Source organism: Flagellimonas hadalis (assembly GCF_007785775.2).
Classification (GTDB): domain Bacteria; phylum Bacteroidota; class Bacteroidia; order Flavobacteriales; family Flavobacteriaceae; genus Flagellimonas; species Flagellimonas hadalis.
In genome coordinates, this window is sequence record NZ_VNIK02000004.1 from 115,344 (window position 1) to 173,014 (window position 57,671).

Annotated in this window: 47 protein-coding genes (2 of these 47 cut by a window edge); 19 read left to right on the forward strand and 28 right to left on the reverse strand. The window is 46.1% G+C overall.

Going from position 1 to position 57,671, the window contains the following annotated elements:
- Positions 1-1,077, forward strand: partial view of a peptide MFS transporter gene (locus FOT42_RS08305; RefSeq protein WP_151890109.1) — the 3' portion only. The gene continues 426 nt to the left of window position 1, outside the view; only the last 1,077 of its 1,503 coding nucleotides appear in the window; its start codon lies off the left edge, out of view; the stop codon is at positions 1,075-1,077.
- Here FOT42_RS08305 and FOT42_RS08310 read toward each other — a convergent pair.
- From FOT42_RS08310 to surE, 5 genes are all read right to left on the reverse strand, one after another.
- Positions 1,070-3,088 carry a ComEC/Rec2 family competence protein gene (locus tag FOT42_RS08310; protein ID WP_151890110.1) on the reverse strand — a complete coding sequence of 673 codons (2,019 nt, stop codon included), beginning with the start codon at positions 3,086-3,088 and terminating at the stop codon, positions 1,070-1,072. The two genes, FOT42_RS08305 and FOT42_RS08310, sit on opposite strands and share 8 nt — an antisense overlap.
- 17 nt (positions 3,089-3,105) lie before the next feature.
- On the reverse strand, positions 3,106-3,666 hold the full coding sequence (locus FOT42_RS08315) for a C40 family peptidase (protein ID WP_151890111.1): 561 nt from the start codon (positions 3,664-3,666) through the stop codon (positions 3,106-3,108).
- A 33-nt stretch (positions 3,667-3,699) separates the two neighbouring features.
- The gene (lpxB, locus tag FOT42_RS08320) at positions 3,700-4,812 is read right to left on the reverse strand and encodes a lipid-A-disaccharide synthase (protein ID WP_151890112.1); all 1,113 of its coding nucleotides are present in this window, start codon (positions 4,810-4,812) and stop codon (positions 3,700-3,702) included.
- A gap of 91 nt (positions 4,813-4,903) precedes the next feature.
- The gene (locus tag FOT42_RS08325) at positions 4,904-5,191 is read right to left on the reverse strand and encodes a hypothetical protein (protein ID WP_151890113.1); all 288 of its coding nucleotides are present in this window, start codon (positions 5,189-5,191) and stop codon (positions 4,904-4,906) included.
- Positions 5,178-5,960 carry a 5'/3'-nucleotidase SurE gene (gene surE, locus FOT42_RS08330; RefSeq protein WP_151890114.1) on the reverse strand — a complete coding sequence of 261 codons (783 nt, stop codon included), beginning with the start codon at positions 5,958-5,960 and terminating at the stop codon, positions 5,178-5,180. Before surE ends, FOT42_RS08325 begins: the two co-directional genes overlap by 14 nt.
- 204 nt (positions 5,961-6,164) lie before the next feature.
- Between surE and FOT42_RS08335 the strand changes: the two genes are divergently transcribed.
- Positions 6,165-8,336: a carboxy terminal-processing peptidase gene (locus FOT42_RS08335; RefSeq protein ID WP_151890115.1), complete on the forward strand. Its 2,172-nt coding sequence runs from the start codon at positions 6,165-6,167 to the stop codon at positions 8,334-8,336.
- Between the two features lie 70 nt (positions 8,337-8,406).
- A complete protein-coding gene (locus tag FOT42_RS08340) occupies positions 8,407-9,204 on the forward strand; it encodes a DNA/RNA non-specific endonuclease (RefSeq protein ID WP_151890116.1) in 798 nt (265 codons plus the stop codon).
- On the opposite strand, the gene rodA is transcribed toward FOT42_RS08340, so the two are convergent.
- From rodA to FOT42_RS08375, 7 genes are all read right to left on the reverse strand, one after another.
- A complete protein-coding gene (gene rodA, locus FOT42_RS08345; RefSeq protein ID WP_151890117.1) occupies positions 9,201-10,484 on the reverse strand; it encodes a rod shape-determining protein RodA in 1,284 nt (427 codons plus the stop codon). The genes FOT42_RS08340 and rodA overlap by 4 nt on opposite strands.
- Positions 10,474-12,342, reverse strand: a complete 1,869-nt coding sequence (locus FOT42_RS08350) for a peptidoglycan D,D-transpeptidase FtsI family protein (protein WP_151890118.1) — start codon at positions 12,340-12,342, stop codon at positions 10,474-10,476. The genes rodA and FOT42_RS08350 overlap by 11 nt, the downstream gene beginning before the upstream one ends.
- A gap of 59 nt (positions 12,343-12,401) precedes the next feature.
- A complete protein-coding gene (locus FOT42_RS08355; protein ID WP_151890119.1) occupies positions 12,402-12,908 on the reverse strand; it encodes a rod shape-determining protein MreD in 507 nt (168 codons plus the stop codon).
- Positions 12,901-13,716 carry a rod shape-determining protein MreC gene (mreC, locus tag FOT42_RS08360; RefSeq protein ID WP_151890120.1) on the reverse strand — a complete coding sequence of 272 codons (816 nt, stop codon included), beginning with the start codon at positions 13,714-13,716 and terminating at the stop codon, positions 12,901-12,903. Before mreC ends, FOT42_RS08355 begins: the two co-directional genes overlap by 8 nt.
- 64 nt (positions 13,717-13,780) lie before the next feature.
- Positions 13,781-14,809 (reverse strand): rod shape-determining protein, encoded by a 1,029-nt coding sequence (locus FOT42_RS08365; protein WP_072875703.1) that lies wholly within the window; start codon positions 14,807-14,809, stop codon positions 13,781-13,783.
- A gap of 53 nt (positions 14,810-14,862) precedes the next feature.
- Positions 14,863-16,392, reverse strand: coding sequence for a bifunctional phosphoribosylaminoimidazolecarboxamide formyltransferase/IMP cyclohydrolase (purH, locus tag FOT42_RS08370; RefSeq protein ID WP_151890121.1), 1,530 nt, complete (start codon positions 16,390-16,392; stop codon positions 14,863-14,865).
- A 92-nt stretch (positions 16,393-16,484) separates the two neighbouring features.
- Positions 16,485-16,937 carry a GAF domain-containing protein gene (locus tag FOT42_RS08375; RefSeq protein ID WP_151890122.1) on the reverse strand — a complete coding sequence of 151 codons (453 nt, stop codon included), beginning with the start codon at positions 16,935-16,937 and terminating at the stop codon, positions 16,485-16,487.
- 129 nt (positions 16,938-17,066) lie between these two features.
- Here FOT42_RS08375 and FOT42_RS08380 point away from each other — a divergent pair, with 129 nt between their 5' ends.
- The 4 genes from FOT42_RS08380 to FOT42_RS08395 all read left to right on the forward strand — a co-directional run bounded on the left by FOT42_RS08380 (position 17,067) and on the right by FOT42_RS08395 (position 20,896).
- Positions 17,067-17,477, forward strand: a complete 411-nt coding sequence (locus FOT42_RS08380; protein WP_226789828.1) for an HYC_CC_PP family protein — start codon at positions 17,067-17,069, stop codon at positions 17,475-17,477.
- A gap of 86 nt (positions 17,478-17,563) precedes the next feature.
- Positions 17,564-19,798, forward strand: coding sequence for a TonB-dependent receptor (locus FOT42_RS08385; protein WP_151890123.1), 2,235 nt, complete (start codon positions 17,564-17,566; stop codon positions 19,796-19,798).
- A gap of 18 nt (positions 19,799-19,816) precedes the next feature.
- Positions 19,817-20,188: a heavy-metal-associated domain-containing protein gene (locus tag FOT42_RS08390; RefSeq protein ID WP_151890124.1), complete on the forward strand. Its 372-nt coding sequence runs from the start codon at positions 19,817-19,819 to the stop codon at positions 20,186-20,188.
- On the forward strand, positions 20,189-20,896 hold the full coding sequence (locus tag FOT42_RS08395; RefSeq protein WP_151890125.1) for a heavy-metal-associated domain-containing protein: 708 nt from the start codon (positions 20,189-20,191) through the stop codon (positions 20,894-20,896). It abuts the gene before it with no gap.
- A gap of 394 nt (positions 20,897-21,290) precedes the next feature.
- Here the strand turns inward: FOT42_RS08395 and groL are convergent, their stop codons facing one another.
- The 7 genes from groL to miaB all read right to left on the reverse strand — a co-directional run bounded on the left by groL (position 21,291) and on the right by miaB (position 28,001).
- Positions 21,291-22,919, reverse strand: coding sequence for a chaperonin GroEL (groL, locus tag FOT42_RS08400; RefSeq protein WP_151890126.1), 1,629 nt, complete (start codon positions 22,917-22,919; stop codon positions 21,291-21,293).
- Positions 22,920-23,017: 98 nt separating this feature from the next.
- Positions 23,018-23,296: a co-chaperone GroES gene (locus FOT42_RS08405; RefSeq protein WP_108422708.1), complete on the reverse strand. Its 279-nt coding sequence runs from the start codon at positions 23,294-23,296 to the stop codon at positions 23,018-23,020.
- A gap of 145 nt (positions 23,297-23,441) precedes the next feature.
- Entirely contained in the window at positions 23,442-23,807 is a 366-nt protein-coding gene (gene secG, locus FOT42_RS08410) for a preprotein translocase subunit SecG (protein ID WP_151890127.1), read from the reverse strand.
- Between the two features lie 3 nt (positions 23,808-23,810).
- Positions 23,811-24,698: a hypothetical protein gene (locus FOT42_RS08415; protein ID WP_151890128.1), complete on the reverse strand. Its 888-nt coding sequence runs from the start codon at positions 24,696-24,698 to the stop codon at positions 23,811-23,813.
- A gap of 6 nt (positions 24,699-24,704) precedes the next feature.
- The gene (locus tag FOT42_RS08420) at positions 24,705-25,226 is read right to left on the reverse strand and encodes an LptE family protein (RefSeq protein WP_151890129.1); all 522 of its coding nucleotides are present in this window, start codon (positions 25,224-25,226) and stop codon (positions 24,705-24,707) included.
- A 28-nt stretch (positions 25,227-25,254) separates the two neighbouring features.
- The gene (locus FOT42_RS08425) at positions 25,255-26,532 is read right to left on the reverse strand and encodes a sigma-54 interaction domain-containing protein (protein ID WP_151890130.1); all 1,278 of its coding nucleotides are present in this window, start codon (positions 26,530-26,532) and stop codon (positions 25,255-25,257) included.
- Complete coding sequence (gene miaB, locus FOT42_RS08430) at positions 26,532-28,001, reverse strand: tRNA (N6-isopentenyl adenosine(37)-C2)-methylthiotransferase MiaB (RefSeq protein ID WP_151890131.1); 1,470 nt, start codon at positions 27,999-28,001, stop codon at positions 26,532-26,534. The genes FOT42_RS08425 and miaB overlap by 1 nt, the downstream gene beginning before the upstream one ends.
- A gap of 129 nt (positions 28,002-28,130) precedes the next feature.
- Here miaB and FOT42_RS08435 point away from each other — a divergent pair, with 129 nt between their 5' ends.
- The 9 genes from FOT42_RS08435 (at position 28,131) to FOT42_RS08475 (ending at position 39,929) form a co-directional block, all read left to right on the forward strand.
- Entirely contained in the window at positions 28,131-28,859 is a 729-nt protein-coding gene (locus tag FOT42_RS08435) for a hypothetical protein (RefSeq protein ID WP_151890132.1), read from the forward strand.
- Positions 28,860-28,926: 67 nt separating this feature from the next.
- A complete protein-coding gene (locus FOT42_RS08440) occupies positions 28,927-30,180 on the forward strand; it encodes an LVIVD repeat-containing protein (RefSeq protein ID WP_151890133.1) in 1,254 nt (417 codons plus the stop codon).
- A gap of 119 nt (positions 30,181-30,299) precedes the next feature.
- A complete protein-coding gene (gene topA / locus FOT42_RS08445) occupies positions 30,300-32,777 on the forward strand; it encodes a type I DNA topoisomerase (protein WP_151890134.1) in 2,478 nt (825 codons plus the stop codon).
- Between the two features lies 1 nt (position 32,778).
- On the forward strand, positions 32,779-33,936 hold the full coding sequence (locus FOT42_RS08450) for a formimidoylglutamase (protein WP_151890135.1): 1,158 nt from the start codon (positions 32,779-32,781) through the stop codon (positions 33,934-33,936).
- Between the two features lie 123 nt (positions 33,937-34,059).
- A complete protein-coding gene (gene porK, locus FOT42_RS08455) occupies positions 34,060-35,439 on the forward strand; it encodes a T9SS ring complex lipoprotein PorK/GldK (protein WP_151890136.1) in 1,380 nt (459 codons plus the stop codon).
- 98 nt (positions 35,440-35,537) lie between these two features.
- Positions 35,538-36,194 carry a type IX secretion system motor protein PorL/GldL gene (gene porL / locus FOT42_RS08460; protein ID WP_072875662.1) on the forward strand — a complete coding sequence of 219 codons (657 nt, stop codon included), beginning with the start codon at positions 35,538-35,540 and terminating at the stop codon, positions 36,192-36,194.
- 65 nt (positions 36,195-36,259) lie between these two features.
- Positions 36,260-37,831 carry a type IX secretion system motor protein PorM/GldM gene (porM, locus tag FOT42_RS08465; RefSeq protein WP_151890137.1) on the forward strand — a complete coding sequence of 524 codons (1,572 nt, stop codon included), beginning with the start codon at positions 36,260-36,262 and terminating at the stop codon, positions 37,829-37,831.
- Between the two features lie 19 nt (positions 37,832-37,850).
- Positions 37,851-38,753 (forward strand): type IX secretion system ring subunit PorN/GldN, encoded by a 903-nt coding sequence (gene porN, locus FOT42_RS08470; RefSeq protein WP_151890138.1) that lies wholly within the window; start codon positions 37,851-37,853, stop codon positions 38,751-38,753.
- 120 nt (positions 38,754-38,873) lie between these two features.
- Positions 38,874-39,929, forward strand: coding sequence for an NAD(P)/FAD-dependent oxidoreductase (locus tag FOT42_RS08475; RefSeq protein ID WP_151890139.1), 1,056 nt, complete (start codon positions 38,874-38,876; stop codon positions 39,927-39,929).
- On the opposite strand, the gene FOT42_RS08480 is transcribed toward FOT42_RS08475, so the two are convergent.
- Entirely contained in the window at positions 39,917-40,327 is a 411-nt protein-coding gene (locus FOT42_RS08480) for a DUF983 domain-containing protein (RefSeq protein ID WP_151890140.1), read from the reverse strand. The two genes, FOT42_RS08475 and FOT42_RS08480, sit on opposite strands and share 13 nt — an antisense overlap.
- A gap of 66 nt (positions 40,328-40,393) precedes the next feature.
- On the opposite strand from FOT42_RS08480, the gene FOT42_RS08485 reads away from it, so the two are divergent.
- The 3 genes from FOT42_RS08485 (at position 40,394) to FOT42_RS08495 (ending at position 43,633) form a co-directional block, all read left to right on the forward strand.
- Positions 40,394-42,307 carry an ABC-F family ATP-binding cassette domain-containing protein gene (locus FOT42_RS08485; RefSeq protein WP_151890141.1) on the forward strand — a complete coding sequence of 638 codons (1,914 nt, stop codon included), beginning with the start codon at positions 40,394-40,396 and terminating at the stop codon, positions 42,305-42,307.
- Positions 42,308-42,444: 137 nt separating this feature from the next.
- Positions 42,445-43,329: a leucine-rich repeat domain-containing protein gene (locus FOT42_RS08490; protein ID WP_151890142.1), complete on the forward strand. Its 885-nt coding sequence runs from the start codon at positions 42,445-42,447 to the stop codon at positions 43,327-43,329.
- Between the two features lie 121 nt (positions 43,330-43,450).
- Complete coding sequence (locus FOT42_RS08495) at positions 43,451-43,633, forward strand: CPXCG motif-containing cysteine-rich protein (RefSeq protein ID WP_151890143.1); 183 nt, start codon at positions 43,451-43,453, stop codon at positions 43,631-43,633.
- A 114-nt stretch (positions 43,634-43,747) separates the two neighbouring features.
- Here FOT42_RS08495 and FOT42_RS08500 read toward each other — a convergent pair whose 3' ends face one another.
- From FOT42_RS08500 to FOT42_RS08535, 8 genes are all read right to left on the reverse strand, one after another.
- Positions 43,748-44,899, reverse strand: coding sequence for a glycoside hydrolase family 16 protein (locus tag FOT42_RS08500; protein ID WP_151890144.1), 1,152 nt, complete (start codon positions 44,897-44,899; stop codon positions 43,748-43,750).
- A 108-nt stretch (positions 44,900-45,007) separates the two neighbouring features.
- Positions 45,008-47,191 (reverse strand): hypothetical protein, encoded by a 2,184-nt coding sequence (locus FOT42_RS08505; protein ID WP_151890145.1) that lies wholly within the window; start codon positions 47,189-47,191, stop codon positions 45,008-45,010.
- 36 nt (positions 47,192-47,227) lie between these two features.
- The gene (locus FOT42_RS08510) at positions 47,228-48,841 is read right to left on the reverse strand and encodes a RagB/SusD family nutrient uptake outer membrane protein (protein WP_151890146.1); all 1,614 of its coding nucleotides are present in this window, start codon (positions 48,839-48,841) and stop codon (positions 47,228-47,230) included.
- 10 nt (positions 48,842-48,851) lie between these two features.
- Positions 48,852-51,839, reverse strand: a complete 2,988-nt coding sequence (locus tag FOT42_RS08515; RefSeq protein ID WP_151890147.1) for a SusC/RagA family TonB-linked outer membrane protein — start codon at positions 51,837-51,839, stop codon at positions 48,852-48,854.
- 274 nt (positions 51,840-52,113) lie between these two features.
- Positions 52,114-54,909 (reverse strand): helix-turn-helix and ligand-binding sensor domain-containing protein, encoded by a 2,796-nt coding sequence (locus FOT42_RS08520; RefSeq protein WP_151890148.1) that lies wholly within the window; start codon positions 54,907-54,909, stop codon positions 52,114-52,116.
- A 116-nt stretch (positions 54,910-55,025) separates the two neighbouring features.
- The gene (locus tag FOT42_RS08525) at positions 55,026-56,237 is read right to left on the reverse strand and encodes an MFS transporter (RefSeq protein WP_226789829.1); all 1,212 of its coding nucleotides are present in this window, start codon (positions 56,235-56,237) and stop codon (positions 55,026-55,028) included.
- Between the two features lie 584 nt (positions 56,238-56,821).
- On the reverse strand, positions 56,822-57,289 hold the full coding sequence (locus tag FOT42_RS08530) for a helix-turn-helix domain-containing protein (protein WP_151890149.1): 468 nt from the start codon (positions 57,287-57,289) through the stop codon (positions 56,822-56,824).
- 76 nt (positions 57,290-57,365) lie between these two features.
- Positions 57,366-57,671 carry the final stretch of a helix-turn-helix domain-containing protein gene (locus FOT42_RS08535; RefSeq protein ID WP_151890150.1) on the reverse strand. It continues 1,209 nt past the right edge of the window, so only the last 306 of its 1,515 coding nucleotides appear in the window; its start codon lies beyond the right edge, outside the window; the stop codon is at positions 57,366-57,368.

The following is a 57,671-nucleotide window of genomic DNA, read 5'->3' on the forward strand; positions in this document are numbered from 1 at the left end:
GAAAATGAAGATGGTGCCAAACGAGATGCCGGATTCTCTATTTTTTATATGGGAATCAACTTAGGGTCTTTTGTGGGGCAGATACTGGTTCCCCTTTTGGCGGAATACAACTGGCATTTAGGTTTTGGATTGGCCGCTGTGGGAATGTTGTTGGGACTTATTTCCTATAAATTTTTTGCTCCAAAATATTTGGGGGATATAGGGATGGTTCCTAAGGTCAAACAATTGGAAAAAACTGGAAAAACCAATAAAAAGGGTACCTATGCGATAGTTGCCTTTGTTCTGGTTCTTTTGGTAGTTCTTCAATTCACAGGAAGTATAGATGTAACCACGGCAACTGGTATTGCCCAAGCTTTGGGGCTTATCATTGTGGTGATCACCATGGGATATTTTCTCAACATCCTTTTCAATGGAGGGCTCTCCGTTCCTGAAAAGAAAAAGGTGTCCGTAATATTCATTCTTTTTGTGGGAATTGCCATTTTTTGGTCGGGCTTTGAACAGGCAGCATCATCTTTGAATCTGTTTGCACGCGATTTTACCGATCGATTTATAGGAGGCTGGGAAATGCCTGCAGGGATGTTGCAATCCTTCAATTCCGGTTTCATCATCATTTTTGCTCCCATTGTAGGGGCCATTTGGGTGAAATTGGCAGCTAGGAACATTAATATCAGGACCCCGTTTAAATTTGCAGTCGGACTAATTTTACTTGGATTGGGATTTTGGGTAATGGTTGAAGCTGCCCATGTTGCTGCCAGCGGTGCCAAGGCAGGTATGTTTGCTTTGATACTTACCTATTTCTTGCATTCCATTGGAGAATTGACCATTAGTCCCGTGGGGCTCAGTGCAACCAGTAAATTATCCCCCCGAAAATATTTGGGCCAAATGATGGGTATATGGTTTGTTGGGGCTGCTTTGGGCAATCTGATTGCTGGACTTATCGGAGGCAACTTTGACCCCGAAAATGTGCTTGAAATGCCAAATATTTTCCTCAACGTAGTTTGGGTTTCGGTTGGGGCCGGATTGATATTCTTTGCAGCCAGTCCGTTCATCAAAAAATGGATGGGAGACGTTACCTAGTAGCTTTTGGTATATCAGCATTAAAATCAAAATATCCCTTTTCACCCGTGTAGTGGAAAGGGATTCCTTTTTGGGCACAGGTCTTTTTCCAGCGTAGCACCACATTTTTGTAATTGCTGCCATCAGCCAAGATCATTTTGGGCCCAATGGAATCCAACAACCGCCCCAGATTGATTTTTGGCGACTGGGTGAGCAACACATAATCGGGCTGCTTTTCCAAAGGAAATAGCCCAAGGCTGTCCATGATGTAGAGCCTTTTTTGGCCCATCAGATAACTGTTTTTGAGTGGTGACAGGGTCGTGTTTTGGATGCGCTCCGCAACAGCATAGTCCAAGGCCAGACTTCCCAGATTGGTAGTGTCGGTGGACAAGATCTTGAGGTTTCTACCCGTTTGGTGAAGCAAAACCGTGTTTCGTGATTTGTGCGCAAGGACCAATGCTTCTTTTTGCTGCAGTTGGGTCTCGTTCCAAATGTTCCAAACTTGAAAGACCATGATTCCGCCAAAGAATACCAAGCCCATTTTCCATTTGGGTCTGGACAGAAAAGTGACCAAGGCTATCGCAATGAAATAGCCCAGCACCAGTTGCACAGCATCGAACGGAATGTCCTTGATAATAAAACTTTCTTGGCGTGCCACCCACCCCACAATCGAATTCATCATCCTGATGGTCCAGTTGAATCCATCGACCAAAAAAGCGGGGAGCAGATCGGCCAATGCCAATGCAATGACCAAAACTCCCAGGCCCAATATCAATCCCAAAAAAGGGATGATAAGCAGGTTGGAAACAAAGAATAGGGCGGGAAACTGGTGAAAATAGAACAAACTGATGGGCAACACGCCCAATTGGGCCGCAACGCTCACCGAAAGTAACTGCCACGTTTTTCGGATGACGATATTTTCCGGAAACCAGAACCGTTGCAGTTTTGGATAGATCCAAACAATGGCGAAAACCGCCGCATAGCTCATCTGGAACCCCACTTGGAACAGGAACAATGGTTTCACCAGCAATATGGTCAATATGGAAAGTGCAATGATATTGAACGAGTTGGTGGGACGGTTGAGGGACATGGAGTAGGCCAGAAAGGAAAACATGGTCACCGCACGCACAATGGAAGGGGACAGGCCCGCAACAAAGGCGTACGTCCAAAGTAACAAAACGATCACGACCAGTTTCAAGGTTTTGCCTTTAGGCAAACGTTCCAATGGGGTCAAAAGAAATTGAAGCAACAGCAGGAGAATGCCCACATGGAGTCCGGAAACCGCCAAGATATGGACCGCACCCGCATTTTTATAGTTGTCATAGGTGCTTTCGGAAATATCGTCCCGTTGGCCCAGCAAGAGGGCTTGGATCACTGCGAGCTCATCGCCCCCGAAATTTTCTTTCTTCAATTTTGAAATGATGTGCTCCCTGAATCCTTGGGCTTTGCCCAAAAGTGTAGGGGATGGATTTTTTTCAATGACAATGGATTCAAGATTGGACCTGATCTGATGATAGACCCCTTGCTTTTCCAGATAGTCCTTGTAATTGAACTGATATGGGTTCAAGGGCGGTTGGATGGTCTCTGGCCTCGAAAGCACGAACACTTCATCATCTACCCTGAGCTTGGTCCTTCCCGAATCCGAAGGAAGCACCAAGAGTATGCTCCCCTGTTTTTCTTCTTCCCCCACTAAATTCACTTGGGCAATATAGCGCTGGGTATAGGGATTGGGTTTGAGTACCTCCCTCACCTTTAGGTGCCAGAGGTTTTTCTTGACCAGATCTTGGTCGGAATAATGGCGCGGCATACCATTCGATGTTGCCATTCCAACAACGAAGATTCCCAGACACAATGAAGTTGCCATGGTCTCCAGCTCAAAATACGGGAACCCTTCCCTAGGTTGTCTTTTGCCCGTCCAAAAAAGAACGGATAGCAAGAGCACCAAACAGGTCAAGGGCACGAGCGGTACGACATCGGCATAAAAACCGATCACAATGCCCAAAATGACCCACAGTGTGAGTTTAATGGACACAAAATTGAGTTGCTGCACTATAGGATACGCATCGCCTTCACAAAAGCGTGGTTCCAGTACCCTTCCCGTAATGAGGATACCAGAACGCCCCGAGAGGTCGTGGCGTGGATGAACTGTATGTCATCGCCGTCCACTTCCACCACAAGGCCCACGTGGTTGATGCGTTTTCCTGTTTTTGAGGTCTGAAAATAGAGCAGATCGCCTTTTTGCACGTCTTCCACCCTTATTTTTTGGCCTTCTAGGGCCATCTGATGAGAAGCTCGCGGAAAAGGGATGTCGTTTTCCTTTAAGGAAACATAAACCAAACCAGAGCAGTCCATGCCCTTATTGGTGGTGCCCCCATACTTGTACCGGGTTCCTGAAAAAGTCATCGCAGTGGAGATGATGGCCTCGGCCTTATCATTTTTTCGTTCATCCTTTTTCCGCTCTTCCTTTTTGGGTCTGGGTACGGAGATGGTGTTTTCGGTGGACCCCTCTACCGAAACGGTTCGGGTCTTGCTGTAGGTTCGTTTCTTTTTACCGGGACCACAGGCCGTAACGGTAAAAATCAATAGTAAGATTATGGTTTTTCGTAACATCCAAGAATAGATTTACTTTCTTGGATGATAAAACTACGCATTTTCAACGATTAATCGGGCGGCCAATTCACTAGCCCCCTCTCCGCCCAATTTTTCTTTAAGCAGTTTGTAATCGAAAAGGATGCGCTCACGCTGGGGACCTTCAATGATCTTGGAAAGTTCTTTTTGAAGATTTTTTGTTGTCAATTCACTCTGAATCAATTCCTTGACAACCTCTCGACCCATGATGAGGTTGACCAGGGATATATAGTCCAAAGTGATGATGCGCTTTGCAATTTGGTAGGAAATCCAGTTGCCTTTGTAGCAGACCACCTGGGGAATGCCAAAAAGAGCGGTCTCCAAGGTCGCTGTTCCGCTGGTGACCAATGCGGCATGGGAATGCTTGAGCAGGGTATAGGTCTTATTGGAAACATAGTTCACAGTGTCCCCTTTCAGGAATGGAACATAGAAATCATCGGAAAGGCTCGGTGCCCCTGCAATGACAAATTGGTGGTCGGGAAAATCTTTTTTGACCGATAGCATCACGTCCAACATCTTCTGGACTTCCTGTTTTCTGCTGCCGGGAAGCAGGGCTATGATGGGTTTGTCGGGGTCCAGATTGTTTTCCTTTCTAAAAGTTTCATTATCCTGAAGCGGGGTGCTCGCTATGGCATCGATCAAAGGGTGGCCTACAAAGTGGACGGGATAGTTGTGCTTTTTCCCATAAAAATCCTTTTCAAAGGGAAGGATCACATACATGGCATCAATGTCCCGCTTGATTTTTTTGATCCGGCCCTCCCTTGAGGCCCAGATTTGGGGCGAAATGTAATAATTGGTCTTGAATCCATTTTCCTTGGCCCATTTGGCTATCCGAAGGTTGAACCCTGAAAAATCGATAAAAATAACCACATCCGGGCTGAACTTCTTGATGTCCTCCTTGCAGTAGGCAATGTTTTTAAAGATGGTGGGAATGTTCTTGATCACCTCCAGAAAACCCATAAAGGCCATGTCCTTGTAATGTTTGGCCAATTCGCCTCCGGCCTTTTGCATCAGATCACCGCCCCAGCAACGGATTTCGGCCGATGGGTCTTCCTTCTTCAAGGCCTTGATGAGGTTGGACCCATGCAGGTCCCCAGATGCTTCGCCGGCTATGATGTAATATTTCATGGGTAAGTGTCAAATTCAAATTGAAACATCAAGTTCAAAATTAAATTCCGGTAAGGCCTATTAACGTTGAACTTGTTCTTGGACTTTTTGGTCAAGACATCACTTTATACAATAGGATAATCAGGGCAGTGACCAAGGTGGCCAACATGACTCCTCTTGCCCTAAGGTCCCGTTTGATGCGCAGAAAGCCAAAAAAGGCAATCAGGTTCAAGATGGCTCCCAGTGCCAAGAGACTGCCAATGTGTCCTTGGCTTACGGCCGCATTGAAGGTGTCCACGATGCCCAGGTCCGAAAATATCAGTATGTAAAGCAATGTGCCAAAGGTGTTTGCAATGATGCCTACGATAAAACCGATCAAAATCTCTTTATTCTTGCCCATTTAAGTTCCAGTTGTTGATTTGTGGTATGGCATGATGTGCCGTTAGGTCAAATTGTGTGGGAACAATCGATATATAGCCCTGGGCCAAGGCCCATTCGTCCGTGTCCTCTCCTTTGTCCAATAGTTCAAACTCCCCGGTGAGCCAATAATAGTCCTTCCCAGAGGGGCTAGTGCGCTTATCAAACTGCTCTTTCCAATTGCCCCTGGCCTGTCTGCAGATCTTGATGCCCTTGGGAGCTGTCTTGGTCTTGGGAATGTTCACATTGAGCACGGTTCCCTTGGGAATCCCGTTGGTCAACGCCTCCGAAACTATTTTTTTGATGGCCCCCAGCGATGGTTCAAAGTCGGCTTCCCAAGAATAGTCGCACAGGGAAAAACCTATGGCGGGAATTCCCTCGATGCCTGCCTCGATGGCAGCGCTCATGGTGCCTGAATAAATCACATTTATGGATGAATTGGACCCATGGTTGATGCCGCTCACACAGATGTCCGGCGTTCTGTCCAAAATGACCCGAAGGGCCAGTTTTACACAATCGGCGGGAGTGCCGCTACAACTGTATTCAATGGGGGCACCTTCCTTTTGGTCCACCACTACTTTTTTGGAAAAAAGGGTGCTGTCCACCGAGATGGCGTGCCCCATGCCCGATTGGGGGCTGTCCGGGGCAACCACGACCACATCGCCCAGTTCCTTCATGGTACGTATCAAGGCCCTGAGCCCTGGGGCGGTTATTCCATCATCATTGGTGACCAGTATGAGCGGTTTTTCCATTTCATATAATTATTGGCATAAAAATACGTTTTTCAAAAGGATATGAAGCCCTGGTCGTTTAACAAAAAATTAAAACCTCCATACAGAACTGGCATGGTTTTTTCTGTATCTTAGGGAATTCGTACAAGTAGAAACGACGGATGACGTAATGAAGATTTGACGGTATGAGGTCAGATAATTTCGCTCCCGAATAAAACCATATTTATGAAAAAGAACTTCATCTTGGCACTTTTGGTAATTCTTGTGGCAGTAGCCTCTTGTAGTTTTACCAATAAGTCCTTCGAAAATGATGACAAGGACAAGTTATTACTGGAATTGATTACTTATGTTTTGGAGAGGGGACACTATGAGCCCAAGGATTTGAACGATAGTTTCAGCTCCAATGTATTTGATGATTTCATCGATATCATGGACCCCACAAAAAGATATTTCCTTGAAAGTGATGTCAAGGAATTTGAAAAGTACCGCTTCATGATCGATGACGAGATCAAGAACACCGACATCACTTTTTTCAATGTAGTGTACCAACGTTTGATGGTCCGTATGGAAGAGGCCAAGGTAATTTACAAAGAAGTACTTTCCGAGCCTTTTGACTATACCGCGAATGAAACCATCAATATCGATTATGCCGACCAAGAGTTTGCCTCCAACAAAAAGGAACTTAAGGAACGTTGGAGAAAGCAGCTCAAGTACAACACCTTGACCGTTTTTCAGGACAAGATAGAGAACAGGATTTCCGATGCAGCTGACAATGCAGATGCCGCAAGCGATTTTTCTTTGGCATTCAGCGATATCCCTGGAACAGTGGATAAGGCCCTTACCGAGGAAGAGGCCAGAGAGGTGACAGAGACCACTTTGGACGAGTACTTCGATTTTGTTGATGACCTCGAGAGAAAGGATTGGTTTGTGCAGTACCTCAATACCATAGTGGAGGAATTTGATCCCCACACCTTCTATTTTGCACCCGATGAAAAGGAGAAGTTTGATATTGGGATGTCAGGTAAGTTTGAAGGGATAGGTGCCAGGTTGCAGAAAAAGCCCGAAGGCGCCAAAATTGTCGAAATCATATCAGGTGGTCCTGTCTGGAGAGATCAGACCCTAGAAGTGGGCGATGAGATATTGAAAGTGGGACAAGAAGGTGAAGAGCCCATCAACATTGTGGGAATGCGCCTGGACGACGCCATAAAACTGATCAAGGGACCTAAGGGCTCCGTGGTGGACCTTACCGTCAGAAGAGTGGACGGGACCATTGAGACCGTTTCCATCACCAGGGATGTCGTGGAGCTTGAGGAGTCTTATGCAAAATCAGCCACCATAGATAGTGATGACATTAGATACGGTTTGATCAATCTTCCAAAATTCTATGTGGATTTTGAGGATTACACCGAACGCAATGCTGCCACCGATGTGGCCATGGAAGTCGAGCGTTTGAAAGAAGCAGGTGCGGAAGGCATCATTTTGGACCTTAGGGACAATGGAGGGGGTTCCTTGAAGACTGTAGTGGAAATGGCGGGACTGTTCATCAAGGATGGCCCAATTGTGCAGGTCCGCTCTTCTGGACAGCGCAAAGAAATCCATGAGGATAAGGACGAACGTATCCAATGGGATGGCCCGTTGGTGATATTGGTGAACGAATTGTCCGCATCCGCCTCAGAGATTTTGGCAGCCGCCATGCAGGACTACAAAAGAGCGGTCATTATCGGAAGCAAACAGACCTTTGGTAAAGGAACCGTGCAAAATGTGATTCCATTGGACAATATCGTTCGAAGCAATGAGCATGGAGATCTTGGGGCCATTAAGTTGACTACGCAAAAATTCTATAGGATCAATGGGGGCTCTACCCAGTTGGAAGGTGTCAAAAGTGATATCGTTGTCCCGGACCGATACAGTTATATCGACCTAGGCGAAAGGGACCAACAGAACCCATTGGGCTGGGATAAGATCACCCCTGCAGATTATAAGGTGTGGGATGGTTATATCGATTTTGAGACTGCCGTGGAAAACAGCAAGAAACGAATGGCCAACAATGAACAGATCAAATTGATAGAGGAAAACGCAAAATGGATCAAGGAGCAACAGGATGAAAATGTGATTCCTTTGAGTTATGATGCCTATGTGAAAAAGGCGGATGAAGCCAAAAAGCGTTCAGATAAGTTCAAGAGCCTAAGGGATTACGATTCCAAACTGTCCTTCGGTTCACTCAGGTATGAAACCGAACTCTTTGTTCAGGACTCCGTACTTAGGGAGAAAAGGGACAGATGGCACAAGGAACTGGCCAAGGACATTTATGTGGAAGAGGCCGTGAATGTGCTGAAGGATCTTCATATGAACAACATTAAAAATGGAGAAAGAAAACTGGCCAGCGTAAAAGGATGATCAGTTTGTAAAGAATGGAAAGGACCGACCCTTTAGGGTCGGTTTTGTTTTTCTATAAACCCGACCAAGATTGAGAGCGAAGACCCTATACAGTATATTGATCGTTGTCTGCATCATTGGCTTTTGGCTGTTTGAGAATTTTTACACCCCAGACACTTACCCAAACCCGCAGAGTACTGGAACTCCAGAAGTAGAAATGGATTATTTGCCCAGTTCCACTACAGGGGAAGTGATCAACCATGAATTCTATACCCTTTCCTATAGTGAACCCCACGAACAAGCGGAGTGGGTGGTCTATGAACTCAAAAAAAGCCATTTGACCAATGATGACCGGAAACGGCCCTATTTTATTGAAGACCCCAAAGTGTCAACCAAATCAGCGGATTGGCGGAACTATAGGGGCTCAGGCTACGATAGGGGACACCTTTGTCCGGCGGGTGACAGGCGGTTTTCGGAACAGGCGTATAACGAGACCTTCTACACCAGCAACATCAGCCCGCAGGACAGGGAGTTCAATGCTGGGGTATGGAACCGGTTGGAACAGCAGGTCCGCAATTGGTGCAGAACATATGGGGACCTGATCGTCATCACTGGTGGAGTGCTGGAAGAAGGATTGGAAGAGATCGGGGATGAGGATGTGGATGTGCCCAGAGCGTTTTATAAAATAGTCCTTCGGAAAGAGGGGGAGCAGGTGAAGGCCTTGGCCTTTTTGATGGACGCAAGGGAAAGTCAAGCTCCTCTGGATACTTTTTTGGTGCCCATAGCCACTTTGGAAGTGCGGACAAGGGTGGATTTTTTTCAGAAACAGCCCCAATCTTGGCAAGACCGGGTCGAGAAAACAATCGATGCTTCGGGTTGGGACTTTTAGATACCGTCCTTTAATCGGTTGGAATCCAGTTTTAGGAAGATGAAGAGCAGCATCGAGAAAAAGATGAGTCCAGAACCCCCATAACTGAAAAAAGGAAGGGGAACACCTATGGTGGGGAGCAGCCCGATCACCATTCCAATGTTGATGAAATAGTGGAACACCAAAATGGAGATGACCCCGTAACCATACATCCGGCTGAAATCACTTTTTTGACGCTCCGCGAGATGGATAAGCCTTAAAAAGAAAATGGAGAACAGTAAAATAACGGTCATGGTTCCCAAAAACCCCCATTCCTCGCCCACGGAACTGAAAATGTAATCCGTGTGCTGTTCCGGTACAAAATCGCCCTTGGTCCGGGTGCCTTCCAGAAAACCCTTTCCAAAAAAACCGCCCGATTCGATGGCCTTTTCAGACTGATAGGTGTTGTATCCGATGGTCTTACGGATTTCCTCCAACTTCTTTTCGTCCTTTTCCAAGCTCAACCAAAGGGCAAAGCGATCTCTATGGCGTTGTTCAAAAACATGCTCGTACACCAAGTTTACCGAAAGTGAGAAGAGAATGGAAACAATGATGACCCCCACCACAGGTAGAACGGGAATCTTTACGGAAGCTTTTTTGAAGGTATAGATCAATAACGCGAGTATGACCAACCCTATGGTGACCCAGACCGTTCCGAACATGAGCGTGGTCGCGAACAGTACTACCGCGACCAATAGAATTCCTAAATAATAGAGCGGAAATCCTTCCCTGAAGAGCACAAAGAACAGGGAGAAATAAATGAGAGAGCTACCGGGGTCGGGTTGCGGCAATATGAGCAGTGCGGGCAATAGAATGATCACCAAGGCGTACATTTGGTGCTTTCGGGTCCGAATGTCTGTCTGAATATCACTGAGGAACTTGGCCAATGCAAGTGCCGTTGTCATTTTGGCCAATTCGGAGGGTTGTAGGTTGAAAAAACCCAAATTGTACCATGAAGTGGCACCAGCTATCGTCTTTCCAAACACGAAGAGTCCCAAAAGCAGGACAATGGAGACCAGATAAAAAATGGAAGCAAACCGTTCAAAGAAACTGGACTCCACAAAGAGCACCAAGATAATTCCCAATACGGCAATGCCGAAAAAGAAAAGTTGCTTTCCGTAAAGTGTGGAGAAATCAAAAATGGAACTGTCCGTGTCGGTCAAGGAAGTGGAGTAGATGTTGATCCACCCAATGAAGACCAAAAGCAAATACAAAATAACCGATATCCAATCAATTCTTCCAAAGGGACCCTTACCACTCACGCTGATTTATTTTGAAAGGTTCCCCACTGTAGGGTTTGGCATATTCATGCTCCAAGGTTTTTTCCAGCATCTTTTTTTCCAGATCGGTCCGCGAAATCTCACCCTTGATGTATTTTTCAATCAGAAGAGAGGCAATGTGCCCTGCATATCGTGCACCGAAATATCCATTTTCAATATAAACCGCTATGGCAATTTGTGGATTTTCCACCGGAGCGAAGCAAACAAATACCGAGTGGTCCGTGAGCTGCATGCGTTCGCCATCTATACGAACAAAGTTTTCCACGGTACCTGTCTTGCCCGCAATATCCACTCCGGGAATCTTGAGCCATCTTGCAGTACCATATTCATATACATTGGCCATTCCCTCGATGACGGGATCAAAATGCTTTCGGTCTATGGTGGTATAGTTGGGTTCGGTGTATTTGGGGTCAATGGCCCCTGAACCTCCAATTTTTTTGATGATATGGGGTGTGTAAAAATAACCACGGTTGGCAATGGCTGCCGTCATATTGGCCAACTGCAAAGGGGTCGCAGCAACTTCTCCCTGACCGATGGAATTGGAAATGATGGTTGATGCGGCCCATCTGCCATCACCATACCATTTGTCATAATAGGTTTTGTCCGGAATCCTGCCCGGAGCCCCCGTAGGGAGGTCGGTACCCAAATAACCTCCAAGGCCAAAACTTTTCATGTGTTTTTCCCAAGCATCCATCCCTTGGTCCGTCGTAGGGTATTTGTCATATATTTTTCGGAACACTCCGGCAAAATAGGCATTGCAGGATTGGTAGATACCAGAGTTCATATCCCTTACCCCACCACCACAGTGGCAGCCCCTCAAGGTGTTCCCGACATAAAAACCATGGTAGCACCTAAAGGTGGTTTCCGGGGTCACCACCCCTTCCTGAAGGGCGATGAGCGCATTCAGCGTCTTAAAGGGCGATCCAGGCGAAGGTTGTGCCAAAATGGAACGGTCCCAAGTTGGCTTCGCGATGGAATCATAATGCAGTTTGCTGTAATTTTTGGAGCGTTCCCTGCCCACCAATAGCGCGGGGTCATAGGTGGGGCCTGAAATCATGGCCAAGATCTCGCCCGTTTTGGGTTCTATGGCGACAACGCCACCCCGTTTGCCATGCATGAGCTTCTCACCATATTCTTGGAGCTCTTTGTCCAAAGTGATCTGTATCTCATTTCCTGGCTTGGGCAAGGTGTCCAATTTCCCTTCTTTGTATGGGCCGATATCGCGATTAAAACGGTCTTTTTGGATGTGCTTTACGCCTTTTCTACCCCTTAGCTCCTCTTCATATTGCTTTTCAATGCCCGTATGTCCCTTGAGTTCACCGGCCACATAGTAGGGATTGTTCTTGAGTTCCCATTCGTTCACCTCGCTGATATAGCCCAGCACATTGGCCGCACTGTGGGTGTTGTAGTAGCGCAAGGATCTTTTTTGGATGTAGAAGCCCGTGAAATGGCGCATTTTTTCCTGGAGTTTGGCATAGTCTTCCTTGGAAAGTTGGGGCACCAGTACAGAGGGCAGCCGGGGCGAATAGTGGCGTGCAACATTCATCTTGGAGACAAAAGTGGCCTTGTCTATGCCCAAGAGTGTACAGAATTCGAGGGTGTCCAGAGGCTTGACCTCCCTAGGGATGACCATGACGTCATAGGCAGGCTGGTTGCCCACCATGAGTTTCCCGTCCCGATCATAGATGTACCCACGTTCCGGATAATCGTAGATTTTTTTGATGGCAGGATCATCCAATATCTGATCGGGGGAAAAACGAAATAGCTGCAAATAGGAGAGCCTCCCAATGAAGGTGAACCCTATAATGACGATAATGGATGACAATAACAGCTTTTTCATAATCAACCGACCGGATTTGAGCTCCCAGTCCTTTGTATTTCAACGAAGCAACTTCAATTTTATTCGCTTTTGGGACTAAAAAGTGAGCTGAACAGCGTACAAAGTATTAAAGTTACGATACCTGTGGCAAAAACCTTCTTCAAAATTAAAAGGAAGTGGGCAATACTTAAAATTTCCAAAGAAAAGAATATCAGATGATGGATCAAGACCAACAATGCCAAAAAGGTCAACCGTTGGATCTTGGTGGTGTTCTTGAAACTAAAATTCTGGAATTCATAGTTCACCCCAAAACAGAACCTCATGATCACGGGCCTTGCATAGGCCACCGTCAAAGATGCAATGGCGTTCAGGGCCAAGGTGTCTGAAAAAATATCGATGATGAACCCGAGCAGGAAAGAAACGACCATAAAAAGGGCCCTGTTACTTTTGAGAGGATACCAATAAAAGAAGATCACATAGACCATCGGGTTGATGAAGTCCATGAAATTCAAGGTGTTGAAAATCAGTACCTGGGCGAGGACCAATAGCACAAAACGGAATATGTTCAATACAATGGTGCTATTCATTGGCGGTCTTTGCTTCGAGTTCTTTGATTTCTTTCCGGTTTTTGTTCTCGATCAGGTACACATTCTTGATGTTCGCCATATCGTTGAAGAGTTCCACATCGATGTTGTAGAAACTCCTTGATTCGTTCAGGTCATATTTTTTGATGGTCCCAATGGGAATGTTCTCGGGAAAGATGCTGGACATTCCCCCGGTCACGATAGTATCGCCCACCACCAAAGGCACCAATCGAGGGATGTCGATCAGTTGGGCCACGGTGTAGTCTTGGCTAGTCCAGATCAGGGATCCAAAATAATTGGTGTCCTTGATCTTGGCGTTGATGTTGGATTTCGAGTTGAGGATGCTCTGCACGGTGGCGAAATTGTTGGAAACATTTTCCACAATGCCCAAGATGCCTTGGGAAGTGATGACGCCCATGTCCTGCTTCACGCCTTGGTTTCTTCCCTTGTCTATGGTAAGATAGTTTCTGGGAGAAACAAAACTGTTCTTGATGAGCTTGGCGCTGATCACCTCATAACTTACCATGGTGGAATCCAATGGCTGAATGCTGTCATCCTCCAAATTGAAGAGCAACTTTCGGAGGTACTCATTTTCCCCCACCAATCTCCTGTTCTCTTCACGAAGGCCAAAATAGGACGAAACATCAGCTCCAGAGGCATAGATGCTCCCCGAAATCCATTTGGAAGAATTGAAAAATCTAGACTGATGGTAGGAGTGTGACCTAACCGTCATCACCAACGAAATGAGCGCAAGAAAGCAGTAGAGAAATGCATTTCTATGGCTTAAGATGAAGTTGATGATGCGTTGCATGCAATCGTATCGTTAAGAAAATTTTGAACGCCTTCAAGGTAATGGAACCGTCCTGAAGACAGAACTATTTGATCAAAATACTTTTATAGCGTTCCAAGTTTTTAAGGGCAATCCCCGTACCACGCACCACAGCTCTCAACGGATCTTCCGCTATGTACACCGGCAGATCAGTCTTTTGTGAAAGCCTTCTGTCCAATCCCCGGAGCATAGATCCACCACCGGCCAAATAAATTCCGGTGTTGTAAATATCGGCGGCCAGTTCAGGAGGGGTTTGCGACAAGGTTTCCATAACGGCGTCCTCAACTCTCAGGATACTTTTGTCAAGTGCCTTGGCAATCTCGCGGTAGGAAACTTGTACTTGTTTGGGTTTCCCGGTCAAGAGGTCACGCCCTTGGATGGACTTGTCGTCTGGTGGGGATTTTAAATCCTCGGTAGCGGAACCGATCTCAATTTTTATGGCCTCAGCAGTGCTTTCACCCACATACAGGTTGTGCTGGGTTCGCATATAATAAATGATATCATTGGTGAACACGTCACCCGCAATTTTCACTGATTTGTCACAAACAATACCGCCCAAAGCGATCACTGCAATCTCGGTGGTACCCCCACCGATGTCCACGATCATGTTGCCCTTTGGCTGCATAATGTCCAGTCCGATACCGATGGCAGCGGCCATAGGTTCATGAATCAAGTAAACTTCTTTACCGTTCACCCTTTCTGCTGATTCACGCACTGCACGCATCTCCACTTCCGTGATGCCCGAAGGGATACAAATGACCATTCGCAAGGCTGGTGGGAACCATTTTTTCTTGAGCGCAGGGATGTTTTTGATGAACATGTTGATCATCTTTTCCGAAGCATCAAAGTCCGCAATGACCCCATCTTTCAAAGGCCGGATGGTCTTGATGTTTTCATGGGTCTTGCCCTGCATCATACTGGCTTCGCGTCCCACCGCGATTATTTTTCCCGATACACGGTCCCTGGCCACAATGGAAGGACTGTCAACCACCACTTTGTCCAGATGGATGATCAGGGTATTTGCGGTACCAAGGTCAATGGCAATCTCCTCGGTCATGAAATCAAAAAATCCCATAAAAAGCGTTTATTTCGGATTAAGGGTAAAAATTAACGGCTAATGTACTAAAATTAATGTTTAAAATGCCGTGTCCCGGTCATCACCATCGCCATTCCATTTTCATTGCAATAATCAATGCTCAATTGGTCCTTGATGGAGCCTCCAGGTTGGATCACACTTTTAATTCCAGCTTTGTCCGCAATTTCCACACAATCGGGGAACGGAAAAAAGGCATCACTGGCCATAACGGCACCGTTCAAATCAAAATTGAAGGATTGTGCCTTGTGGATGGCTTGGTTCAAAGCATCAACACGTGAAGTTTGTCCCGTTCCACTCGCACATAATTGTTTGTTTTTGGCCAGAACAATGGTATTGCTCTTGGTGTGCTTGCACAGTTTGGAAGCGAAAATCAAGTCCTCGATTTCTTCTGCGGTTGGTTTTTTGTCCGTTACTGGATTCAAATCTTCTTTGGAATCGGTTTTGGAGTCCTTGTCCTGGACCAATACCCCGTTCAAACACGTGCGGACCAAGGTTTCAGGGAGTTCTATTTCGTTTTGGACCAAGATGATCCTGTTCTTTTTGCCTTGTAGGATTCCCAAAGCTTCATCGGAATAGCTCGGAGCGATGACCACTTCGCAGAACAACTCATGGATTTCTTCGGCAGTGGCTTTGTCAATTTCAACATTGGAAATCAAAATACCGCCAAATGCGGAAACCGGGTCGCCCGCCAACGCATCCACATAAGCCTGTTTAATGGTGCTGCGTGTGGCCAATCCACAGGCATTGTTGTGCTTGAGAATGGCAAAAGTGGGGTCGTCATTCTTGAATTCCTGCATCAAGTTGACCGCGGCATCCACGTCCAAAAGATTGTTGTAGGACAGTTCCTTACCATGTAATTTGGTGAACATGGCCTCAAAATCGCCAAAGAAATAGCCTTTTTGGTGGGGATTCTCTCCGTAACGCAAAACCTGACCTTTGGTCTCACTGATCTTTAGTACCGTTTCTTCCTGGTCCTTGTTGAAGTAGTTGAAAATGGCCGTATCATAATGGGATGAAACATTGAAAGCCTTTGTTGCAAAACGTTTACGGTCTTCCAAGGTTGTGGTGCCGTTTCCTTCGGAAATGACCTTCAAAAAGTCGGCATAATCTTCCATGGAGGAAACACAGAGCACATCCTTGAAATTTTTGGCCGCCGCCCTGATCAGGGAAATGCCGCCAATATCGATTTTTTCGATAATGTCTTGTTCCGAAGCGCCGCTGGCGACGGTTTTTTCAAAAGGATACAAATCCACAATGACAATATCCAACTGCGGAATGTCAAATTCCTTCATTTGGGCCACATCGCTCTCATTGTCTTGGCGATTCAGAATACCTCCAAAAACTTTGGGATGCAATGTTTTTACACGTCCGCCCAAAATGGAGGGATAGCTGGTCACATCCTCAACGGGCACCACATCGATGCCAAGGTCACGGATAAATGTTTCGGTTCCCCCTGTGGAATAAAGGGTTACGCCAAGTTCGTTCAGTTTTTTTACGATGGGTTCCAGACCATCTTTGTGGAATACGGAAATCAGTGCAGCGGAGGCTTTTTTGGCAGTCATCTTCTGTGTCTTGAAATCAATTTATTGAGCGCACAAAATTACCCCTTTTGTCACAAAAAGAAGAGCGGGTTATCAACAAAATAGCAATAGTTTTACAGAATTTTGGCGACTTCTTGGTTGATGAATTCCAAAAACCGTTCATCGACTTCGGAAAAGGGGTCCGGGGTATTGGAATCGATATCGATTTGCCCCACATTTTCACCGTTCACAAAAAGGGGAACCACAATTTCGGCCTTCACGGTGATGCTGCAAGCAATGTAATTGTCCTGGGCAGAGACATCGGGCACCACAAAATTTTGATTGCTCAGGGCCACCTGTCCGCAAATACCTTTCCCAAAGGGAATGATGGTGTGGTCTGTGGGCGCACCGGCATAAGGTCCCAATTTTAATTCATGTTTGTCGCCATTTTTAAAATAGAACCCCACCCAATCGTAATAGGGAACATTGCTTTTCAACAGTTCACAGATTTCACCCAAACGGGTATCCACTGATTTGGATTTCTCATTGAGGATGGAAAGTACTTGGGGTCTTAGGGAGTCCAGCATGGGATTTATTTTTTGCAAAAATATAGAATAGAACATTTGTACGGAATAGGCGATCCAACTTACGCCGCATGTTTTAAACTTCTGTTAATTGAACCAATGAACGTTGATATTTTGTAGTTTTGCAGCATAATGAAGCAGATTCTTCATCGGTTCATATCATCCCTATTGGCCCTTTTGGTCTTGGTTTCCACGGTTTCATGGACGGTGGATAAGCACCTTTGTATGGGTCGCGTCATGGATATTTCCCTTTTTGCCCATGCGGATGATTGTGGTATGGAGGAGGCCATGGCGGCTATGGATGACCAAAGCATTCAGAATTCGTGTTGTGATGATGAATCGTTTACGGTTCAAGGCCAAGATGACTTAAAGCTATCTTGGAATGATTTTGACTTGGAGCACCAGCATTTTTTGGAGGCTTTCGCCCAGTCCTATCTGAATCTGTTCGTTCCGGTCGAGGAAATTCCTGCCCCTCACGAAAAATATCCGCCCCCCATTTTGGTCAAGGACATCCATATCCTGGACCAAGTCTTCTTGATTTGATGTATTGAATTCATATCGGTAACCCGTCTCAATTTTGATTCGGGCCTAGTGTTTTACACCCAATTTTTATTCAATTCAATACATACATGAAAAATAATTTATTCCTTTTTTTATTGGTTCCCATGTTCATCAATGCCCAAGATACCATTCAGGGTATGGTGATGGAGGCCAATGCGGAAAACAAGCATATTGGACTTGCCGGAGCAAATGTGTACTGGCAAGATTCCCCTATTGGCACCATGACCTTGGAGGATGGTACCTTCAGTATTCCCTATTCCAAGGACTACAACAAGCTCATTATCAGTTTTGTGGGCTTCAAAACGGACACATTGACCCTTGATGGGCCCAAAATGGTACATCATTGGCTGCAACCGTCCAACCAATTGGACGAAGTGGTCGTGGAGCAAAAACGTGATGCAGTTCAGAAGACCATTTTTTCCGCCCAGAACATGGTCACCATCAATAGTGCGGAGCTTTTAAAAGCGGCCTGTTGCAATCTTTCGGAAAGTTTTGAGACCAATCCCGCCATCGATGTCAATTTTAACGACGCCTTGACAGGGACCAAACAGATTGAAATGTTGGGGTTGACCAGTCCTTATTTATTGATCACCCAAGAGAACATTCCCATGGTTCGAGGTGCTTCACAAGCGTATGGACTCACTTTTACCCCGGGCACTTGGGTGGAGAGCATCCAGATTACCAAAGGAGCCGGGAGTGTGGTGAACGGGTACGAGAGTATTTCGGGCCAAATCAATACGGAATTGCAAAAACCGCTTACCGACCACCCCATTTTTGTGAACGGCTATGCAAATATGAATGGACGATTGGAACTGAATACCCATCTCAATACCAAATTGTCGGACAAATGGAGCACGGGACTGTACCTTCACGGCAACCGAAGGGATGCTGAAGTGGACAACAATGACGATGGTTTTTTGGACAACCCTTTGTCCAACCAAATCAATGTAATGAACCGTTGGCAATACCAAGATCTGGAAAAAGGCTGGGTCAGTTTTTTCAATGTTAGGTTTCTGGACGATGAAAAGCAGGTGGGGCAGACCGATTTTGATCCCGGAACGGACAAGTTCACCACCAATGCCTGGGGCAGCGAAATAGGTACCCAAAGGTTTGACGGTTCCTTGAAATTGGGCTACGTATTTCCAGAAATGCCGTTCCAGAGCTTTGGATTCCAGATGTCCTACAGCCACCATGCGCAGGACTCTTACTATGGGTTCAATACCTACGACATTGACCACGAGAGCATTTATTCCAACTTCTTGTTCAATTCCATCATTGGAAATACAAAGCACAAGTTCACAACTGGACTCTCCTTTGCCTATGATGGGTATGATGAGTTGGTGAACGGAGATACTTTTGCAAGGTCCGATAGGTCGGCAGGAGCGTTTTTTGAATACAGCTACACCAATCTGGAAAAATTCAGCCTTACCGCGGGAGCAAGAGTGGACACCCACAACCGATTGGGGACCTTCTTCACACCTAGGATTCATTTGCGCTATACCCCCTGGGAAAATGGAAGTTTCCGTGGTTCTTTTGGAATGGGCCGAAGGGCAGCCAATATTTTTGCGGAGAACCAAAAGATGTTTGCCTCGTCCAGGGTCATCCAACTTAATGGAAATGGAGGGGATATTTATGGCTTCGATGGCGAAAAAGCGGTGAACTATGGGTTTGGTTTCATTCAAAAGTTCAATTTATTTGAACGCCCCGGTGACTTTTCGGTGGATTTTTACCGCACGGATTTTGAAAACCAGGTTGTGGTGGACTGGGAGAACCCAAGCGAGATCAGTTTCTCCAATTTGGATGGGAAAAGCTATGCCAACAGTCTTCAGGTGGAGTTGAACCACGAAGTATTGCCAAATCTGGAAGTGCGCACGGCCTACAAATTCTATGATGTGAAAACGGAGTATCAAACGGGTTTGCTCCAAAAACCTTTGCAGGCCAAGCACCGATTTTTTACCAATGTGGGTTATAATACGCAGCCCAAGGAGAACGGATCCCAATGGCGGTTCGACTATACCTTCAACCTGCTGGGAGAGCAGCGCTTGCCAAGCACTTCTTCCAACCCTGTTGAATACCGATTGCAGGATTTTGCTGGTGGGTACAGTTTGATGAATGCCCAGATCACCAAGGTGTTTTCCAATGCATTCGAGGTCTATGTTGGAGGAGAGAATTTGACTAACTTTAGACAATACAATGCCATTTTGGGAGCAGATGACCCTTTCGGTCCCTATTTTGATACCTCTATCGTATATGCGCCAATTTTTGGAAGAATGCTCTATACCGGCTTTAGATTAAAACTATAATTAATTAAAACAAGTAACATGAAAAAAGGAATATTGATTTTGGCCTGCCTGTTGGTTTCCGTGGTGGGATTTGGACAAGATAAGAACAAAAAAATGACCTTCGAGGTCAACGGAAAGTGCGAAATGTGCAAAATGCGCATCGAAAAAGCCGCTTTAGGAGTTCCCGGCGTAAAATATGCGAGTTGGGACATCCCTACCCATCAATTGTCCTTAGTGGTGGATGAGCGCAAGACCAATTCCATGAAGGTCAAAAGTGCCATAGCGGAGGTAGGCCATGACACCAAAGAACTCAAAGCCACCCAGAAAGCGTATGATGCCGTCCACCCTTGTTGCAAATACAGGGAGGACAACACCGATGATGGTGCCTCGCACCAAAAAGAAAACGATTAAATGAAACATAGATATACCATAAATGGAATGACCTGTGGTGGTTGCGCTTCCGCTGTTCAGGAGCAGCTCTCCAAAGTGGAAGGGGTACAGCAGGTTGAGGTTAGTCTGGAAAAGGCGGAAGCAGTTATTTCAATGGGACATCATGTACCACTTCGGGAATTGAGGAATGCATTGTCCGATAAGTACTCTATCAGTGCAAAAACGGAAGAAGTCGCACAGATGGATTTGCCCGTTCAGCAATCCAAATGGAAACAATTGAAGCCTTTGTTCCTGATATTTGGTTATTTATTTGTCGCAGCATTTTTGTTGAACTATAAAAACTGGAGCTATTCCAGCGCCATGCTCGATTTTATGGGGCTCTTTTATGTGGTATTCAGTTTTTTCAAGTTTTTGGATTTAAAAGGGTTTCCAGAAAGTTTTAGGATGTATGACCCATTGGCCAAGGTGGTTCCTCTTTATGGTTGGATCTACCCGTTTTTGGAATTGGCATTGGGCTTACTTTTTTTGATGAGGTTCCAAATCGAATTGGCTTTGATCGTAACCGTTGTGATTTTGGGCATCACCACTTTTGGGGTGACCAAGTCTTTACTGGATAAGAAAAGCATTCGTTGTGCCTGCTTGGGAACGGCATTGAATCTACCCATGACCGAAGCAACATTCATCGAGAATGCCATTATGTTGGTCATGGCACTGATCATGCTTTTTTAGGATCGGAGCATATGGATAGGGAGCAATACCAATACTCTGGAGCTGTCCGAAAATGCTATTGATTGAGTGTGTATAATTTATTGTAAATCAATTGATTAAAATAATACAAGAAGAAATTTTAGTTAATTTTTAGCCAATAAAATATTTCGGATTTAAAACTGAAATACATTTACTATAGTTTTTAATTTACTGACTGATGAAAAACGCAAAGTCAACTGGAAAGTCATCTCCTGCAAAAGCTGCTGCCAAGCCTGCTGCAAAGAAGACTACCCAAGCTACTGGTAAGAAGAAGTAACTTGGTATTTTTTGGTTCGAGCGAACCATTTACTGGATACAAAAAAAAAGAAACGCCCTGATGAAAGTCAGGGCGTCCTATTTTTAGATGTTTGGAATCTTACATCATTCCGGGCATTCCGCCACCCATTGGAGGTCCGGCTGGGGAATCCTCTTTGATGTCGGTCAACGCACACTCTGTGGTCAAGATCATACCTGCAACAGAAGCGGCATTTTCCAAGGCGATACGGGTCACTTTCTTGGGGTCGATGATACCCGCTTGAAGCATATCGACATATTTGTCAGATTTGGCATCATAACCAAAATCTTTTTTGCCCTCAAGTACTTTGGCGATTACCACGGAACCTTCGCCCCCGGCATTTTCCACGATGGTACGCAAAGGCGCTTCAATGGCCTTGGCAACGATCTGTACACCTGTGGTCTCGTCCAAAGATTCGGTGGCCAGCTTTTCAAGCACTTTTTTGGCCCTTACCAAAGCAACACCACCACCGGCTACGATACCTTCTTCCACAGCGGCACGCGTGGCGTGAAGGGCATCATCAACACGGTCTTTTTTCTCTTTCATTTCCACTTCGGAAGCGGCACCTACATAAAGTACGGCAACACCGCCGGCCAATTTGGCCAAACGCTCTTGGAGTTTTTCCTTGTCATAATCGGAAGTTGTGGTCTCGATCTGGGCCTTGATCTGGTTTACCCTGGCCTTGATATCGGAAGCCTTGCCAGAACCGTTTACGATAGTGGTATTGTCTTTGTCGATGGTCACGGTCTCGGCAGTACCCAACATATCCAAAGAAGCATTTTCCAAAGAGAAACCTCTTTCTTCGGAAATCACGGTACCTCCGGTCAGTATGGCGATATCTTCCAACATCGCTTTTCTTCTATCCCCAAAACCTGGAGCTTTTACAGCGGCAATTTTAAGCCCACCACGCAATTTGTTCACTACCAAAGTGGCCAAGGCTTGACCCTCAACATCTTCGGCGATGATCAAAAGGGGTCTTCCGGATTGTGCCACTGGCTCAAGAATCGGAAGGATTTCCTGCAGGTTGGAGATTTTCTTGTCAAAAAGGAGTATATATGGATTGTCCAGATCGGCAATCATCTTATCCGTATCGGTCACGAAGTAAGGAGAAAGGTATCCCCTGTCAAACTGCATACCTTCAACAACATCCACATAGGTGTCAGTTCCTTTGGCTTCCTCAACGGTGATGACACCTTCTTTGCCCACCTTGCCAAAAGCTTTGGCGATAAGGTCACCGATAGTATCGTCATTGTTTGAAGAAATTGAGGCAACTTGTTTGATTTTGTCTGAGTCGTTGCCTACTTTTTTGGCTTGTTTTTCCAAATCGGCAACCAAAGCCTCAACCGCTTTGTCGATACCTCTTTTCAAATCCATTGGGTTGGCGCCCGCAGCAACGTTTTTAAGGCCTTCTTTCACGATGGCTTGTGCCAAAACGGTAGCGGTAGTGGTACCATCACCGGCTTGATCGTTGGTCTTGGAAGCGACTTCCTTTACCATTTGGGCACCCATGTTCTCCAGTGGGTCTTCCAGTTCGATCTCTTTTGCAACGGATACACCATCCTTGGTCACTTGGGGTGCTCCAAAGGATTTGCTTATGATCACGTTCCTTCCCTTGGGTCCCAAGGTTACCTTTACGGCCTCGGCCAATTTGTCAACACCGCGTTTCAGGCCGTCGCGTGCGTCAATATCGAATTTAATGTCTTTTGCCATTTTACTATTTTTTTGTTTGAAAATTTAGATTGCCCAAAACCCACTTTTGCGTTCCAGAGGGGTCAGGGGTCATTGTTTCTACTTTTCGGAAGATTCAGTTATATGATTGCCAAAATATCACTCTCGCGCATCATCAAATAATCGGTGCCGTCCAGTTTGAGCTCGGTACCGGCATATTTTCCATAGAGTACGGTATCGCCCACTTTTACGGTTATTTTTTCATCCTTTGTGCCAGGGCCAACCGCCACAACGTTTCCTTTTTGGGGTTTTTCCTTTGCGTTGTCAGGGATGATGATACCGGAAGCAGTCTTGGTCTCGGCCTGTAGAGGCTCAATCAATACCCTGTCTGCCAATGGTTTGATGTTTACTTTAGCCATATTTTAAATTTTTAGGTGTTTGTTTTATAAATTCTCGAATCATTTGGGCAGAAATTATGCCATTGCCCAAAAACTGACATTATGGAAAACAAAAATGCCAGCTTGTCATTCAAGCTGGCATTTTTGTATGCTTTGTCACTATCTACTAGTTAAGGGTGTCCGTAGGATCGACATCCGTGGCAGGAACTTGTTCCGGAACTTCCTCGGGAACAGTTTCAGGGATCGTGGTCTCCGTGTCGTCTCCTTGCAACAACTTGGAATCCGCTTGGCCATAGCTTCCCTTTAGGGAAACATTGGAAAGCAGGATCAACACGATCAATAAAGTGGCAAGGGTCCAGGTACTCTTGTCCAAAAAGTCCCCCGTCTTCTTCACACCTCCCACAACTTGGTTGCCACCTCCACCGAAGGATGAGGACAGCCCACCACCTTTAGGGTTTTGGACCATGATGACCAACACCAACAAAAGGCACACGATAATGATCAATATCAAAAAAATTGTAAACGTGCTCATTTCTTATTCTTCTTTTTCTTTCTGGAGGTTCTTCACCGCCTGAATTTGGTCTGCAAAGAAACCACTTTTTTCTGGATATTTCAAACTCAATATTTTATAGGCCTGAATGGCCTTTTTGTACTTTTTCTGCTCCAGATATACCTTGGCCAAAGTCTCTGTCATCAACTCGTTTTTGTCAAACTTTGTGGATTCTTTGATGTTGACCTTTGGCTTTATGTTTTCTTGGGGCACTATTTTGGGATTCTTCTGGATGAACCTGTCCAGCAACTCAAATTTTTTCTTCCGTTCCAGTTCTTCCATCACATTTTCCTCCGTTTCCACTTCTTCTGTTTTGGAAGTAAGTTGGAGCCATTCGGTAAAGGAATGTTTTTCTTTTTTGGTAAAAGGGATGGGCTTGCCCAATTGGAGCTCGGTTTCTGCTTTGGGTTTTTCTTGTGCTGAAAGTGTTGGTTCTTCGGGTATTTTGGATTTGAAGAGTTCCGGGTTCAGGATCTGTTCCGCATCCTTGATGTTTTGGGGCAAGGCGAGCTCTTCCGCTTCGCCCATCATGCTCTCGGCATTTGGGTTGGGTTCTATTTCCTCGGAAATGGCCTTTTGGTCCTCCAGTTTGGAGCCCCTTCCTGCAATGGTGTCCGCAATGTTGTTCTGGATGAATTCCTTGGAAGTGATATAATCGAACAGCACATCCCTGTCCGTGGTGTAGGCCGCCGTGGTCTTCAGGGCATTGTTGTATTTGTAACTGTCCAGATTTTTAAGTCCCTTCAAGTGCAGGGCCCTTGCCGCTTGAAAATAGGGATATTCCTCAATGATGTCCTCCAGTTCCCGGGTCTGTTTGGGGGACAGGATGGTATTAGAGTTTTGAAGAATATGTATAAAATCCGTTACGTTCATACGCGGTTACCAATTGCCCAAGGAAGCATTGAAAATGTCCTGTGTGAGGCGTTCAAATATTTCTTCATGCGCTGCTGCCTGAACCGATGTCAGGGAAGCGGTTGCATCAAAATCATAAAAGAAGGAGAAACGGCGTTCAAAATCCGCATCTTCCTTGGTCCTGTTGAAGAACCGTACGTTCACGCTCATGGTGAGGCGGTTCTGGGCGGTACGTTGATCGGAGGTGGCCGTCATCGGAATCACTTTGTACTCGATGATTTCCCCTTCGAACAACAAATCGCCATTGCTTCCGGTTAGGGAAAGACTGGTAAGGTTGTTGATCATGTTCTGTAAGGCCTGGGTAAAATCCCGATCCAGTCCGGGCACAATGATGGAGCCGGGCGTTTGGTCGGCATAGTTCTGGAAAAAATTCACCTGAAAACTTTTGGCAGTCCCAATGTCCGCCCCAGAAAAATTGTAGGCCCCACAACCGGAGAGAAAGAAGACCAATCCCAACAATCCAACCTTTAAGCTAATTTTTTTCTTCATACTGTGTTCAAATAACATCGCCATCAAATTAGAGATCGTACTGTTTGATCTTTCGGTACAAGGTCCGCTCCGAAATGCCCAGCTCGGAAGCGGCCGCCTTGCGCTTGCCCCTGTTCCGCTCCAACGATTTTTTGATGAGCTCTATTTCTTTTTCCTGTAAAGATAGGGTTTCTTCCTCTTGGATCTCTTCGGCAAAGTGATATCGGTCCTCCAGCGGCTGTTGCATGGGAGGGTGCACTTTACCTTCTACAATGGGTTCGGGCAAATGGAGCACTTCGGCCATGGTCTCCTCTTCCTGTTCAATGTCCTCTTCGGGTTTCCCGTAGATCTTACGGATGAGGTTTTCATTTTCCTTCTGCACCTTTTTGGAATCGTTTTCCTTGAGGAGTTCCAGCGTGAGTTTTTTGAGGTCGTTCAAATCTCCTTTCATATCGAAGAGCACCTTGTAGAGGATTTCACGCTCATTGCTGAAATCACTTTCTTTTTTGGTCTGGCCTACCACTGCGGGTAGATTGGAACCAATGGCATCGGGCAGATAACTTTTTAGGGTGGTGGCGGAAATGGTCCTGTTTTCCTCCAATACGGATATCTGTTCGGCGATGTTCCGCAATTGCCTGATGTTCCCCGGCCAACGGTATTTCAATAGTAGATGGACGGCATCGTCCTCCAGGCGTATGGTGGGCATTTTGTATTTCTGACCAAAATCCGAAGCAAATTTCCGGAACAGCAAATGGATGTCCTCCTGTCGTTCACGGAGTGGAGGGATGTTGATCTCCACCGTGCTCAACCTATAATAAAGGTCTTCCCTGAACTTTTCCTTTTCGATGGCCTCGAACATGTTCACGTTGGTGGCCGCCACAATGCGGACATTGGTCTTTTGTACTTGGGAGGATCCCACTTTCAGGAATTCCCCGTTTTCCAGCACACGGAGCAAACGCACCTGGGTAGTAAGCGGGAGTTCGCCCACTTCATCCAAGAAGATGGTTCCGCCATCGGCCACTTCAAAATACCCGCTTCGGGTTTGTGTGGCCCCGGTGAAGGCACCTTTTTCGTGACCAAAGAGCTCACTGTCGATGGTTCCTTCGGGAATGGCCCCACAGTTCACGGCAATGTATTTGGCGTGCTTGCGGTGCGATAGGGAATGGATGATCTTGGGAATGGCTTCCTTTCCGACCCCACTTTCCCCCGTGACCAACACGGAAATGTCGGTCGGGGCCACTTGGATGGCCTTTTCTATGGCTCGGTTGAGCTTCACATCGTTGCCGATGAGCTCGAACCGTTGTTTTATCGATTGGATGCTCTCCATTAATATGAATTGTTCTTTGAATATTCAATGGCCTCGCCGATCAAGGTGGCAGAGGTACATTCATTGATCTTTACGTTTACAAAGTCGCCCACTTTGTAGTGTTCCTTTGGAAATACCACCACGGTGTTCTGAGAGTTTCGTCCCATCCAATGGTCGTCGGATTTTTTGGAGGTTCCCTCGATGAGTACTTCCTCGGTCTTGCCCACATGCTCTTGCGTGCGATAATGGCTGTGCCTTTGTTGCGCGTCAATGATTTCCGTTAGACGTCTTTTCTTGGTCTCTTCGGGAACGTCATCTTCCATTTTACGCTCGGCCAAGGTTCCGGGTCTTTCGGAATAGGCGAACATGAACCCAAAATCGTATTTGACGTATTCCATCAAACTCAAGGTGTCCTGATGGTCTTCTTCTGTTTCGGTTGGGAAACCGGTGATCATATCTTGACTGATGGCGCAATCGGGAATGATTTTTTTGATGTTGTCGATCAGTTCAAAATATTCCTCACGAGTATGCAGGCGGTTCATGGCCTTCAAGATCCTGTTGCTACCGCTCTGTACGGGCAAGTGGATGTATTTACAGATATTTTCATATTTGGCCATGGTCTCGATCACGTCCAAGGTCATGTCCTGCGGATTGGAAGTGGAGAAACGGATACGCATTTTGGGCTGGGCCTGGGCCACGAGTTCCAAAAGTTTGGAAAAGTTCACAGATATGGCCTTTTGCATTTCCGAGGCCTTTTCAAAATCCTTCTTCAAACCACCACCATACCAAAGGTAACTGTCCACATTTTGACCCAAAAGGGTGATTTCCCTAAACCCTCTTTCCCAAAGATCGTTCACTTCTTCCAAAATGGATTGGGGGTCACGGCTACGCTCCCTACCACGGGTAAACGGTACTACACAGAAAGTGCACATGTTGTCACAGCCCCGGGTGATGGACACAAAAGCGGTCACCCCGTTGGAGTTGAGCCGTACAGGGGCCACATCGCCATAAGTTTCGTCCTTGGAAAGAATGACGTTCACGGCATTACGGCCCTCATCGATTTCTTGGATGAGGTTGGGCAGGTCCTTGTAGGCATCAGGGCCCACGACCATGTCCACGATCTTCTCCTCTTCCAGGAACTTGCTCTTCAAGCGTTCCGCCATACAGCCCAAAACGCCGACCTTCATGCCGGGATTCGTCTTTTTGACGGCGTTGAATTTTTCCAGACGCTTGCGCACGGTCTGTTCCGCTTTTTCGCGGATGGAGCAGGTGTTCACCAGGACCAGGTCGGCCTCCTCCAATATCTGTGTGGTGTTGAACCCCTCGTTGGCCAGAATGGACGCCACGATCTCACTATCGGAAAAGTTCATCTGGCAGCCATAGCTCTCAATATAGAGCTTTCGGGTGTTCTTTTCGTGCTTCTCCATAGCCAAGGTGCTTCCCTGTTGGCTTTCGTCTATTATTTTCGTTACACTTTCGTCCTTAATCATATTGCTGCAATGGGGTGCAAAGATAGTGCTTATTCCATTTTAGTGACAATATGGCAGTATTTTTTAGGATTATATTGTGGATTCGGGAGTTAATAGTACCTTGAACAAAATAACATAACCATTACCGATATGGATTTTACCCATGTATCCCAACGCATTGACGAAAGTGGCCCAACAGCGTTTGGGAGTGTGTTCAACCGATCTGTGGAGCTCTTCAAAAAAGTTTGGTTGCAGGGCTTCCTTACCTTGCTGTTGACCGTTGTGGCCATGATTCCTTTTTATATTTTGATCTATGCGCCCATGCTGGCCATGGGAATTTCGGACCCCGAAGCCTTTGAGCATAACGAGATGCCCCCGGCATTTGCGGGCATCATGATTTTGGTAATGCCCATTTTTTCCGTTGGGGTGATGGTCATTGGTCTTTGTTTGAACGCCGCTTTCTTGCGCATATGCCGAAAGTACGACATGGACGAAATGGGCAGGGACGATTACTTTTTCTATTTCAAAAAGCCCTATTTGATCAAGGCGCTTGTCCTTTCCTTGCTGATGTTCGGATTGTCCTTGTTGGGATTGCTGGCCTGCGGACTTGGCATCATCTATTTGGTGGTACCCATGTCCCTTTTTCCCGCCTTTTTTTCTTTTGATCGCGAGCTGACGGCCATGGAAATCGTGAAATCCGGGTTTGCGTTGGGCAATAAGAACTGGCTCATCATATTTGCTTTGGTCTTTGTGGCAGGATTGGTGGCCCAGTTGGGGGTCATCCTCTGTTTGGTGGGTGTTTTCTTTACGGCGATGTTTTCCAAGATTCCCATTTACTACATATATAAGGATGCCATTGGTCTGTCCATGGATGCCTAAATTTTCACCAACAGTTGACGCAACTTTTTGGAAGATTTTCATCCATAAGGTTAAAATACCGACTATTATGAAAAAGAAAATCCTTTTGTTGCCATTTATGGCCCTACTTTTTTTGGTGTCCTGTACCGATGACGATTCCAGTGATAAATATGCTGACTACATCGTGGCCCGTCCCTTGGTGATGAGCAAGGCCGAATTTGCCAACAGTGTTGACATCATTGCACCTAGACCCATTGAAGAATCGGGAAAGGTCTATACCTATAAAGATTACATTTTTGTGAATGACAAATACCAGGGCATCCATGTGATTGACAACCGAAATCCGCAGCAACCCGTAAAAATTGGATTCATCAATATTCCCGGCAATGTGGACATTTCGGTGAAGGACGATTATCTTTTTGCGGATAGTTTGGCGGATCTAGTGGTCATCGATATTTCCGACATCGAAAACATTGCGTTGGTGAATCGCTTGGAAAACGTATTGCAAGGTGGCATGATGTTTCCTTTTGAGGCCAACATCATTGAGGATGTGGAATATGATTACCAAAATGATATCATTGTCGGGTGGACGACCACTACGGAAAGAAGGCTGATCTCCGAAGTGGAAAAAAGTGGTTGGGGCTTTTTTACGAATGACATGGTCGCCATGGAATCCGCCAGTGGAGGAACAACGGGCCAAGGAGGGTCGCTCGCGAGGTTCAAGATCGTGGAGGATTACCTCTACGCCGTGGACAGCCATAACATCAACGTGTTCAATATATCCGACATGGATAACCCACAGGCATTGGAAGATGTGTATGCAGGTTTTGATATAGAGACCATTTTTTACAATGGCAATTACCTTTTCTTGGGCAGTATGCGGGGAATGTATATATATGACATCACCGATCCTGCAGCACCTTCCAAGGTTTCCGAGTTTGAGCATGGCACCGCCTGCGACCCGGTGGTGGTGGATGGCGATTATGCCTATGTGACCTTGCGTGGCGGAAACATGTGCGGTGCCACCGAGAGCGGATTGTTCATTGTGGACATTTCGGACATTGCGAACCCAGAACTGGCGGTGCAGTACCCCATGGACGAACCCTATGGTTTGGGCATCAGGGAAGAAAAACTTTTCGTTTGTGATGGATCTTCAGGTCTGAAGGTCTATGACAAGACCGATATCAATGACCTCAAAGAACTGAACCATTTTGAGGACATCATCACTTTCGATGTCATTCCTTTGGAAAACCATCTGATCATGGTAGGGGACGGAATCCTATATCAATATGAGTATCTGGATAGTGGAATCAAGCTCATCAGCCAGATAGGGCTCAACTAAAAAAAGTATAAATACCATGTCAAATATCCCGTTTTCAGCGGGATATTTTTTTGATATAGGTTCCATAAAAACCCAAAATCGAAAAATTGATATACTTTTGTTAGGACAAAAACCAGTGCATGCCAAAGAATTTAGTTATTGTAGAGTCCCCCGCTAAGGCAAAGACCATAGAGAAATTTTTAGGAAAAGAATACCAAGTCGAATCAAGTTTCGGCCACATAGTGGACCTCCCCTCAAAAGAACTTGGGGTGGATGTGGAAAACGATTTCAAGCCAAAATATACTGTTGACAAGGATAAAAAAGCCTTGGTGAAAAAACTTAAGGACCTAGCCCAAAAGGCCGATACCATTTGGCTCGCCAGTGATGAGGACCGCGAGGGAGAGGCCATTTCGTGGCACTTGGCGGAAGAACTGAAACTGGACAAGAGCAAGACCAAACGGATCGTGTTCAACTCCATCACCAAATCGGCTATCCAAAAGGCCATAGAGAACCCAAGGGACATCAACTACAACCTGGTGAATGCACAACAAGCCCGAAGGGTCCTCGACCGATTGGTGGGCTATGAGCTTTCGCCCGTACTCTGGAAAAAGATAAAACCGGGACTTTCCGCAGGTAGGGTACAGTCCGTTGCGGTGAGGCTCATCGTGGAAAGGGAGCGGGAAATCGAGGGCTTTGCCCCCGAGGCATCGTTCAGGATAAAGGCTGAATTCAAGACCGATAGTGGCAATGTCTTTTCGGCAAGGATGAACAAAGCTTTCCCTACCAAGGCAGAGGCCGAAAACTTCCTCAAGCAGAATATTGGTTCGGATTTTTCAGTGGCCGATCTGGACAAAAAACCGGCAAAAAAGTCTCCGGCAGCACCGTTCACCACTTCGACCTTACAACAGGAAGCCTCACGAAAACTTTATTTTTCTGTTAGTCGCACCATGCAGGTGGCGCAACGGCTCTACGAAGCAGGTCTGATCACCTACATGAGAACGGACAGCGTGAACCTTTCCAATGAGGCATTGAGCGCCGCCAAGGAAGCCATTGTCCAAAACTATGGGGAGAAGTATAGCCAAACAAGAAACTTTACGGGCAAGACCAAAGGGGCACAAGAAGCCCACGAGGCCATTCGCCCAACCGATATGAAATTGCAGTCCCCTTCCCTCGAAAGGGACCAATCCAAACTCTACGAACTGATCTGGAAACGGACCCTGGCCTCCCAAATGAGCGATGCACAGTTGGAACGCACCAATGTGAAGATCAAGGCCAGCACCCACCAAGAGGAATTTACCGCCAATGGTGAAGTGGTCAAGTTCGATGGGTTCCTTAAAGTATATCTGGAAGGTACCGATGATGAAGAGGGGGTGGAAGAGCAGGAAGGAATGTTGCCGGCCATGAACGTGGGCGAGGCACTACAGAATGTTTTTATCTCCGCTACAGAACGCTTTACCAGACCTCCCTATCGCTATACGGAGGCCTCCTTGGTGAAAAAGCTGGAAGAACTGGGCATTGGTAGACCATCTACCTATGCGCCTACAATCTCTACCATCCAGAATAGGGGCTATGTGGAAAAAGGAAGTGTTGAGGGCACGGAGCGGAAATACTTCCAATTGGTTTTGGAAAAAGGAAAAGTCGCAGAGGAACAACTTACCGAGATGGTGGGTTCGGACAAGGGAAAACTGGTCCCCACTGATATAGGTATGATCGTGAACGACTTTTTGGTGAGCAATTTCACCAAGATATTGGATTACAATTTCACGGCACAAGTGGAGGAGGATTTTGATGAGATTGCTACTGGCGAAGAGGACTGGCAGCAAATGATGAAAAATTTCTATAAGGACTTCCATCCCAATGTATTGGAGGTCGAGGAAAATGCCGAAAGGGCGAGTGGGGAACGCATCTTGGGCGTAGACCCCAAGTCGGGCAGACAGGTTGCTGCCAGATTGGGCCGTTTTGGACCCATGGTGCAGATAGGCACTGTGGAAGAGGAGGAAAAGCCGCTGTTTGCCAGCTTGCTTCCCGATCAGTCCATTGGGACCATCACTTTTGAGGAGGCGATGGAACTCTTCCAGTTGCCCAGGCAATTGGGGGAATACAAAGGAGAGGAGGTCGAGGCGAACGTGGGCCGGTACGGTCCATATGTCAGGTTCGGGAAAAAGTTCATTTCCTTGGATGCGGGCGAAAGCGCCTTCGATGTGGATCTGGACCGTGCCATAGAGCTCATCAAGGAGAAGGAAAAAGCGGATGCGCCCATCGCTACGTATGAAGGCAAGGAAGTCACCAAGGGAAAGGGCAGGTTCGGCCCCTTTATCAAATGGGACGGCATGTTTATCAATGTGAACAAGAAATACGATTTTGACCATCTTTCCCAATCCGATGTGGAGGAACTCATCGAGGACAAGAAGAAAAAGGAGGCTGAAAAAGTGGTCCAGGAGTGGCCCGAGGAAAAGATCAGGATAGAAAAGGCGAGATGGGGAAGGCACAACATCTTGAAAGGCAAGCTCAAAGTAGAGCTTTCCAAGGACGTGGATGCCACAAAGATCACTTTGGAAGAGGCAAAGGCCCTTTTGGAAAAGAAATCACCTAAGAAAAAAGCCAAGGCAAAGAAATAATATGGCGTTCGATTTTTTGGTTCCCGTAAAGGACAGGGTGTTGGCACACATGGAGTTGCTGCCCCAACAGGCCATCGGCAAGAACATCCACATGCATACGGAAAAGGACGGACTTCCCGTGTTCGCCCATGCCGATGTGGCCATCTTTGGCGTATTGGAATCCAGGAACGCATTTGAAAAAAAACCCGAAAAATTGGATGTGGACGAAGTGCGCATCCAACTCTATCGCCTCATGATGGGCAACTGGAACTCCACCATCATAGATATCGGGGACGTGGAAGAGGGCGACACCGTCGAAGACACCTATTTTGTTGTAAAGGAAATTGTGGCGGGCCTGTTGGAGGAAAACATCATACCTATTATAATAGGATGTACCCAGGATATCACCTACCCAACCTATCGTGCCTTTGACAAGATCAAGGATATGGTGAACCTTGTGGCCATAGACAGCCGTTTTGATTTTGGTGAGGATGAGGAACTCATTTCCTCGCACTCCTACATGAGCAAGATCATTACGGACAAGCCCAACAACCTTTTTAATTTCTCCAATATAGGGTACCAGAGCTATTTCAATGCGCAGGAAGAGATCGACCTGATGGAACGTCTTTTCTTTGATGCCTATAGGTTGGGCGAGATTGCCGCGGATATAGAACTGGCAGAACCCATACTGCGCAGTAGCGATATCGTAAGCTTGGACCTCAGGGCCATACGCGCCAGCGAAATGGGAATGACCCGTAACTTTTCCCCCAACGGGTTCACCGGTAGGGAAATATGTGCCATAGCCAGGTATGCCGGGATAAGCGATAGGGTCTCCCTGTTCGGGATCTACGAAGGGGAGAACTCCAACCAAGCCTTTCAGATGATTGCCCAGATCATCTGGTATTTTATAGAAGGGTTGTCCTTTAGGATAAAGGAACAGCCCAGCTCAAAGAGCGAAGACTTCACCAAATTCACCGTACCCACCGACACGGAAGAGCTTATCTTCTACAAAAGCCACGTGACCGAACGCTGGTGGGTGGAGGTGCCATCAATTTTGGGCGAGCATACTAAAACAAATTCGGTGGCGTTATTACCATGCACCGAAGGGGACTATTTGGATGCTTGCAACCAGAACATTCCCGAAAGGTGGTTCAAAGCCTATAGAAAGGGCTTTCACTAAACAAATTAAATTTTACGCATTAATTGTTCTTGCACAATAATTTATTCAAAAATTAGTTTTGAGAGTAATGAATTTGTGTATCACAGTTTATAATCTTGAATCGAAAGTAATTTAACCTAAAGTATGAGAAAGCTATTCTTTTCATCCATGGCGCTTGTTTTTTTGCTCACCAGTTGTGGGTCCAAATCGAGCTCGAAAGGTGAACTAGTTGGGGTCAGTGGAAAAAAATGGCATCCAGAGAAGCCCTATGGCATGGAACTGATCCCGCGCGGCGCCTTTGTTATGGGGAAGGCCGAAGAGGACCAGGCAAAAGTGTTGAACGCCCCCACAAGAACGGTCACCGTACGGTCCTTTTATATGGATGATACGGAAATCACCAATAGTGAGTACCGACAGTTTGTGGAGTGGGTAAAGGATTCCATAGTCAGGACCAGATTGGCCATTTTGGCCGATGAACTTGGAATCGGACCAGAAGATGAAGGTATTGGAGAGTACGCCTTTAAGGATACCGATACCACCGAACTTTCCGTTTATGACAAGTACATGCTCGACAATTATGCCGGGCTTGGTGACACTGGTTATGAAGGAAGGGCACTGAACAAGGATGTGGACTTGGTATGGGACACTTCCGAATATCCAGATGAGTATTATGCAGAAGTAATGGACTCCCTTTATATTCCAGAAGAGGAAAGTTATAATGGATTGAGGACCATCGATGTGACCAAATTGAAATATAAGTATAGTTGGATGGACATTGAGGCTGCTGCCAGGGCAAAGACAGGGAGCAGAAAGGACTTCATCAGACATGAAGAATTTGAAATATACCCAGACACCACGGTTTGGATCAGGGATTTTGAATACTCCTACAACGAACCCATGCACAACGACTATTTCTGGCACGATGCCTATAGCGACTACCCTGTTGTGGGTGTGAACTGGATGCAGGCCAAGGCCTTCTGCAACTGGAGGACCAAGTTCAAGAACGATGACCAAAAGTCCCGTGGCAAGCAGTTCGTGAACCAATTCCGACTGCCGACCGAAGCTGAGTGGGAATATGCCGCAAGGGGCGGAATCGAAGGAGGAACCTATCCTTGGGGTGGGCCATATGTGATCAGTGATACAGGTTGCTTTATGGCCAACTTCAAGCCACAACGAGGGGATTATGCAGCAGATGCGGCTCTATATACCGTGGAGGCCAAATCCTTCGAGCCAAACGAGTACAACCTTTATAATATGGCAGGAAATGTATCCGAGTGGACCAACTCCAGCTTTGATCAGAACGCCTACGAATATGTGTCCACCATGAACCCCAATATCGGTTCAGGGCAAAATCAAAGAAAAGTGATCCGCGGAGGATCTTGGAAAGATGTCGCCTACTTCCTTCAGGTAAGTACCAGGGACTATGAGTACCAAGATTCCGCAAGGAGCTATATCGGGTTCAGGACGGTCCAGGATTATATGGGCGAAGAGGACTCCACTAGGGGCCAAGGATTGCCGGATTAATTAGAAGAATAAAAAAAGAAAGCAGAGAACATTATATAAATAAGCTTAGTTAGTAACCAAATACTTATTATTTATATAACTTAATTAAAACTAGAATTATGGCACAGTCAAAATCAACAAAAAAATTGTTTAACATGGCCTACGGGCTTGGAGCATCGGTTGTAATTATCGGTGCATTGTTCAAGATCCTTCACTGGGAGTTCGGACCACTTACCGGTGGACTTCTTCTTGCAGTTGGACTTATTACCGAAGCATTGATCTTCGCCATCAGTGCATTTGAACCAGTGGACGACGAATACGATTGGTCTTTGGTATACCCAGAATTGGCAGGTGGCCAACAGAGCGTTTCCAAAAAACAGGATGCCAAGGATGCCAAAGAGGCTGAAGGAATCCTTTCCAGAAAATTGGACGAGCTTTTGAAAGAAGCCAATATCGATGCCAACCTATTCTCTAGCTTGGGTGAAAGCATCAAGAGTTTTGAAGGTGCCGCTAAAAATATAGCTCCTACAACAGATGCCATCCAGCACACCAAAAAATATTCTGAGGAATTGTCTCATGCCGCCGCCCAAATGGAATCTTTGAACAGCTTGTACAAAGTACAATTGGAAAGCGCCAGCCGTCAAGCCTCCATCAATGAGGAAGTGGTTCAGAATGCAGGTGCATTGAAAGACCAAATGGAATCTTTGGCAACCAACCTTTCTTCCTTGAACGGAGTTTACGGAGGTATGCTATCCGCCATGGGAAGCAGAAACTAATTAGATACAAATTAGTCGAAACCAAACCCAGATCAAATTAATTTTTAAAATCTAATTAGAAAAACATGGCAGGAGGAAAACAAACACCACGTCAGAAGATGATCAACCTAATGTACTTGATCTTCATCGCGATGTTGGCCCTTAACATGAGCAAGGAAGTACTTGCGGCTTTCGGTCTAATGAACGAAAAGCTGGAGACTTCCAATGCAAAAACAACAGAAAACAACTTGGCATTCTTGGGCAGCCTGGAAACAAAGGCTTCCGAAAACGAAGCGGAATATGGAGCGCTGTACCAGAATGCACAACAAGTAAAGCAGCTTTCAGATTCGTACTACACCTATCTGGAAGAATTGAAAAAAGGAATGACCGCCGATTTGGAAAACCCAAAGGATTATGTGGTCATGGACAAGTCCGATTATCTAGATCAGAAATTTTTCCAAGGGGACAATTTGGGCCCAGAAGGGAAAGAGTTCATGAAACAGATCAACGATTATCGTGAAGGAGTGATCAACGCTTTGCCAGAAGGCAAGTTCACCTCTGTGAAAGAAGCTGTAAAAGTTCGTTTTGCAACAGGTGACGCTGATGGTAAAGTAGAAAAAAGGGACGGTACCCGCCAAGACTGGATCAACTACCATTTCGAAGGGTTCCCATTAGTGGCCTCTTTGACCAAGTTGACCCAATTGCAGGCAGATATCAAGACCACCGAACAAGAGGTGTTGAAAAACCTTTTGGAAGGTAACTTGACCGCCGCTGTTTCCTTGACCAACTTTGCAAGTTCATTGTCCGCTCCAAAGACTGCTTACTATGCAGGTGAAAAGTACGATGGTAAGATCATCGTGAGCAAAACGGACAAGACATCCACTCCGGTGAAAGCCGAATTGACCTTGGACGGAAGACCAATGACCGAAGGCAAGGACTACGAGCTTGAGGCAGGAGGAATCAAAATGTTGATCAGTGCAGGAACCCCAGGTGACCATACCATTAAAGGGACCATGTACTTCATGCAGGATGGAAAAGAAGTGCCAGTGGAAGTGGACAACACTTTCGCGACCATCTCCATGCCCAATGCTGCTGTGATCTCTGCAGATAAGATGAACGTGGTATACCGTGGTGTGGCCAACCCAATGACCATCTCCATCCCCGGTATTCCTGACAATAAGGTAACAGCTTCAGCTCCTGGACTTACCAGAAGAAGCGGTAGCAACTACATCATGAACCCTGGAACTGGAAGGGAAGTGACCATTACAGCTTCCGGTACCTTGCCTGATGGTAAAGGAATCCGAACCTCCTCTGAGTTCCGTATCAAGGACATTCCAAGACCTAGCGGCACCGTTCGTGGAGAGGCTGGAAGCGTGAAAATGCCAAGGAAGAATTTGGAAATTTCTACGGTAAGTGCCATGTTGGAAGACTTTGACTTTGACCTGAACCTTGCTGTTAGCCAGTTCAGTTTCAAAGTGCCAGGTCAGCCAACTGTGGTTGTCAATGGAAACAAATTGGATGATAGGGCCAAATCTGTTCTAAGCAGGGCAGGTAGGGGAGAAAGCATCCAGATATTTGATATCCAAGCTTATATTACCAACAACAAGAGCTACAAGTTGAAGAAAGTATCTCCTGTAGTGGTGGAGCTTACAAACTAAAAAAAGTATACAAGTTATCATGAATTGGAAAAATGCATTACTAATCGGATTGTTGGGCGTATTGCCCGTATCAATGATGGCACAGGCAAACATCTTGAATGCCAAACTGCCCAGTGATATTGGTAAAAAGACCCAGGCTCAAATTGAGCAGGACGCCGATGCCCCATTGAAATACGGATATGTGGATGACAGGGATATCCTCTGGTCCAAGACCGTTTGGGAAATCGTTGACCTGGACGAACGTGTCAACTTTCCATTGTACTACCCAACCGATACCATAGGTATTGGGGCAGATAGAAGGTCGCTGTACGACGTTTTGATGAAGAACATCAGGAACGGCAAGCTGACAGAAGTCTATACGGATTCCTATTTTACCGAAAAGAGGAAGTTGGAAGACCTGTCTGCGACCTTGAGCAAAGTGGATACCACTGACCTCGGATACGAGCAAATGAATGCCGGAGAGCGTATTTCCCCTGAGTTCATCAACCAAAGGGACTTGACCGCCGCCGACATTGAAGAATACCGTATCAAAGGAATCTGGTATTTCGACAAACGCCAGGGAGAACTGAAGTACCGTTTATTGGGGATTGCACCCGTTGCACCCGACGTTAACTTTATAGATGACGAATCCATGGACCCAGGGGAGAACAAAGTGGAGCTGTTCTGGGTGTGGTATCCTGCTGCAAGGCAGATCCTGCACGAAGCGAAGGTGTACAACCAACGCAACTCGGCAAGGCCCATCTCCTTCGATATGCTTTTGAACGCAAGACGTTTCAATGGTGTGATCTATAAAGAGGAGAACGTCCATGAAGACCGTAAGATAGACGAGTATATCTTCGACAATGCATTGTTCCAGCTTTTGGAAGCCCAGAGGATCAAAGAGACCATCAGGGACAGGGAGCAGGATATGTGGGCTTACTAGGCCTGAAAAATTTTCCAATTCAATATCAAATTACGCCGCAATGACCATTGCGGCGTTTTTTTTGTGCCATTGTGGATGGAAGTTTGGTCACAATACGGCCCATATGGTTAATTTTGCCCCATGTTGGACTATATAGTTGTCGGTGTTGGGTTGGCAGGAATCTCCTTCTGCGAGACCCTTGAAAAACAGGAAAAGACCTTCAAGGTCATAGCGGATGGGTCCCAAAGGGCATCCCAAGTGGCCGGGGGACTCTACAATCCAGTCATCTTAAAGCGCTTTACCATGGCCTGGAGGGCCAAGTTCCTTATGGAACAGGCCATGCCCTTCTATAAAGATCTGGAGAAGAAGCTAAACGTCACACTGGACCATAAGCTCCCCGTACTGCGCAGGTTCGCATCCATTGAGGAGCAGAATCTGTGGTTTGAGGCCTTGGACCGACCAGGATTGGACCATTTTCTATCCACCGAGATCCTTCAGAACAATAACCCAAATTTGGATGCACCCTTCGGGTTGGGAGAGGTCAAACACACCGGAAGGGTGGACACCGCCACCTTGGTGGAATCCTATAAAACATATTTGGAAAGCAAGGGAATACTGGAAGCAGAATCCTTTGACTTTTCCAATTTCGAGCATCGGGAAGACCATGTCCAGTATAAATCAATGACCGCCAAGCACATTGTTTTCGCATGTGGCTATGGCCTTAAGAACGACCCTTTTTTTGGGTATTTGCCGCTGAATGGCACAAAAGGGGAACTGTTGATCATCAAAGCTCCCGATTATAAGGAGAGCAGTGTCATCAAATCATCCGTTTTCACCATTCCGTTGGGAAACGACCATTACATGCTCGGGGCCACCTACAAATGGAAGGACAAGACCAATGAGCCCACGGAAGAATCCAAAAATGAGTTGCTGGACAAGCTGGGGACATTTCTGAAATGCGATTTTGAAATAGTGGACCATGTAGCCGGAATCCGGCCCACGGTGGTCGACAGGAGGCCATTGGTAGGCCAACATCCAGCCCACAAAAATCTGTATGTGCTGAACGGTTTCGGTTCCAGGGGAGTGCTCATAGCCCCTTACGCATCAAGCCAATTGTTCAATGCCATAGAAAAGGGGATTCCATTGGATCCAGAGATGGATATCCAAAGGTTTACCAAGAAATATTATTCCACCTGACCCTCCACTGCATGATGATGTTCGCTTGCCGAAGCATCATATTTGATGAAGAAATTGATCCAGATATTTCGGGACAAACGGATGATTACGGGCATAAAAACAATCAAAGTGCCCACGATCGCAATAAAGGTGTTGACCAAGTTGGCACCGATAAACAGGAAAGCAATGACAAATGCCGCCACGGCAAAAGCTATACCCACACCATAGCTCACATACATGGAACCGTAAAAGAAAGAAGGCTCAATCTTATACTTGGTGCCACAATGGGAACAACGCTCATGCATCTTGAAAATTTGGGACAGCGCATACGGATTGGGGTTCACATACATGCTTTCCTCATGGCACTTAGGACAACTTCCTGTTAAAATGCTGTACAGTTTGGTTCCTTTTTTTAACATTTGCACCGATTTTTAGGCAAAAATACGGATAATGCTGCTTTTGCTGTGTAATACAAATCACATAAAATGATAAATGTCCATAATCTTTCCGTAGCCTTTGGAGGCGAATATCTTTTTGAAGAAATCTCATTTCGCCTGAATGGCGGTGACAGGGTAGGCCTCATTGGAAAGAACGGTGCGGGAAAATCCACATTGCTCAAATTGCTCGCCAAGGAAATGCCCTTGGATGGGGGCACCATGGCCACGGAAAAGGAAATAAAAGTCGGGTTTTTGAAACAGGACATCGACTTTGATCTTGGAAGGACCGTTTTGGAAGAATCCTATCAGGCATTTTCGGAGATAAAGGCACTGGAACAGAAATTGGACCTTATCAATACTGGTCTGGCAGAGCGAACGGATTATGAAAGTGAGGGCTATCACCAACTGATGGTGGACCTGAACGATGTGACCCACCATTATGAAATTCTTGGTGGTTATAATTACCAGGGCGATACCGAGAAAGTTTTGCTCGGACTCGGTTTCAAAAGGGAGGATTTCAACAAGTTGACCGATACTTTTTCGGGTGGGTGGCGTATGCGTATCGAACTGGCGAAGCTCCTGTTGCAAAACAACGATGTGTTGCTGCTGGATGAGCCCACCAACCACTTGGACATCGAATCCATAATTTGGTTGGAACAGTTCCTGAACAATTATTCCGGGGCAGTGGTGATTGTTTCCCACGATAAGATGTTCCTCGATAATGTCACCAACCGTACCATAGAGATTTCTTTGGGAAGGATCTATGACTACAACAAACCCTACACCAAGTTCCTCGAGCTCAGAAAAGAGATCAAGGAGCAGCAGCTCAGCGCCCAAAAAAACCAAGAAAAACAGATACAACAGACCGAAAGGCTGATAGAGAAGTTCCGGGCCAAGGCCAGCAAGGCGTCCATGGCCCAATCACTGATCAAGAAACTGGACAAGATAGAACGGATAGAGGTGGACGAAGAGGACAACGGAGTGATGAACCTGAGGTTCCCAGTATCCGTGACCCCCGGTAAAGTAGTGGCCGAGCTGGAAAGCCTTTCCAAGAGCTATGGAAAAAAGCAGGTGCTGCAAAACATAGACCTATTGGTGGAGCGCGGCAGCAAGACCGCATTTGTTGGGCAGAACGGACAGGGCAAGACCACCTTGGCAAAGATCATGGTGGGCGAACTGGAGCATGAAGGGAGCATCAAGATGGGCCACAATGTGCAATTGGGCTATTTTGCCCAGAACCAGGCCGAGTATCTGGATGGCAGCAAGACCATTTTGGACACCATGACCGATGCCGCCAATGAAAGCAACCGCAGCAAGGTCCGGGATATATTGGGCTCATTTTTGTTTAGGGGCGATGATGTGGACAAATATGTGAAAGTACTCTCCGGAGGGGAGCGAAACCGATTGGCCCTGGCCAAAATGCTCCTTCAGCCCTTTAATGTGTTGGTGATGGACGAACCTACCAACCACTTGGACATCAAATCCAAAAATGTCCTGAAACAGGCCCTACAGAACTTTGAGGGGACCTTGGTACTCGTTTCCCACGACCGGGATTTTCTCCAAGGACTCACGGACAGGGTGTATGAGTTCAAGGATGGGGGCATCAAAGAGTATCTCGGGGATATCGATTTTTACTTGGAGCAGCGTAAGGTGGACGACTTTAGGAAAATCGAAAAGAAAGAGGTAAGGGTAGAGAAAAAAGCTCCTATCGAAACCAAGGAAATGGATTACCATACCCAAAAGAAGGAAAAATCCTTGAAGAACAGATTGAGCGGAGTGGAAAAGAAGATTTCCCAACTGGAACAGGAGATTGCTGATATCGACCACGAACTTTTGATGGATTATGATACTACCATAGCCAAACCCAACTTTTTTGATGGCTATCAGGGTAAGAAAAAACAACTGGAAGAACTCATGGGAGAGTGGGAAAGTATTTCCCACGACCTCGAATCATTGGATTGATTTACGGACATCTGCGTTTACACCACTCATTTAAGCAGATTCGCAACAATCGAAGACCCATTTACCGATTATATTTGTAGGGTTTTTCATCTTTTCCTTACTTTGTAGGTAAATTCTGTGTACTAAATAAGTAATTCATGATTCGATTGGCCATTTTCTTCGTGTTCATGACGTCCTTTGTAGGAATGTCATTTGCAAAGGGTCAAGTTCCCCAAAATGAAAAAGATGCTCTCGTTGCCTTATATAATGGCACGAACGGGAGTAAATGGAAGGTCTCTTGGGACCTAAATGCCCCGGTGGACACCTGGAAAGGTGTTGAGGTCAAGGAAGGCCATGTTGTGGGAATAAACCTCTTCATGAACAATTTGAACGGAGTATTGCCCGAAGGAATGGGCAAACTGAAACACTTGACGCATTTGAACTTGGCTTTCAACAATATTACAGGCGTTTTGCCAAAGGATATCGTAAAGCTGGAAAAACTCAAGGTATTCCGGTTGGAGATGAACAGGATAAAAGGCACCCTTCCCGAAGGTGTCGGGAACATGCAACAATTGGAGGTATTTTCCATGTTCAATAATTTCTTGACAGGAACCATTCCCAATAGCTTTGGTACGCTCACAAATCTAAAGGAACTCAACCTGTCCAGTAACAATCTTGAAGGAAGTATCCCAAAATCAATTGGAAACCTTACGAAGTTGGAAGTACTGGGCTTTTTTGAGAACAAGCTGAACGGGGGCATTCCGGCAGAGATTGGCAAATTGGGCAATTTGAAGGAGCTTGTACTGGCCAATAACCACTTGGATGGTGAAATTCCGGTGGAGTTTGGACAGCTCGCCAGCCTACAGATCTTACAACTACAGAACAACAGGTTCAATGCCTACACGGGCCTTGAACATATGAATACAGATCAATTTCTGGTCTTCGACTCTGACAACAAGCTGTTGAATCCTAAATTCAACCAGATCCAAATAGACCGTACACGAATGGCGGACACCAAGTTTGAAGACGATAACGAAAATTGAGTAGTTAGTTTTATTACTTTAGTTTGTTTGGTTTGGGGATACAAAGTATCCCCTTTTTTGTGCACTGGATTTTGGCACGTAATGGGCGTATATTTGTTGCGGACAAATATGACCAATTACTATGGATGAGCATTTTTTCCAATGTCCGTATTGCTGGGAGGAAATTTCCTTTCTTGTGGATAGTTCCGTTTCCAAACAGACGTATGTGGAAGATTGTGAGGTGTGCTGTAATCCCATCGAGGTATCCTTGACTTTTGAAAATCAAGAACTCATGGCCTTTGAGGCACGCGAACTTGGACAATAGAAAAAGCCGAAACCTGTTTCGGTTTCGGCCTTTCCGTCAGTGACACCCTATTGCCACAATTATGAAGTTGATTGAAGCAATGCCAGCAACAACTCTATTTTTGCACGATAAAGTTTACTGGTAAATCCTTACATAATCAATTTCAAGAGTATCTTCTGAAAAAGAATCGGGCACGTCCCCACCCAGGTTGCCACCCATGGCAATGTTGAGGATCAGGTAGTGTTCTTTGTTGAAAGGCTTGTTGGGAGCATTGGTAAATTCATAGACCAAATTGTCATCCACATAAGTTTTGATACTTCCGCTGTTCCATTCCATAGAATATACATGGAATTCAGATGATGCATCGGAAATGGGGACTTCACCTCCTTCATCATTGTACACTTGGGTGTTCAGATCGCCCCAATGGAAATGGGAGATGATGATGTTCTTGTCCCAACCTGTCTGTTCCATGATATCGATCTCACCACATAAAGGCCATCCAACACTTCCGTATTGATCACCAAAATAGTTTCCTGTTTCATTCGAGTCTGCACCCAAGGTCCAGATGGCGGGCCAAGTACCAGCTTGGCTGGGAAGTTTTGCCCGTACTTCAACGCGACCGTAGGTAAATGCAAGTTTGGCGTTCAACCTGGCCGAAGTATAGGACTTGGTGGAACCATTATAGGTGTATTCTTCCTTCAGGGCCTTGATCTTGAGCGTGCCATCGCTCACAAAGGAGTTTTCTGGTCTTGCGGTATAATGTTGCAACTCATTATTATGCCAACTTCCATTGTTTGGTGGAATGATCTGATAGTGCCATTTTTCCGCATCAGGTGCTCCATCATCATCAAACTCATCCGAAAAGACCAAAGCTGCAAATTCCTCATCGGACCTGTACACTTCAACGGCCACTGTCTGGTTAATGAACTCTCCCGATGCCGAGTAGGCCCAGACCACAATATTGTAGGAATGGATGCCATCTTTGGTAAAGGTATATTCCATGGTGCCTGTTTGGCTTTCCAGTTGGTCCGCACTTTCAAAGCGGAACGCATACCTGGTGGCATTCTTGGCTGTTGCGGTAACCTGGACCTTTCCCGAACCATTTCCGTTGGGATTGGCATCATTGGCGCCGACAAGCATTACGTCCACCACCAGATCGGTAGGGGCTCCACCTGTTTCAGAATCGCTGGAACTGCAGGATAATGCGAAGACCAGGGTCAATAAGGATATGTTGAATAAATTCATTTTTACTTTTTGAAGAATACGTGTTTTGTTCTTTTTTTTCATGGCAATTTGCTTAGGAGGTTGGCCCCCGTCTTTTAAAACGGGAGCCTGTCCATTAACTAAACTAACTCAAACCATCCAGTAGAATGGATGCGTCTTTATTTTTTTTGATTATTTGTGGAAATATACATTGTCCACAAACAAGGTCATAGATCCTGCAGGCATGCCTGCATAGATCAATTGTGCAATGTTGGCTTTAGTGGTCAATCCTGTAAAGTCCGAAAGCGGGATATCCAGTGAAATCCAAGTGTATTGCTCGGGATTTTCAATGGAAATCTCGTGTTCCACGTCATCACCGCCACCGTCAAAGACCCCGTTGGCCCCAAAATCGACCAGTTTGATCCTGATTTGGGTGGCGTCGGCTGTCCAGACATCGGTATGGAAATGGGTCATTTCCGTGGCATCGATTTGATTGGCCACGGTCTCGATTCCCACAAAGTTCAATCCGCTGTATTTTTTTACATCGTCACCGTCAACCAAAACATCTTCTAGCGTGGCCGCTGACCAATCCGTTCTCCAGGTGTCCACGGGTACATTGGTATAGGCATTGCTGAACAACGAGATCACATCTGCCTCGGGAACCGTTGGTACAGTGGCTGCAGCCGAAGGCTCAGTTGGGGGAGGTGTGAAGAAATAGATATTGTCCAAAAAGATGGTGCCATTACCATCAAACTTGAGTTGGATCACATCTGTCAAATCGACAACACTCGAGAATTCCGTCAGAGGAATGTCCACACTGACCCATTCACCATTGGAAATGTCAAAGGCGTAAGGGGTTTCCACAGGCCCGCTGCTTATCAGGGACAAGTTGAGGGCTGAAGAATCCGCTGTCCAATAGTCCACATGGACCATGGTCATTCCAGAAACATTGAGTGGTGCGGCAAACTGTGTTCCCTGGTAATTCAAATTTTCATATTTCAGGGTATTGTTTCCGGCTACATCCACTTGGGAAACGACAGTGGCTTGGCCCCAATTGGGGTTGAAATCCGTTCCGGCAACATTGGTGTAGGAATCGCTGAACACGGATATGACACTGGCTTCTGGAACAGTGGGTGCCGGTGCTCCTGTTATGGGCTCGGAGGAGACACCTGCTTCGTCATAGAAATACACATTGTCCACAAATACGGTGTTCTGCTTGGAAGGGGCTCCCACAAAGATCAATTGGGCAATGTTGGCCCTAGTGGTCAATCCAGCGAAATCTGAAAGGGGAATGCTCAAGCTTACCCATTCTTCCTGCGCAGGATTTTCGATAACGATCTCGTGTTCCACATCGTCACCTCCACCAAACGCGGCATCTGCACCAAAATCGACCAACTTGATCCTGAACTCGGTGGCATCGGCTGTCCATATGTCCGTATGGAAATGGGTCATGTCCGTTGCATCGATTTGGTTGGCCACCGTTTCAGCACCAACAAAACTCAGCGCACTGTATTTTTTGACGGCATTGCCTTCTATGGTGATGTCCTCCAAGGTGGCATCGGACCAATCAGTCCTCCATGTATCCACGGGAACATTGGTATAAGCATCACTGAAAAGGGATATGACCTCCAAAGGATCTACGGTGGGTGCAGGTGCCGGACTTGTCGGTTCCCCTGTTTCCCCTGGTTCTTCGGTGGAACCTCCTTCACTCATGACAATGTCATCAAAATAATGGGTGGTGGCAGCACCTTTGTCCCCATTGAAGTTGAAGAATAGGACCAATCGGTCAAATTTGTCGGTATCGCTAGGGGAGAAGGCAAAGGAGAGTTCCTCCCATTCGTTGGCCACAGTGGTGGTGGACTGTACTTCCTTGGAAATGGAACCATCTGCGCTATCCTCGAACTTCAAGAGTACGTTTTGGTCCGCCGCAGGGGAGTACACCTTGATCTTGATGGTCTGCAATTCCGAAAAATCGACCTTGCTGGCCAGATCAAAGAAGAACCCAGCCCAGGGTTCCACACCTTCGGTCTGGGTATATTCCACCACTTTTTCAGAGGTGTTGATGCCAGAGGGATCGGGATTTTCGACATATTCCACAGTGAACGAACCGTCCTTCTCGCCAAAAAAGGTGACTTCGGGACCGCCACATTCAAAATCGATGCCATCCGCAATTTCGGGCACGATGGTCGAAAATGTACAATCCCCTCCCGGTTCAGGTTCTGGCTCAGGTTCTGGTGCCACATAAGCAGAGGGTGGTGGCAAATCGTCCTCGTTTTCACAAGAAATTAGGACTGCCAAGGTTCCCAATACAACGAATAGCGATAGGAAATGCAGTCTTGGGCTTGGTCTGTTCCTGTTATTTTTATACTTGTTCATTTCTCGATGTTTTAGTTAATTCGGATTAGCTGACCGTTAGTTGTACCCATCATTTTGTGGATAATTGGGTCCCAGAAGGTCCATTTGTTGTTGGGGAATGGGCCAGTTCTGCATGTATTCCCTCAAGAGCACCTTGGGGTTCCCTTCGGGGTACGACTCGTTCATGTTGTCGTTGTTCATATGGTCCAGAAGGAATTCGTACAGTTTTCCTGTTCTTTTCAAGGTGAACCAACGCTGTCCTTCAAAGGCGAGTTCGCGGGCCTCTTCATCCAAAATGGCCTGTAGGTCGATGGTGTTCACCGGGTCCGTGTTGGCCCTTTCCCTCACCTCGTTCAGATATTCCAGTGCCTTGGGCGTATTGTTCAGCATCATGTGTGCCTCGGCCCCAACCAGATAGGTCTCGGCCAATCGGTAGATCATGATGTTCTTGAAATGGTTCCTATCGGTGGGTTCCACGGTTTCATCAAAGAACTTGAGCACGCCTGGATTCTGTCTCCTGTAATACAACATGAACTCGTTTTGGTCGGTTTCGCTGTTCTCATAAAGATCCAATGGATCACCTAACTGTTTTCCGGGAGGCAGTGCCGTTTCATCATTGTAAGCGTATTCAAAGATGTAATAGGTGTTGTTCTTCCGGTTGTCATCAGGGTCCTCATTGAGCAGATCGATCATGTATTGGTTCAAAGAGATGAACCCAGCGCCGGCCCCGCCATTTTCAACAGATTGAATGAGTCCCGGTGCATCGGCATAAGCGGATATCATGTTCCAGCTCATGATGTGTTGACTGCCCCCGCCTATGGTTTCCCTTTCAAAGTTGATGGCAAACAAGGTTTCGGAATGGTTCAGTTCGCCTGCAAACACCTCTTGCGTGGTCACTAGGCTGTGGTTGCCACTATTGATGACGGCATCCGCTTGTGCTGCAGCTTCGGCCCAATCTTCTTCCCAAAGGGCGACTTTGGCCCTAAGGTGCCTTGCGGCCCCTTGTCCCCATCTTCCAAATTGTGCTGGATTGTAGTCCAAATGCTCGATGGCAAAATCGAGGTCGGAACGTAGCAGCGCAAAAATCTCTTCTTCGGAAGATTTGTCCTGTGGCACATCAAATGCATTTTCGGGCGTGGTCGGCTCGGTCGTGATGAAGATGTTGTTGAAAAGTCTGTAGAGGGTAAAAAATGCATTGGCCCTCATACACTTGGCCTCTGCCAGGATTTGGTTTTTCCTGTCCTCGTCAATGTTTTCCAAATTTTCTGCTCCACGGATCACGGCATTGGCCCTGTCCACAATGCGGTAATTGTGCACCCAGTGGGCATTGATTCCCGAGGTGGTTCCGTAGTCGCCAAGGCTGGCACCCCATAGCAATCTGCTGTACAGGGAAACCTCCCCTGTGATTCCTACGCCCAAATCACTTTTTGCTTGGAGAATGAGGGGGTAGGTGCCGTTTAGGCTAAGGTCTTGGTAGATGTTCCTATTCAGTGTGTACAGCCCCACGACTGCGTTTTCCAATCCTTCCGGGGTGGAGTAAAGGAAATCAACTGAATCGTCGGAAAAAAGTTCATCTTTCAGAAAATCTTTTTCACAGGAAGTGAACATGGCAAGGCCAAGAAGCATTGCGAATATTCCTTTTGATGGTATGTAGTTATATATGTTTCTCATAACAATTTTTTTAGAATCCTAATTTGATGCCAAGGGTTATGTTCCGTGTTTCAGGAAATGCAGTTTCTTCGCCATTCACTGGGTTTTGTTCCGGGCTATACGACCTGAAATCCGTGAATGTGAAGAGGTTGGTGCCCGTGACATAGACCTTGGCATTTTGCAGTCCAATTTTGGAGAATGTTTCCCTTGGGATGTTGTACCCCAATGTGAGGGTCCTCAAACGCACATAGGAAGCATCCCTGACCGCAAACGAATAGAGGTGCAGGTGTGTGTCCGGTTTTGGCCTTGGGTATTCCGTGGAGGGATATTCGGGCGTATAATATTTGGTCCTAATCCCATTGATGGCCCCTTTCCACAATTCTCCATTGGCAAGTACAGGGTTTAACTTAGTGGCTCCTTGAACAATGAAAATGTCGGCAAAGAGGTCAAAATTCTTGTAAGATATGGTATTGGTTATTGAACCATACCAATCGGGATCGGCGTTGATGAACACATTGTCCCTGTCATCGATCTGTCCGTTTCCGTCCTGGTCCACGACCCTTACGTCACCAGCTTGTGCCAATGGGTTTCCAGAGCCGGCAATATCGTCACCCACTTGATAGATTCCATCATATTTCGGCCCCCAAATAGGGTTCAGGGACTGGCCCACGGACAACCTTCTTCCTGATGTGTCAGTAATGTCGATTGGAATTCCATTTTCATCAGTTTCACCTGTAAGAGAAATTACTTCATTTCTATTACTGGAAAAGATAAGACCCAAGGACCACCTAAAATTTTGTTTTCTTATCAGGTTTGAGGTCAATGTAGCTTCAACACCTCTGTTTTGAACCTCACCCACATTAAAGCGGATTACATTGAAACCGGTCGTTCCTGCAATGGTTCTATCCAGCAATAAATCGGTAGTATTAGCTTTATAATATTCCACACTGCCTTCAAAGAAATTGTTGAACAGTCTAAAATCCACACCGGTGTTTAGGGTAGTGGTGGTCTCCCATTTTAGGTTTGGATTAGGGAGTCGTGATGATGCTGTAGAACCTGCAACAGTTTCCGTGGATTGTGTGGAAGTATTATAAAAAACATAAGGGAGGTTATCCGCCACTCCCAAGGATTCCAACGGGTTGATGCCCTGATTTCCTGTGGCACCGTAGCTGACCCTTAGTTTCAATTCGTTGATGGCCTCAACATTTTGAAGGAATGGCTCGTTCTGCATCTTCCAGGCCACGGAAACTGCAGGGAAGAATCCCCATTTGTTGTTTTCCGCAAAAACCGATGCGCCATCCGCCCGGGCAGTGGCTTCCAATAGGTAGCGATCTAAGTAACCATAACGTACCCTTCCCAAAAAGGAAAGGAGCCTACGTCTGGAAACATCCCTTGGGTTGTTGAGCAGGGTAGTGGCATTGCCATTGTAGCCCAGTGCATCATAGGTGAAACCGGACTTATCGATTTGGGTGTACTCGTTGCGCTGCTCATCAAAGGCCTGCACAGCGGTAAGGTCTAGTGCATGGTTTTCATGGATCTGCGGTGCATAGCTCAATATGTTTTCCACCAATACCTGTTTGAACAGGGTGTTGGACAATACGCCAAGCCCATCCATGCCCTCATCCCCTGCCGAATGCAATGAGCTTCTGTAAATACCCCTATTGGTATTCCTGTTCCGCAGGAAAGTCTTCAGGGTATAGCTGAGGTTAGGTGTGAAGTTATAGACCAAACTCAGGTTGATATCTGTAAGATTGATCTTGGTTTCATCGGTGGATTCCCTTTGGTCCCACAAGGGGTTCACGGCGGTGTTGGATGGGCCCAAGTAGAACTTTACCAGCTCGCCTTCTTCATCGAAAGGTTTTGCCAATGGGGTGATGGTGGTGAAATTCAATCCACCGGTTTCCCTGTCTTGGTTTGCGTTTTGGTAGTTGAGGATTCCCCTGAAGACCAATTTGTCCGTAAGCTGCTGCTCAATGTTCAGTTTGAAGGTGCCCCTGTCAAAACTGGAGTTTGGGATGATACCTTCTTGGGTAAAATAGTTGACACTGGAGAAAATCTTGGTTTTCTCCGTCCCTGAAGAAAAACTAAGGGAGTGGCTCTGGATCACGGCGTCGCGAAGCACAAGGTCTTCCCAGTTTACAAAATTGCGGTTTTCTATGGCTTCCAGTTCAAAGGGCGAGAAGATGTTCTCGTCATTGAGATAGGCGCCGGTAAACCTGTTCCTGTTGGCCTCCCTTCTGAGGTCGATGAACTGTTGGCCATCGTATTGGTTAAAATTTTTGGTCAGGGTCTGAATGGTGGTATAGCCATGGTAATCTATGGTTGCCTTTCCTGTACGACCTGTTTTGGTGGTGACCAAAATAACACCATTGGATGCCCTGGATCCATAAATGGCGGTAGAAGAGGCATCTTTTAAGATTTCGATGTTTGCAATATCATCCGGGGCCACATCATTGAGGTTGTCAAAAGGCAGACCGTCCACAATGATCAAGGGGGAGTTGCCATTTGGTGCCACCGATACATTTCCACGAATCACAATGTTGGAGCCTCCACCGGGTCGTGCATCACCCAGATTGACCTGGACCCCCGCGGCCCTACCTCTCAACATTTCGGAAACGTTGGTGGTGGGAACATTGGTGGCTTCTTCTACTTCAACGCTGGTCACGGAACCGATGACGTTACTTTTCTTTTGGGTACCATACCCTACTACGATTACCTCGTCCAATGCCTGGGTATCCTCCTGCAGGACGATGTTGATGACATCCTGTGCACCCACTGGGACTTCCTGCGTCACAAAACCAATGTAGCTGAATATAAGAACATCAGTGTTGGAGACACCATCTATATTGAACATCCCATCAAAATCGGTCACAACACCATTGGTAGTGCCTTTGATGAGGACATTGACCCCGGGCATGGGGCCTGTGTTGTCAGATACTGTTCCTGTAATGGTCTTTGTTTGTGAAAATCCATAAGTAGTGCATAGGAGCACCAGCAATTTTACAATGCCATATCTCATTTTGAGTAATTTAGTTTGAGGGTAAAGTAAAAGGCTTAACGTCTTCTTAACAAAAGATACGCCTCTATATAAAACCTACATTGGCAATTAAGAGGGGTATAATTTGAGATTTCATCAGAAAAACCCTTTAAAATATGATGATTTGAAAATATTGCAACAGTTGAATTATGGTGGTGTGAATCGATGAAAATGCATCCAAAAAAGACTGTTGTAGGGTCAATGTAGAGGTGATTTGGGTGTTTGTAGAGTAATGCAAGGACAAAGTAGAGTTGCCCTAGAAGTTCAAAATATACTCTATGAGGTTATCCTCGTGCGGAAGGTCGAACTTTTTACGCAGCCTATAGCGTTTCATTTCAACACTTTTTACTGAGATATTGAGGAGCGGAGCTATTTCTTTTGACGAAAGGTTCAGCCTTAAGTAGGCGCAGAGCCGGAGGTCGTTGTTGGTCAGGCTGTCGTGTTTTGTCTTGATCCTTTTCAGAAAGTCCTTATCAGCATTGTTAAAGGCATCCTCAAAAAACTTCCAATCGTCTTCACTGTTGATGTTCCTGTCTATCTCCCTGAGTACGGATTTGATGTTGTTGTCCTTGTTGGGAATATTGTTCAACTGTGATTTCAAGGAGGAAAGAAACTTGTTCTTCTTCAGGATGCTCATGGTGGATATGGCCAGTTCCCTGCTCTTGTTGTCTATTTCGTCCTGGAGTTTTTCGTTCAGAAGTTGGGAAATCCGTTCCTTTTCTTGTAGCTTTTGTCGTTCGAGTTCTTTTTGGTTCTTTTTGATAAGGGATTCCTGTTTTTTCCGATAGTACCTTTTATAGATCCTGTGAATGAAGATGAACATAAGAGTGAGCCCTACCACATATCCAAGAATGGCCAAGTTGGAAACATACCAAGGGCGAAGCACGGAAAAACTGTAGGAGGCCACATTTTCAGTGAGGTTGTTTCCCACCATGGCCCTAACGCTGAAAGTGTATTCTCCAAAAGGAAGGTTCTTGAAAGAGGTCTCTGGGATGTCGGACCAATCGCTCCAATCGTTGTAAAGCCCTTCCAATCTGTGTTGGTATCTCACTTCGGTGTATTTGTCGAACTCAGGGACACTGTACTCAAAAATGAGGTTATTATTGGCATATTTGAATTCCCCGGCGAGTTCTAGAGCGGCTTTTGTGGATGCATCCCGGTAATCACCATAATAAACTGTGTTGATTTTGATGCTGTTCGTAATGGGTCTCACCTTCTCCAGATTGAGGGATACATAACCGTTGGAGCTTCCAATGAGGTATTCGTTCTCGTCGATCATGGAAATGTTCTCAAAACCCGATACGCCCAAGTTGCTTCTCAGTGTGCTGGGCATGGGAATATTGGTGTCGCTCAACGTTCCGCTCAAGGTGCTTTGGGTGATGTATTTGATCCCATTATCGCTAAAGAACCATAGCTTTTGGCCCAAAGTGTCAGGGATAATGATGCTGATGGGACTTTCATTTTCCTTGAAGACCAACTGTGTCATGGCGCTGTCCATGGAAATGTCCTTCAAATGGTCCTTGAGTGCGTAGATGCCCGTATAGGTTTTGTAATACAACCGATCCCTGAACCGGAATATGTTGGAACTGTGCCCAATGGGTTCCAAGTTCGTTACCTTCGTTACGCGTTGCAGTTCTGGGTCCAGTTCAATTTGGTATAGCCCCTTTTGCTCATGGTTGACCACGACTTCGAGGGAATCCATTTCAAAAAAGCGACTGGAAATGGTGAAGCCTTCGATGACATTGCGCAATGACCAGGCATCCATTTTCTTTTCCAGCACACTGAGCCCATTGTAGTTTCCTTGTAGAATGAGGTTTTGGTCATGTTTTAATGGTTTTACGGCCCAAGTGCCCCTAAAATCGGATACGAGTTCCGCCACATCTTCTTCCACCACAAAAGTACCGCTGTTATGTCCACAGAAAATGGTGGAGCCCACCAATTGAAGGCTCCAGACCTGACCTTCCGTGCCGGTTACCAATTTAAATTCATCGGAAACATCGGTCCTTCTGGAAAAAAGCCCCTGATTGGTTCCCAAATACATTCGGTTTTTGTGGCGCAGGGCAGCATAGACCAACCCGATCTTGCCGAGTTTGTCCACATATTCGTTGAAGGGGGAATATAGATTGATGACACTGACACCATTGTCCAGCCCAAGCCATAGATTGTGATCCATGTCCTCAAAAAGGGACAGTACAGTGTTGTTGTTGAGCCCTTTGGCCTGATTGATGTTCCGAATCAGTTTGCCTTCTTTGGACAAGTGATAGAAACCATTGGAAATACTCCCGAGCACAAAAGAGCCATCGTCCAGTTGGATGCTGCTATATAATTTGGCGACCAAACCATCCATGTCCGTTTGCCAAGGCGTGAGCGTTTCAAAATCGTACAGGTAGCATTTGGCATCTTCCGTTACGATCAGAAGATCATCGTTCAGTTCATACAGCCCGATAATGGCAACGTTGGCAAGTACCGGATCGTTGTCAACCAAGACGGCTTTACCGTTCGCAATGGTGAACAAGCCTTGTTTGGCCTTTTGAAAATAGATCTTGTCCTTGATCAAATGTAGTTTGGCCTTGGCCGAGCTGGCCTCGAGGATCTTGAAACTGTTCTCCACAAGGTCATAGATGTAGATCCTGTCCAGGGATTGGAACAATACCCAATGGTCAAGGGCCAATATGTCCCAAAATTCCTCGTCTTCGGACAACGGGGAATCCAGTCTGTCCGATAGTGAAGTGTAAGAAAGTTGTCCGGTATCTTCTTTGTACCAGAACCCAAATTCCCGGTAAGATCCTGTATAGATTTTATCGCCAATGGCCTTTACGGACCTAATGATGGCAGGGGACGGCAGTTGATATTTATGCCAAGTGTTCCCGTCAAATTCCAATAAGCTGAAATGGTTGGCAATATAGATGTTCCTTGTGGATGATTGGGAAATGCCCCAGTTTTGGTATTCCCCGTTGTATTCCTTCGGAGTATAGTTTTGGATGGGGGGCAGTTCCTGTGAGAACAATCCCCAACAAATGAATACCAGAAAATAGGTAAAAAAGAATCTCAATGCAATCCGTTTTTGTTGCCAGTTGATGGACCGTGAAGATAAAAAAATAGCGCAACACTTGTGTTCCCGACTTTTTTGGTGCCGGGGTCATTCGGGAACAAAATGGATTGAAAGTATTACGGACAGAATGCCTTCTCCCTTTTTCGTCTTGTGGTGGATTTCTGGAAGTAAATTATGGATGCTCCAATGCCAGCTCCCATCAGTGCAAGTAGTGCACCCACAATGCTGGAATAGGGCACCCCGAGACCAAAGACCATGGGGAGACCGCCGAGATAGGCCCCCGAGGCGTTACCCATGTTAAAGGCACTTTGGTTCATGGAAGACCCCAGCTTTTCTGCTCCTTTGGCAGCTTTGATGATGGCCGTTTGTATAGGCGCGGTCACAGAAAAAGTAATTACCCCCACCATAAAACTGATGATGAACATCGCATAGACATTCTCCGCCATGATGGCATTGGCAATGAGGACGGTGGTCATGCTGAGCAGACTGATGACCACAGATTTGACCGGACTGAAGATCTCCACCATTTTGGCCCCCAAAAAGTTACCGATGAACATTCCCAGTCCAGCAACGATCATTACGTAGCTTACGCTGGTTTCAGGAAGTCCAGTGACCGATATGACCAAAGGTGCGATATAGCTGTACCAAGCAAAGAAGCCTCCTGTGCCCACAGTGGTGAGTGCTATCAGTGCCCATAATTTTTTGTTCTTGATCCCTTTTGTGGCGGTTTGACCTTCTTGGTTTTCCAATTCACCGAAAGAATCCTGGGGCATCCAAAAGAAGAGACTTGCCAAGGTGGCCAATCCAGCTATTCCAACCAGTAAAAAGGATAAGCTCCAGTGCCACTCTTGTCCGATATAGGTTCCGAGCGGAACCCCTATCACATTGGCAATGGTGAGTCCCGAGAACATAATGGCCATGGCCTGTGCCGCCTTTCCGGGTTTGGCCAAGTAGCCGGATACCACAGCCCCTATTCCAAAGAAGGCACCATGGGGCATTCCTGATAAAAACCGAAAAAGGAGCATGACCCAATAGTTGCCCGAGAATGCGGACAAGGTATTGAAGACCGTGAACCAGAGCATCAGGAACAAAAGTGATTTTTTTGGGCTGAGGTTGTTGGTCAACCGTGCCATAAAAGGTGCACCTACCACAACGCCGAGAGCATAAATGGCAATAAAGTGGCCCGATGTGGATATGGAAATGCCCATGGAATCTGCAATGTTGGGAAGAATGCCCATGATCACAAATTCCGTTAGTCCTATACCAAACCCGCCTACGGCGAGGGATAGCAGCGCTTTTTTGTTTGTATGTCCCAGGTTGTTGTTCAAGCTCAGAATTCTTTTCAAGTAAACCAAACAGCAAAAATACGGAGGATTCGGTAAAAGGTCTGCAAGGATTTTTTCCAAAACCTGTTCGAAATTACCCTTTGGGGCAATACAAACCAATGGGAACGGAAAGTTAAAATAAATGCTTTGATTGGAACAGCCCTGAACAAAGGTGACTATTCAATAAAATTTGAAAATGAGTTAATGCTTCTCGAAGAAAAAATACGGCCAGGGCTGTTTCATGGAACTAAAATAGTCTGCAACGGGAAATTGTGGGGAAACCCTTATCCATGATTACCCTTGCCGACGTAAGAGAACCATTTTACAAACAAAAATGCCCGTTACTGGGAACGGGCATTCAGGTACATTGATATCTAAGAAAAAGGCGGGCGGTGAAGGAATATGATAGCTAATTCAAACAGACTTCCGAGAATTGTACAAAACTTAATGGATTTTGTCTTTTTAGAAGTAAGTCCTTATAGCCGCCCAGCCTTGGTTATTTAATCTATGACAAAGCAACCCAATCGCTTTGTTGCAGGGGTACTTTTAAAACGGCAAGTACTAGTTTTAACAGAACTTTTGGGCATTCAGGCCATATATACTTCTTGCTTGTAGAAAGCGTTTCGGTATCCGTTGGGGCTGATCCCCGTACTCTTTTTAAAAGCGGTGTAAAAACTGTTTTTGCTGTTGAAGCCCACTTCGTACATAATGGCCTTTACACTAAGGCTCGGATTGGACGCCAATAAACGTTTCGCTTCCTTTACCCGATACTCGCTCAAGTAGGTGTAAAAGTTTTTGGAAAAATAGGTGTTGATCACCTGGGATACTTTGTACCTGTTGTGTTTGATGTGTTCGGCAAGATCGTCAAGGCCCATATCGTTGTTCCGATAGATTTTATCCTCGTCGAAGGCCTTTGTGATCATGGCCCTGATCTTGAGGGCCTGTTCTTTTGTGAGTCCGGACTTTTCATATTTGCGCTGTCCGTGCTGTGCGATTATATTTTTGTCCTGTTCGCCCAGATACTTCATTTTGATTTGATGGAGTAATCTTTTCATTTGATTTGATGAATTTTTGATTGATGGATACTAGTTACATTCAAAAGAGGTGTTTTTAGGTGTTCCCGATAAGAATTTACTTCTTTCGGATGGTGTTCAGGTATTGGCTAGGGGTTAGATCGGTATCTTTTTTAAAGGCCTTGTTGAAGGATACCTTGTTGTTAAAGCCTACTTCATAGGCAATATCGATGATGTTGAGTTCATTCTGTTCATTGAGGAGCTTTTTGGCCTCTTTCACACGAAAGGTGTTCACAAATTCGTGGAAGTTCATTCCAAAATGTTCGTTGATCAATTGGGAGGCATTGTGACGGGTGGTGTCCATTTTTTCGGCCACCATGTCAAGGTTGATGTCATTTTTCAGGTACAATTTTTGGTTTTGGAA

Excerpts from the sequence above, each read along its gene's own strand:
- FOT42_RS08315 (WP_151890111.1), bottom strand. The coding sequence starts at position 3,666 with ATGTTACGAAAAACCATAATCTTACTATTGATTTTTACCGTTACGGCC.
- lpxB (WP_151890112.1), bottom strand. The coding sequence starts at position 4,812 with ATGAAATATTACATCATAGCCGGCGAAGCATCTGGGGACCTGCATGGG.
- FOT42_RS08325 (WP_151890113.1), bottom strand. The coding sequence starts at position 5,191 with ATGGGCAAGAATAAAGAGATTTTGATCGGTTTTATCGTAGGCATCATT.
- surE (WP_151890114.1), bottom strand. The coding sequence starts at position 5,960 with ATGGAAAAACCGCTCATACTGGTCACCAATGATGATGGAATAACCGCC.
- FOT42_RS08335 (WP_151890115.1), top strand. The coding sequence starts at position 6,165 with ATGAAAAAGAACTTCATCTTGGCACTTTTGGTAATTCTTGTGGCAGTA.
- FOT42_RS08350 (WP_151890118.1), bottom strand. The coding sequence starts at position 12,342 with ATGAAAAAGCTGTTATTGTCATCCATTATCGTCATTATAGGGTTCACC.
- FOT42_RS08355 (WP_151890119.1), bottom strand. The coding sequence starts at position 12,908 with ATGAATAGCACCATTGTATTGAACATATTCCGTTTTGTGCTATTGGTC.
- mreC (WP_151890120.1), bottom strand. The coding sequence starts at position 13,716 with ATGCAACGCATCATCAACTTCATCTTAAGCCATAGAAATGCATTTCTC.
- FOT42_RS08365 (WP_072875703.1), bottom strand. The coding sequence starts at position 14,809 with ATGGGATTTTTTGATTTCATGACCGAGGAGATTGCCATTGACCTTGGT.
- purH (WP_151890121.1), bottom strand. The coding sequence starts at position 16,392 with ATGACTGCCAAAAAAGCCTCCGCTGCACTGATTTCCGTATTCCACAAA.
- FOT42_RS08375 (WP_151890122.1), bottom strand. The coding sequence starts at position 16,937 with ATGCTGGACTCCCTAAGACCCCAAGTACTTTCCATCCTCAATGAGAAA.
- FOT42_RS08380 (WP_226789828.1), top strand. The coding sequence starts at position 17,067 with ATGAAGCAGATTCTTCATCGGTTCATATCATCCCTATTGGCCCTTTTG.
- FOT42_RS08385 (WP_151890123.1), top strand. The coding sequence starts at position 17,564 with ATGAAAAATAATTTATTCCTTTTTTTATTGGTTCCCATGTTCATCAAT.
- FOT42_RS08390 (WP_151890124.1), top strand. The coding sequence starts at position 19,817 with ATGAAAAAAGGAATATTGATTTTGGCCTGCCTGTTGGTTTCCGTGGTG.
- FOT42_RS08395 (WP_151890125.1), top strand. The coding sequence starts at position 20,189 with ATGAAACATAGATATACCATAAATGGAATGACCTGTGGTGGTTGCGCT.
- groL (WP_151890126.1), bottom strand. The coding sequence starts at position 22,919 with ATGGCAAAAGACATTAAATTCGATATTGACGCACGCGACGGCCTGAAA.
- FOT42_RS08405 (WP_108422708.1), bottom strand. The coding sequence starts at position 23,296 with ATGGCTAAAGTAAACATCAAACCATTGGCAGACAGGGTATTGATTGAG.
- secG (WP_151890127.1), bottom strand. The coding sequence starts at position 23,807 with ATGAGCACGTTTACAATTTTTTTGATATTGATCATTATCGTGTGCCTT.
- FOT42_RS08415 (WP_151890128.1), bottom strand. The coding sequence starts at position 24,698 with ATGAACGTAACGGATTTTATACATATTCTTCAAAACTCTAATACCATC.
- FOT42_RS08420 (WP_151890129.1), bottom strand. The coding sequence starts at position 25,226 with ATGAAGAAAAAAATTAGCTTAAAGGTTGGATTGTTGGGATTGGTCTTC.
- FOT42_RS08425 (WP_151890130.1), bottom strand. The coding sequence starts at position 26,532 with ATGGAGAGCATCCAATCGATAAAACAACGGTTCGAGCTCATCGGCAAC.
- miaB (WP_151890131.1), bottom strand. The coding sequence starts at position 28,001 with ATGATTAAGGACGAAAGTGTAACGAAAATAATAGACGAAAGCCAACAG.
- FOT42_RS08435 (WP_151890132.1), top strand. The coding sequence starts at position 28,131 with ATGGATTTTACCCATGTATCCCAACGCATTGACGAAAGTGGCCCAACA.
- FOT42_RS08440 (WP_151890133.1), top strand. The coding sequence starts at position 28,927 with ATGAAAAAGAAAATCCTTTTGTTGCCATTTATGGCCCTACTTTTTTTG.
- topA (WP_151890134.1), top strand. The coding sequence starts at position 30,300 with ATGCCAAAGAATTTAGTTATTGTAGAGTCCCCCGCTAAGGCAAAGACC.
- FOT42_RS08450 (WP_151890135.1), top strand. The coding sequence starts at position 32,779 with ATGGCGTTCGATTTTTTGGTTCCCGTAAAGGACAGGGTGTTGGCACAC.
- porK (WP_151890136.1), top strand. The coding sequence starts at position 34,060 with ATGAGAAAGCTATTCTTTTCATCCATGGCGCTTGTTTTTTTGCTCACC.
- porL (WP_072875662.1), top strand. The coding sequence starts at position 35,538 with ATGGCACAGTCAAAATCAACAAAAAAATTGTTTAACATGGCCTACGGG.
- porM (WP_151890137.1), top strand. The coding sequence starts at position 36,260 with ATGGCAGGAGGAAAACAAACACCACGTCAGAAGATGATCAACCTAATG.
- porN (WP_151890138.1), top strand. The coding sequence starts at position 37,851 with ATGAATTGGAAAAATGCATTACTAATCGGATTGTTGGGCGTATTGCCC.
- FOT42_RS08475 (WP_151890139.1), top strand. The coding sequence starts at position 38,874 with ATGTTGGACTATATAGTTGTCGGTGTTGGGTTGGCAGGAATCTCCTTC.
- FOT42_RS08480 (WP_151890140.1), bottom strand. The coding sequence starts at position 40,327 with ATGTTAAAAAAAGGAACCAAACTGTACAGCATTTTAACAGGAAGTTGT.
- FOT42_RS08485 (WP_151890141.1), top strand. The coding sequence starts at position 40,394 with ATGATAAATGTCCATAATCTTTCCGTAGCCTTTGGAGGCGAATATCTT.
- FOT42_RS08490 (WP_151890142.1), top strand. The coding sequence starts at position 42,445 with ATGATTCGATTGGCCATTTTCTTCGTGTTCATGACGTCCTTTGTAGGA.
- FOT42_RS08495 (WP_151890143.1), top strand. The coding sequence starts at position 43,451 with ATGGATGAGCATTTTTTCCAATGTCCGTATTGCTGGGAGGAAATTTCC.
- FOT42_RS08500 (WP_151890144.1), bottom strand. The coding sequence starts at position 44,899 with ATGAAAAAAAAGAACAAAACACGTATTCTTCAAAAAGTAAAAATGAAT.
- FOT42_RS08505 (WP_151890145.1), bottom strand. The coding sequence starts at position 47,191 with ATGAACAAGTATAAAAATAACAGGAACAGACCAAGCCCAAGACTGCAT.
- FOT42_RS08510 (WP_151890146.1), bottom strand. The coding sequence starts at position 48,841 with ATGAGAAACATATATAACTACATACCATCAAAAGGAATATTCGCAATG.
- FOT42_RS08515 (WP_151890147.1), bottom strand. The coding sequence starts at position 51,839 with ATGAGATATGGCATTGTAAAATTGCTGGTGCTCCTATGCACTACTTAT.
- FOT42_RS08530 (WP_151890149.1), bottom strand. The coding sequence starts at position 57,289 with ATGAAAAGATTACTCCATCAAATCAAAATGAAGTATCTGGGCGAACAG.